Source organism: Streptomyces sp. NPDC088817, assembly GCF_044750345.1.
Taxonomy (GTDB): Bacteria; Actinomycetota; Actinomycetes; order Streptomycetales; family Streptomycetaceae; genus Streptomyces.
Genome location: NZ_JBIVJN010000001.1, coordinates 734,230 through 785,637, shown reverse-complemented (window position 1 = coordinate 785,637; position 51,408 = coordinate 734,230). Strand labels below are relative to the sequence as shown.

Annotated in this window: 43 protein-coding genes and 1 pseudogene (1 of these 44 only partly in view); 24 read left to right on the top strand and 20 right to left on the bottom strand. The window is 72.4% G+C overall.

Annotated features, from left to right (window positions below; all coding sequences use genetic code 11):
- Nucleotides 1-898: IS701 family transposase (locus ACIP4X_RS03625; protein WP_401346427.1), on the top strand; the 898-nt coding region annotated here is incomplete at its 5' end.
- Between the two features lie 389 nt (nt 899-1,287).
- Entirely contained in the window at nt 1,288-2,277 is a 990-nt protein-coding gene (gene holA, locus ACIP4X_RS03620; RefSeq protein ID WP_358729391.1) for a DNA polymerase III subunit delta, read from the top strand.
- A gap of 241 nt (nt 2,278-2,518) precedes the next feature.
- Here the strand turns inward: holA and rpsT are convergent, their stop codons facing one another.
- Entirely contained in the window at nt 2,519-2,785 is a 267-nt protein-coding gene (gene rpsT, locus ACIP4X_RS03615; RefSeq protein ID WP_358729392.1) for a 30S ribosomal protein S20, read from the bottom strand.
- 220 nt (nt 2,786-3,005) lie between these two features.
- Here rpsT and lepA point away from each other — a divergent pair, with 220 nt between their 5' ends.
- The 4 genes from lepA (at nt 3,006) to hemW (ending at nt 10,472) form a co-directional block, all read left to right on the top strand.
- Nucleotides 3,006-4,874, top strand: coding sequence for a translation elongation factor 4 (gene lepA, locus ACIP4X_RS03610; protein ID WP_401346423.1), 1,869 nt, complete (start codon nt 3,006-3,008; stop codon nt 4,872-4,874).
- A gap of 270 nt (nt 4,875-5,144) precedes the next feature.
- Nucleotides 5,145-7,019: an AMP-binding protein gene (locus tag ACIP4X_RS03605; RefSeq protein WP_358729394.1), complete on the top strand. Its 1,875-nt coding sequence runs from the start codon at nt 5,145-5,147 to the stop codon at nt 7,017-7,019.
- 229 nt (nt 7,020-7,248) lie between these two features.
- Nucleotides 7,249-9,192, top strand: a complete 1,944-nt coding sequence (locus ACIP4X_RS03600; RefSeq protein WP_391453087.1) for a SpoIIE family protein phosphatase — start codon at nt 7,249-7,251, stop codon at nt 9,190-9,192.
- A 47-nt stretch (nt 9,193-9,239) separates the two neighbouring features.
- On the top strand, nt 9,240-10,472 hold the full coding sequence (gene hemW / locus ACIP4X_RS03595) for a radical SAM family heme chaperone HemW (protein WP_391453089.1): 1,233 nt from the start codon (nt 9,240-9,242) through the stop codon (nt 10,470-10,472).
- Nucleotides 10,473-10,521: 49 nt separating this feature from the next.
- Here the strand turns inward: hemW and ACIP4X_RS03590 are convergent, their stop codons facing one another.
- Together ACIP4X_RS03590 and ACIP4X_RS03585 are read right to left on the bottom strand one after the other, a co-directional pair.
- Nucleotides 10,522-11,328, bottom strand: coding sequence for a DUF3097 domain-containing protein (locus ACIP4X_RS03590; RefSeq protein ID WP_358729397.1), 807 nt, complete (start codon nt 11,326-11,328; stop codon nt 10,522-10,524).
- A 32-nt stretch (nt 11,329-11,360) separates the two neighbouring features.
- Nucleotides 11,361-12,116 carry an MBL fold metallo-hydrolase gene (locus tag ACIP4X_RS03585; protein WP_358729398.1) on the bottom strand — a complete coding sequence of 252 codons (756 nt, stop codon included), beginning with the start codon at nt 12,114-12,116 and terminating at the stop codon, nt 11,361-11,363.
- 201 nt (nt 12,117-12,317) lie between these two features.
- Here ACIP4X_RS03585 and hrcA point away from each other — a divergent pair, with 201 nt between their 5' ends.
- From hrcA to ACIP4X_RS03520, 13 genes are all read left to right on the top strand, one after another.
- Nucleotides 12,318-13,334: a heat-inducible transcriptional repressor HrcA gene (gene hrcA, locus ACIP4X_RS03580; protein WP_358729399.1), complete on the top strand. Its 1,017-nt coding sequence runs from the start codon at nt 12,318-12,320 to the stop codon at nt 13,332-13,334.
- The gene (gene dnaJ, locus ACIP4X_RS03575) at nt 13,335-14,474 is read left to right on the top strand and encodes a molecular chaperone DnaJ (protein ID WP_358729400.1); all 1,140 of its coding nucleotides are present in this window, start codon (nt 13,335-13,337) and stop codon (nt 14,472-14,474) included.
- A gap of 157 nt (nt 14,475-14,631) precedes the next feature.
- Nucleotides 14,632-15,720 carry a nitronate monooxygenase gene (locus ACIP4X_RS03570; RefSeq protein ID WP_401346416.1) on the top strand — a complete coding sequence of 363 codons (1,089 nt, stop codon included), beginning with the start codon at nt 14,632-14,634 and terminating at the stop codon, nt 15,718-15,720.
- On the top strand, nt 15,717-16,457 hold the full coding sequence (locus ACIP4X_RS03565) for a 16S rRNA (uracil(1498)-N(3))-methyltransferase (protein ID WP_358729402.1): 741 nt from the start codon (nt 15,717-15,719) through the stop codon (nt 16,455-16,457). The genes ACIP4X_RS03570 and ACIP4X_RS03565 overlap by 4 nt, the downstream gene beginning before the upstream one ends.
- Nucleotides 16,458-16,581: 124 nt before the next feature.
- Complete coding sequence (locus ACIP4X_RS03560; protein WP_391453095.1) at nt 16,582-17,157, top strand: hypothetical protein; 576 nt, start codon at nt 16,582-16,584, stop codon at nt 17,155-17,157.
- 115 nt (nt 17,158-17,272) lie between these two features.
- On the top strand, nt 17,273-20,476 hold the full coding sequence (locus ACIP4X_RS03555; RefSeq protein WP_401346447.1) for a S41 family peptidase: 3,204 nt from the start codon (nt 17,273-17,275) through the stop codon (nt 20,474-20,476).
- A 92-nt stretch (nt 20,477-20,568) separates the two neighbouring features.
- Nucleotides 20,569-20,922 carry a histidine triad nucleotide-binding protein gene (locus tag ACIP4X_RS03550; protein ID WP_358729404.1) on the top strand — a complete coding sequence of 118 codons (354 nt, stop codon included), beginning with the start codon at nt 20,569-20,571 and terminating at the stop codon, nt 20,920-20,922.
- Between the two features lie 6 nt (nt 20,923-20,928).
- Complete coding sequence (locus ACIP4X_RS03545) at nt 20,929-21,834, top strand: ribonuclease Z (protein WP_391453097.1); 906 nt, start codon at nt 20,929-20,931, stop codon at nt 21,832-21,834.
- Nucleotides 21,835-21,855: 21 nt separating this feature from the next.
- Entirely contained in the window at nt 21,856-22,848 is a 993-nt protein-coding gene (locus tag ACIP4X_RS03540; RefSeq protein WP_391453099.1) for an adenosine deaminase, read from the top strand.
- A 99-nt stretch (nt 22,849-22,947) separates the two neighbouring features.
- A complete protein-coding gene (locus ACIP4X_RS03535; RefSeq protein WP_401346410.1) occupies nt 22,948-23,913 on the top strand; it encodes a 5-dehydro-4-deoxyglucarate dehydratase in 966 nt (321 codons plus the stop codon).
- The gene (locus tag ACIP4X_RS03530) at nt 23,910-25,199 is read left to right on the top strand and encodes a glucarate dehydratase family protein (RefSeq protein ID WP_358729408.1); all 1,290 of its coding nucleotides are present in this window, start codon (nt 23,910-23,912) and stop codon (nt 25,197-25,199) included. The genes ACIP4X_RS03535 and ACIP4X_RS03530 overlap by 4 nt, the downstream gene beginning before the upstream one ends.
- Before the next feature lie 189 nt (nt 25,200-25,388).
- Entirely contained in the window at nt 25,389-26,510 is a 1,122-nt protein-coding gene (locus ACIP4X_RS03525; protein ID WP_358729665.1) for a PfkB family carbohydrate kinase, read from the top strand.
- Nucleotides 26,511-26,782: 272 nt separating this feature from the next.
- Nucleotides 26,783-28,888 carry a TIM-barrel domain-containing protein gene (locus tag ACIP4X_RS03520; RefSeq protein WP_391453101.1) on the top strand — a complete coding sequence of 702 codons (2,106 nt, stop codon included), beginning with the start codon at nt 26,783-26,785 and terminating at the stop codon, nt 28,886-28,888.
- Nucleotides 28,889-28,966: 78 nt separating this feature from the next.
- Here ACIP4X_RS03520 and era read toward each other — a convergent pair whose 3' ends face one another.
- The 4 genes from era to ACIP4X_RS03500 all read right to left on the bottom strand — a co-directional run bounded on the left by era (nt 28,967) and on the right by ACIP4X_RS03500 (nt 33,866).
- Complete coding sequence (gene era / locus ACIP4X_RS03515) at nt 28,967-29,920, bottom strand: GTPase Era (RefSeq protein WP_358729409.1); 954 nt, start codon at nt 29,918-29,920, stop codon at nt 28,967-28,969.
- Between the two features lie 89 nt (nt 29,921-30,009).
- On the bottom strand, nt 30,010-31,371 hold the full coding sequence (locus ACIP4X_RS03510; RefSeq protein ID WP_358729410.1) for an MFS transporter: 1,362 nt from the start codon (nt 31,369-31,371) through the stop codon (nt 30,010-30,012).
- A gap of 268 nt (nt 31,372-31,639) precedes the next feature.
- The gene (locus tag ACIP4X_RS03505) at nt 31,640-32,845 is read right to left on the bottom strand and encodes a cytochrome P450 (protein ID WP_358729411.1); all 1,206 of its coding nucleotides are present in this window, start codon (nt 32,843-32,845) and stop codon (nt 31,640-31,642) included.
- Nucleotides 32,846-32,873: 28 nt separating this feature from the next.
- Nucleotides 32,874-33,866, bottom strand: a complete 993-nt coding sequence (locus tag ACIP4X_RS03500; protein ID WP_358729412.1) for a PDR/VanB family oxidoreductase — start codon at nt 33,864-33,866, stop codon at nt 32,874-32,876.
- Nucleotides 33,867-34,094: 228 nt separating this feature from the next.
- Between ACIP4X_RS03500 and ACIP4X_RS03495 the strand changes: the two genes are divergently transcribed.
- On the top strand, nt 34,095-34,895 hold the full coding sequence (locus ACIP4X_RS03495) for an IclR family transcriptional regulator (RefSeq protein WP_358729413.1): 801 nt from the start codon (nt 34,095-34,097) through the stop codon (nt 34,893-34,895).
- A 688-nt stretch (nt 34,896-35,583) separates the two neighbouring features.
- Here the strand turns inward: ACIP4X_RS03495 and ACIP4X_RS03490 are convergent.
- The 4 genes from ACIP4X_RS03490 to ACIP4X_RS03475 all read right to left on the bottom strand — a co-directional run bounded on the left by ACIP4X_RS03490 (nt 35,584) and on the right by ACIP4X_RS03475 (nt 38,739).
- Nucleotides 35,584-35,877 carry a DUF202 domain-containing protein gene (locus ACIP4X_RS03490; RefSeq protein ID WP_401346405.1) on the bottom strand — a complete coding sequence of 98 codons (294 nt, stop codon included), beginning with the start codon at nt 35,875-35,877 and terminating at the stop codon, nt 35,584-35,586.
- 23 nt (nt 35,878-35,900) lie between these two features.
- Nucleotides 35,901-36,290, bottom strand: coding sequence for a DUF202 domain-containing protein (locus ACIP4X_RS03485; RefSeq protein ID WP_358729415.1), 390 nt, complete (start codon nt 36,288-36,290; stop codon nt 35,901-35,903).
- 71 nt (nt 36,291-36,361) lie between these two features.
- Nucleotides 36,362-37,315: an MBL fold metallo-hydrolase gene (locus ACIP4X_RS03480; RefSeq protein WP_358729416.1), complete on the bottom strand. Its 954-nt coding sequence runs from the start codon at nt 37,313-37,315 to the stop codon at nt 36,362-36,364.
- The gene (locus ACIP4X_RS03475) at nt 37,312-38,739 is read right to left on the bottom strand and encodes an aldehyde dehydrogenase family protein (protein ID WP_358729417.1); all 1,428 of its coding nucleotides are present in this window, start codon (nt 38,737-38,739) and stop codon (nt 37,312-37,314) included. Before ACIP4X_RS03475 ends, ACIP4X_RS03480 begins: the two co-directional genes overlap by 4 nt.
- 242 nt (nt 38,740-38,981) lie before the next feature.
- On the opposite strand from ACIP4X_RS03475, the gene ACIP4X_RS03470 reads away from it, so the two are divergent.
- Nucleotides 38,982-39,797, top strand: a complete 816-nt coding sequence (locus ACIP4X_RS03470) for an SDR family oxidoreductase (RefSeq protein ID WP_358729418.1) — start codon at nt 38,982-38,984, stop codon at nt 39,795-39,797.
- A gap of 455 nt (nt 39,798-40,252) precedes the next feature.
- Here the strand turns inward: ACIP4X_RS03470 and ACIP4X_RS03465 are convergent, their stop codons facing one another.
- From ACIP4X_RS03465 to ACIP4X_RS03430, 8 genes and pseudogenes are all read right to left on the bottom strand, one after another.
- Nucleotides 40,253-40,615, bottom strand: coding sequence for a cytidine deaminase (locus tag ACIP4X_RS03465; RefSeq protein WP_100566918.1), 363 nt, complete (start codon nt 40,613-40,615; stop codon nt 40,253-40,255).
- Nucleotides 40,616-40,679: 64 nt separating this feature from the next.
- The gene (locus ACIP4X_RS03460) at nt 40,680-41,990 is read right to left on the bottom strand and encodes a hemolysin family protein (protein ID WP_358729419.1); all 1,311 of its coding nucleotides are present in this window, start codon (nt 41,988-41,990) and stop codon (nt 40,680-40,682) included.
- Between the two features lie 7 nt (nt 41,991-41,997).
- Entirely contained in the window at nt 41,998-42,495 is a 498-nt protein-coding gene (gene ybeY / locus ACIP4X_RS03455) for an rRNA maturation RNase YbeY (protein ID WP_391453114.1), read from the bottom strand.
- A gap of 12 nt (nt 42,496-42,507) precedes the next feature.
- Entirely contained in the window at nt 42,508-42,987 is a 480-nt protein-coding gene (locus ACIP4X_RS03450; RefSeq protein ID WP_391453814.1) for a PhoH family protein, read from the bottom strand.
- A gap of 153 nt (nt 42,988-43,140) precedes the next feature.
- A pseudogene (locus tag ACIP4X_RS03445) lies at nt 43,141-44,394 on the bottom strand (PhoH family protein); the annotation flags it as partial.
- Between the two features lie 458 nt (nt 44,395-44,852).
- On the bottom strand, nt 44,853-46,205 hold the full coding sequence (locus ACIP4X_RS03440) for a GH1 family beta-glucosidase (RefSeq protein WP_358729422.1): 1,353 nt from the start codon (nt 46,203-46,205) through the stop codon (nt 44,853-44,855).
- A 58-nt stretch (nt 46,206-46,263) separates the two neighbouring features.
- Nucleotides 46,264-46,530 (bottom strand): protealysin inhibitor emfourin, encoded by a 267-nt coding sequence (locus ACIP4X_RS03435; RefSeq protein ID WP_358729423.1) that lies wholly within the window; start codon nt 46,528-46,530, stop codon nt 46,264-46,266.
- A 20-nt stretch (nt 46,531-46,550) separates the two neighbouring features.
- Complete coding sequence (locus ACIP4X_RS03430) at nt 46,551-47,624, bottom strand: M4 family metallopeptidase (protein WP_358729424.1); 1,074 nt, start codon at nt 47,622-47,624, stop codon at nt 46,551-46,553.
- 363 nt (nt 47,625-47,987) lie between these two features.
- On the opposite strand from ACIP4X_RS03430, the gene leuA reads away from it, so the two are divergent.
- The 3 genes from leuA to ACIP4X_RS03415 all read left to right on the top strand — a co-directional run bounded on the left by leuA (nt 47,988) and on the right by ACIP4X_RS03415 (nt 51,111).
- Nucleotides 47,988-49,709, top strand: coding sequence for a 2-isopropylmalate synthase (leuA, locus tag ACIP4X_RS03425; protein WP_391453117.1), 1,722 nt, complete (start codon nt 47,988-47,990; stop codon nt 49,707-49,709).
- A gap of 195 nt (nt 49,710-49,904) precedes the next feature.
- Entirely contained in the window at nt 49,905-50,603 is a 699-nt protein-coding gene (locus ACIP4X_RS03420; protein ID WP_358729426.1) for a TerB family tellurite resistance protein, read from the top strand.
- 64 nt (nt 50,604-50,667) lie between these two features.
- Nucleotides 50,668-51,111: a protein phosphatase gene (locus ACIP4X_RS03415; protein WP_358729427.1), complete on the top strand. Its 444-nt coding sequence runs from the start codon at nt 50,668-50,670 to the stop codon at nt 51,109-51,111.
- A 25-nt stretch (nt 51,112-51,136) separates the two neighbouring features.
- On the opposite strand, the gene bla is transcribed toward ACIP4X_RS03415, so the two are convergent.
- Nucleotides 51,137-51,408, bottom strand: the 3' portion of a protein-coding gene (gene bla / locus ACIP4X_RS03410) for a class A beta-lactamase (RefSeq protein ID WP_358729428.1). The gene runs 601 nt beyond the window's last position; 272 of the gene's 873 nt are visible here — the last part of the coding sequence; the start codon falls outside the window, past its right edge — the gene reads right to left on this strand; the stop codon is at nt 51,137-51,139.

Genomic DNA, 51,408 nt, shown 5'->3' with positions numbered 1-51,408 from the left:
GGTCACCAACTGCCAGGTGGGCGTCTCGCTGCACCTCGCGTCCGATCACGCCTCGGCGGCGGTCGACTGGCGGCTGTTCCTGCCCAAGACCTGGGATCCCGCCTCACCGAAGGCGGACCCGGACAAGGTCGCCCGCCGCAGATCCTGCGGCATCCCTGACGACGTCGGTCATGTGGAGAAGTGGCAGCTGGCCCTGGACATGGCCGACGAGGTCCGCTCGTGGGGGATCGAGGTGCCGCTGGCCATCGCGGACGCCGGATACGGCGACGCGGCGGCGTTCCGGCTCGGCCTGAACGCCCGCGGCATGCACTACGTGGTCGGGATCTCCACCACGCTGTCGGCCCAGCCCGGCGACGCCGCACCGGTGACGGCCCCGTATTGCGGGAACGGACGCCCGCCCGTGCCGAAGTACCCCGACCCGCCCCGCTCGGTGAAAGACCTGGTCATCGCGGCGGGCCGGAAGGCCGCACGGCCCGTCCAATGGCGGGAGGGATCCCGGCCCGGCACCGGCCGCTCCGGCCGCAGGCGCATGTACTCCCGGTTCGTGGCCCTGCGGATCCGGCCCGCCGGACGCGAGATCCGCCAGGCCACCGACGGCCCGGAACTGCCCGAGTGCTGGCTGTTGGCCGAGTGGCCCGCCGCCGAGGCCGAGCCGGTCCAGTTCTGGCTGTCCGACCTGCCCGAAGACACCCCGCTGACCACCCTGGTCCGGCTCGCCAAGCTGCGCTGGCGCATCGAGCACGACTACCGGGAGATGAAGCAGGCCCTGGGCCTGGCCCACTTCGAGGGCCGTACCTGGGGCGGCTGGCACCACCACGTCACGCTCGTCTCCGTCGCGCATGCCTTCTGCACCCTGCAACGACTGGCCCGGACCCCAAAAGACGCGGCGCCGGCCTGAGCCTCTACCACGTCGTCCGCGAGCTCCAGACACTCCTCGCGACCTGGACCGGCGCCTGCCCCACCTGCCACCGCGACATACCGACCCCAAGAGCAACCTGACCAAGCACTACTAGGGCCTGTTGCGAAAGTCCCGTCGTCCGCCCGGAGGGCGGGCCTCGCGGCGTCAGGTGCGTGCTCTCGGTGTGCCGGGCCCTGGCCCTCGTACTGGATGTACTTGGGTCAGGGCCCGGCGCGGCGAGTGGGGGCGCCCCCTGCTCGAAGAGCTTGGGGGAGCGTGCATGGCGTCGCGGGGCAGGCGGGACTTTCGCAACAGGCCTTAGCCTTGCCGCGCCCTCTTCGCGCCCCGTGCCGGGGGCGTTGTCGGTGGTCCGTGGGATGCTTGTCGCGATGGCCAGGAAGACTGCGAACGACGACCTTCTCGCCCCGGTGACGCTAGCCGTGGGGCAGGAGGACCTCCTGCTCGACCGTGCGGTGCGGGAGGTGGTGGCCGCCGCCAGGGCCGCCGACGCCGACACGGACGTACGGGACCTCACCCCGGACCAGTTGCAGCCCGGCACGCTCGCCGAGCTGACCAGTCCGTCGCTCTTCGCCGAGCGCAAGGTCGTGGTCGTGCGCAACGCGCAGGACCTGTCGGCCGACACCGTCAAGGACGTCAAGGCGTACCTGGGGTCGCCCGCCGAGGAGATCACGCTGGTGCTGCTGCACGCGGGCGGCGCCAAGGGCAAGGGCCTGCTCGATGCCGCGCGAAAGATCGGTGCGCGCGAGGTGGCCTGCCCGAAGATGACCAAGCCGGCCGACCGTCTCGCCTTCGTGCGGGGCGAGTTCCGCGGGCTCGGGCGCTCGGCCACACCGGAGGCGTGCCAGGCGCTGGTCGACGCGATCGGCAGCGATCTGCGGGAGCTGGCCTCCGCGGCGGCGCAGTTGGCCGCCGACGTCGAGGGGACGATCGACGAGGCCGTCGTCGGCCGCTACTACACCGGGCGGGCTGAGGCGTCCAGCTTCACGGTCGCCGACCGGGCCGTCGAGGGACGGGCCGCGGAGGCGCTGGAGGCGCTGCGGTGGTCGCTGGCCACCGGCGTGGCCCCGGTGATGATCACCAGCGCGCTCGCCCAGGGCGTGCGGGCGATCGGGAAGCTGTCGTCCGCGCGCGGCGGCCGTCCCGCCGACCTGGCGCGGGAACTGGGCATGCCGCCCTGGAAGATCGACCGCGTCCGGCAGCAGATGCGCGGCTGGACCCCGGACGGCGTGGCCGTCGCCCTGCGCGCCGTCGCCGAGGCCGACGCGGGCGTCAAGGGCGGCGGCGACGACCCCGAGTACGCCCTGGAGAAGGCGGTCGTCATCATCGCCCGGGCAGCCCGCTCCAGAGGCCGCGCCTGAGACACGCCCGCACCACCCCGTTCCGCACGCTCCCGCGACACGCCGAGGACCCCGTCGCTCTCCCTGGGGAAAGGGAGTGCGGCGGGGTCCTCGGGTCACGCTGTTCGGTTCCGCGCCCGCGTGGCGAACGCAGGCCGCGCGCGGAGCCGGGGAGCCGGTCGGGGGCGGATGAGAGAGGGCCCGCCCTGGGTCCTTCCGGCCGGTCGGATCCCTGAGGATCCGTTCAGATCAGGGAAGGAGCTCAGCCCTTGAGGGCCGTCACCTTGGTGGCCAGCGCCGACTTCTTGTTGGCGGCCGCGTTCTTGTGGATGACGCCCTTCGAGACAGCCTTGTCGAGCTGACGCGCGGCAGCGCGCTGCAGCACGGTGGCCTTCTCGACGTCACCCGCGGCAACGGCCTCGCGGGCCTTGCGGATGGCGGTCTTCAGAGAGGACTTGACGGCCTTGTTGCGCAGCCGGGCCTTCTCGTTGGTCTTGTTCCGCTTGATCTGGGACTTGATGTTCGCCACGAATGAGCCTTTTCAGGTTCTGGCACGGGGCCGCACGGGTCCCGTACCGGTGATTTCTTGAGATGTGCCTCGCGCGAAGAAGGCATGAGACACAGTCGCCCAGGCTACCAGCGGCCCGCTGGGTGGCCCAAACCGGTCCCCGGTCCGTACCCGTGGGACCATGGAAGCTACGTATCGTTCCGACCCGAGGCACAAGGCGCCTCAAGAAACAGGACCCTGCGTGCCCGCGACCCCTGACAACGTGCCCGAGCCGAGCCGTACCGCCCCGGCTCTGATCCGCAATTTCTGCATCATCGCGCACATCGACCACGGCAAGTCCACGCTCGCCGACCGGATGCTCCAGCTGACCGGGGTGGTCGAGCAGCGGCAGATGCGCGCCCAGTACCTCGACCGCATGGACATCGAGCGCGAGCGCGGCATCACGATCAAGTCCCAGGCGGTGCGTCTGCCGTGGGCCCCCACCCACGACACCGGCAACACGCACATCCTCAACATGATCGACACCCCGGGGCACGTCGACTTCACCTACGAGGTCTCGCGGTCGCTCGCCGCCTGCGAGGGAACCGTCCTGCTCGTCGACGCGGCCCAGGGCATCGAGGCCCAGACCCTCGCCAACCTCTACCTGGCGATGGAGAACGACCTCACGATCATCCCGGTCCTCAACAAGATCGACCTGCCGGCCGCCCAGCCGGAGAAGTTCGCCGAGGAGCTGGCCAACCTCGTCGGCTGCGACCCCGATGACGTGCTGAAGGTCTCCGCCAAGACCGGCCTCGGCGTCGATGCGCTGCTCGACCGGGTGGTCAAGGAGATCCCGGCCCCGGTCGGCGTCGCCGACGCCCCCGCCCGCGCGATGATCTTCGACTCCGTCTACGACTCCTACCGCGGCGTCGTGACCTACGTCCGTGTCATCGACGGCCAGCTCAACAAGCGCGAGCGGATCCGGATGATGTCCACCGGCGCCACCCACGAGCTGCTGGAGATCGGCACCAACTCCCCGGAGATGCTGTCGGCCGACGGCCTCGGCGTGGGCGAGGTGGGCTATCTGATCACCGGTGTGAAGGACGTCCGCCAGTCCAAGGTCGGTGACACGGTCACCAGCCAGCACAAGGGCGCCGAGGAGGCGCTCGGCGGCTACAAGGACCCCAAGCCGATGGTCTTCTCCGGCCTGTATCCGCTGGACGGCTCCGACTACCCCGAGCTGCGCGAGGCGCTGGACAAGCTCCAGCTCAACGACGCCGCCCTGGTCTACGAGCCGGAGACCTCCGCCGCCCTCGGCTTCGGCTTCCGCGTCGGCTTCCTCGGCCTGCTCCACCTGGACGTGATCCGCGAGCGCCTGGAGCGCGAGTTCGGTCTCGACCTGATCGCCACCGCGCCCAACGTGGTCTACCGCGTGGTGATGGAGGACGGCATCGAGCACACGGTGACCAACCCCAGCGAGTTCCCCGAGGGGAAGATCGACGAGGTGTACGAGCCGGTCGTGCGGGCCACGATCCTCGCGCCGACCGAGTTCATCGGTTCGATCATGGAGCTGTGCCAGACCCGCCGCGGCACCCTCCTCGGCATGGACTACCTCTCCGAGGACCGCGTCGAGATCCGCTACACCCTTCCGCTCGCCGAGATCGTCTTCGACTTCTTCGACCAGCTCAAGTCCAAGACCCGCGGCTACGCCTCCCTCGACTACGAGCCCACCGGCGAGCAGAGCAGCTCCCTGGTCAAGGTCGACATCCTGCTGCACGGCGACAAGGTGGACGCCTTCTCGGCGATCACCCACAAGGACCAGGCGTACGCGTACGGCGTGCGGCTCGTGGCCAAGCTGAGGGAGCTCATCCCGCGGCAGAGCTTCGAGGTGCCCGTCCAGGCCGCCATCGGCTCCCGGGTGATCGCCCGCGAGACCATCCGCGCCATCCGCAAGGACGTCCTCGCCAAGTGCTACGGCGGTGACATCTCCCGTAAGCGGAAGCTGCTCGAGAAGCAGAAGGAGGGCAAGAAGCGCATGAAGATGGTGGGTTCCGTGGAGGTCCCGCAGGAGGCCTTCATCGCGGTGCTCTCCAGCGACGAGAGCGCGGGGTCGGCCAAGGGCAAGAAGTGACCGCCCGGTAGCTCAGGGCGAGCGGACGCGACCCGGTGAACCGGGTGAAAGAGGGGCCCGTCGTGCGAAAGCGCGGCGGGCCCCCGCGCGTCCGCGCGGTAGCTCGCTGTGCGAAGTGTCCGGGCGCGGCCCCTTACGCGGTGGACGGTCGCGCCTTAGTCTGATCCTGCCTGTTAGTTACTCGTGAGTTAAGCAGCAGTCCGAACCACCACCCGTGAGTCACCCAGCCGCAAAGAGCCGGCCGCGCTGCCGCGGGCCCCGGAGGATGTCGTGAGCGACGCACAGACCCTGATCGAGAACCGTCCGCCGTCCGTGGCGGCCCTCTTCCTGGAGCGCGTGGCGGCCACACCGGACGCCGAGGCCTACCGCTACCCCGTACCCGCGGCCTCCGGCGCGGGCCCGGACGAGTGGAGGTCGCTGAGCTGGGCGCAGTCCGCCGAGCGGGTCTACGCGATCGCGGCCGGACTCATCGAACTGGGCGTGCGGCCGGAGGAGCGGGTCGCGCTCGCCTCCTCCACCCGTGTGGAGTGGGTGCTGGCCGACCTCGGCATCATGTGCGCGGGCGCGGCCACGACGACGGTCTATCCGCAGACCAACGCCGGGGAGTCGGCCTTCATCCTGTCCGACTCCCAGAGCAGGGTGCTCATCGCGGAGAACGCCGAGCAGGTGGCCAAGGCCGAGGAGAAGCGCGCCGAGCTGCCCGAGCTGCACCACGTCGTCGTCATCGACCCGGAGGGCGTCGAGACCGGCGACCGGGTGATCGGCCTGGCCGAGCTGGAGCGGAGGGGAGCCGCGTACCTGGAGGAGCACCCCGAGCTGATCAAGGAGCGGGTCGGCGCGATCACCAAGGACCGGCTCGCCACCCTCATCTACACCTCCGGCACCACCGGCCGCCCCAAGGGCGTCCGGCTGCCGCACGACAACTGGTCGTACATGGCCAAGGCCATCGCCGCCACCGGCCTGGTCGCCGCCGACGACGTGCAGTACCTGTGGCTGCCGCTCGCGCACGTGTTCGGCAAGGTCCTCACCTCCGGCCAGATCGAGGTGGGGCACGTCTCCGCCGTGGACGGCCGCGTGGACAGGATCATCGAGAACCTGCCGGTCGTCCGGCCCACCTACATGGCGGCCGTCCCGCGCATCTTCGAGAAGGTCTACAACGGCGTCGCCGCCAAGGCCCGCGCCGGCGGCCCGGCCAAGTACAGGATCTTCCAGTGGGCCGCCGAGGTCGCCCGCGAGTACGCCAAGGTCACCCAGGACAACTTCAAGCGCACCGGCACCCGGTCCGCGCCCTTCGGCCTGGCCGCCAAGCACAGGGCCGCCGACGCGCTCGTCTACGCCAAGATCCGCGAGGCCTTCGGCGGCCGGCTGCGCGCCTGTGTCTCGGGCAGCGCCGCCCTCGCCCCGGAGATCGGCTACTTCTTCGCCGGCGCCGGCATCCACATCCTGGAGGGCTACGGCCTCACCGAGACCTCCGCCGCCTCCTTCGTCAACCCTGGTGAGGCCTACCGCACCGGCACGGTCGGCAAGCCGCTGCCCGGCACCGAGGTGCGCATCGCGGACGACGGCGAGATCCTGCTGCGCGGCCCCGGCGTCATGGAGGGCTATCACAAGCTGCCCCAGCAGACCGCCGAAGTACTGGAGGCGGATGGCTGGTTCCACACCGGCGACATCGGCGAGCTCTCCCCGGACGGCTATCTGCGCATCACCGACCGCAAGAAGGACCTCATCAAGACCTCCGGCGGAAAGTACATCGCGCCCGCCGAGGTCGAGGGCCGGTTCAAGGCGGTCTGCCCGTACGTCTCCAACATCCTCGTGCACGGCGCCGACCGGAACTTCTGCACCGCGCTGATCGCCCTCGACGAGTCCGCGATCCTGGAGTGGGCCAAGGAGAACGGCCTGGAGGGCAGGCCGTACGCCGAGGTCGTCGCCGCGCCCCGGACCGTCGAGATGGTCGAGGGCTACGTCAGGCAGCTCAACGAGGGCCTGCAGCGCTGGCAGACCATCAAGAAGTTCCGCCTGCTGCCGCGCGACCTCGACGTCGAGCACGGCGAGATCACCCCGAGCCTGAAGCTGAAGCGGCCCGTGGTGGAGCGGGAGTACAAGCATCTGATCGACGAGATGTACGCGGGCGCGCGCGAGGCCTGATCAGCGGGCCCGCACGGCCGGTGAACTCCCCGCGCGCCTCGGGTGCGCGGGGAACGATCACCGAATACGTTCACAGACGCTCGGAACTGTCCGTTTTTGATCACTCCGATAGTGCAGTTCTCGGCCAACGTGGCTCACTTCGGTAACTCCTCGCTTATGGCCGCGGCCCGTCTGTCACCCTGTCGGCATTGACCGAACCGATCCGTCAGGACCGCCCGGGGAGCCGCAGATGGGGGTCATTCCCACGCAGCGGGAGACCGTCTCCCATGCCTGCGAGGTGCCCGCGCGCGCGTCCGGCACGGCCGCGCACGGCACGGTGGCGTGCCCTCAGGCGCACACGACGCTGCCCCAGGGCTCCCTGGCGCCCGGCGCCGCCCGCGCGCTGCTGCGCGCGGCGCTGACCGAGTGGACGGACCTCGGGTTCGAGATCGGCGAGCGGCTGGCCGACGACACCCTGATCGTGGTCAGCGAACTGGTCACCAACGCCGTCGTGCACGCGGGCACCGACGTCGAGCTGACCTGCCGACTGGAGCCGGAGACCGGCGCCTGCGTGGTCGAGGTGAGCGACCACCACTCCTCGCGCGCTCCCCGCGACCACGGTTCCGGGACGCCGCACGAGACCCCGGAGTACGGCCGCGGCCTGCGGCTGGTCGCGACGCTCTCCGAGGCCTGGGGCGTCACCTACCGGGCCGGCGCCAAGACGGTGTGGGCGCGGCTGCCCGCCGAGGCCGGACCGGCGGAGGAGGACGAGGAGGCGTACGGCGCGGAACGCGGACTCGGCATCGCCGAGGTCCTGGCGCCCGAGCCGCAGCGGTCCGGGAGGGACCGCGACTGGCTGGGGCGCGGCGCGCTCTCCTTCCTCGCCGAGGCCTCCGATCTGCTCGCCGGACAGCTCGACGAGGACCTGGTCGCCTCGCTCACCGGGCAGTTGCTCGTGCCCCGGCTGGCCGACTGGTGCGCGGTGTGGCTGGAGGACGAGTCCACCGGCCGGTGGGGATCCTCCCGCTGGAGCGAGGGCGGCGGGGGCTGGAGCGACGTCACCGGCGCGGCCGGGCCCCGGCTCGCCCGGGTCTGGCACGGCAGCGAGAGCCACATCGAGGAGCTGCGCCGGGCCCTGGAGAAGGACCCGCCGCGCCCCACCGACGGACTGCGCTCCGGGCCCGCCCCGTACCCCTGGCCCGGGGAGGCCCTCGGCCCGCACGCGGCCCACGGCGCGGCACTGGCGTACCGCCTGATCGCGGGCGGCCGTCCGCTGGGCACGCTGGTCATCGGGCGGACCGGGCTGCTCCGCTTCCCGGACGAGGTCACCGGGCTGGTCGAGGACCTCAGCCGCCGGGTGGCCCTCGCCATCGGCGCGGCCCGGCAGTACGCCCGCCAGGCCACCATCAGCGCGGTGCTCCAGCGCGGCCTGCTGCCCGGCGCGGTCGCCGAGATCCCGGGACTGCGCAGCGCGCTGGTGTACGAGCCGTGCGACAAGGGCGGCCCGAGCGGCGACTTCTACGACCTCTTCCCGGCCGGCGACGGCCGCTGGTGCTTCGCCGTCGGGGACGTGCAGGGCAAGGGCCCCGAGGCCGCCGTCGTCATCGGGCTCGCCCGCCCCTGGCTGCGGCTGCTGGCCCGCGAAGGCTACGGCGTCGCCGACGTCCTGGACCGCCTCAACCAACTCCTCCTCGACGACGCCACCGAGGCCGCCGACGCCGCCGCGCGCGTCCTGGTGGCGGCCGGCGGACGCACTCCGCTCCCCGGCGACACCCAGACCCGCTTCCTGTCCCTGCTGTACGGCGAGCTGGTCCCCTTCGACGGCGGCGTGCGCTGCACCCTCGCCTCCGCCGGACACCCGTTGCCGCTGGTCCTCGGGCGCGAGGGCGGCGTCCGTACGGTGGCCAGGCCGCAGGCACTGCTCGGGGTGATCGAGGACGAGACGTACGAGTGCGAGACCTTCGAGCTGGGGCCCGGCGACACCCTGCTGTGCGTCACCGACGGCGTCACCGAGCGCCGCTCCGGCTCCCGCCAGTTCGACGACGGCGACGGCCTCGCCACGGCCCTCGCCGACTGCGCCGGCCTCGACGCCGAACCGATCGCCGACCGGATCAGCCACCTCGTCCACGACTTCGGCGCGGGCCCTCCGGAGGACGACCTGGCCCTCCTGGTGCTCCAGGCCGAGCGCGACTGACGCGACACCCCACCGGGACCGTCCGCGTGTGCTGGACAATGGAAGGCATGCCTTCCGCACTTCCCGATGGTGAGCCCGTTCCCGACGACGGCGCGCTGCCCGCGCAGGCCCTTGCCGGAGCAGGCGAGCGGGCCCTCGGGTTCTATCTGCACGTCCCCTACTGCGCGACCCGCTGCGGGTACTGCGACTTCAACACCTACACCGCCACCGAGCTGCGCGGCACCGGCGGGGTGCTCGCCTCGCGGGACAACTACGCCGGGACGCTGACCGACGAGGTGCGCCTCGCCCGCAAGGTGCTCGGCGACGACCCGCGCGAGGTCCGCACGGTCTTCGTCGGCGGCGGCACGCCCACGCTGCTGCCCGCCGAGGACCTGGTGCGGATGCTGGGGGCGATCCGCGACGAGTTCGGTCTCGCGGCCGACGCGGAGATCACGACGGAGGCCAACCCGGAGTCGGTCGACCCGGCCTACCTGGCCGCGCTCCGCGAGGGCGGCTTCAACCGGATCTCCTTCGGCATGCAGAGCGCCCGGCAGCACGTGCTGAGGATCCTCGACCGTACCCACACGCCCGGCCGCCCCGAGGCCTGTGTGGCCGAGGCCCGCGCCGCCGGCTTCGAGCACGTCAACCTCGACCTGATCTACGGCACCCCCGGTGAGTCCGACGACGACTGGCGGGCCTCGCTCGACGCGGCCCTCGGCGCCGGCCCCGACCACGTCTCGGCGTACGCCCTGATCGTGGAGGAGGGTACGCAGCTCGCCCGCCGGATCCGGCGCGGGGAGATCCCGATGACGGACGACGACGTGCACGCCGACCGCTATCTGATCGCCGAGGAGACCCTGTCCGCGGCGGGCTTCGAGTGGTACGAGGTGTCCAACTGGGCCACCTCGGAGGCCGGCCGCTGCCTGCACAACGAGCTGTACTGGCGCGGCGCCGACTGGTGGGGCGCGGGACCCGGCGCGCACAGCCACGTCGGGGGCGTGCGCTGGTGGAACGTGAAGCATCCGGGCGCGTACGCGGCGGCCCTCGCGGCAGGCCGCTCCCCGGGCGCAGGGCGGGAACTCCTCACCGAGGAGGACCGCCGGGTGGAGCGCGTCCTGCTGGAGCTGCGGCTGCGCGAGGGCGTCCCGCTGGACCTGCTGCGCCCGGACGGCCTGGCCGCGTCCCGGCGCGCGCTGTCCGACGGGCTGCTCCAGGAGGAGCCGTACGAGGCGGGGCGGGCCGTGCTCACCCTGCGGGGCCGGCTGCTGGCGGACGCGGTGGTGCGGGACCTGGTGGACTGAGGCACCAGAAGCAGCCGGTCGGTCCGCGGAGACGCGGCGTCCGGCCCGGCTACTCGGGCTGGACGGTGACGAAATCGATCAGCTGCTCGACCCGGCCCAGCAGCTCAGGTTGGAGGTCCTTGTAGGACCGCACATGGGACAGGATCCGCTGCCAGGCCGCGCCCGTGTTCTCCGGCCAGCCCAGGGCGCGGCACACGCCCGTCTTCCAGTCCTGGCCGCGGGGGACGCGGGGCCAGGACCCGATCCCGAGCGAGGAGGGCTTCACGGCCTCCCAGACGTCGATGTACGGATGACCGACCACCAGCGCGTGCTCGCTGGTCACCGACTCGGCGATGCGCCACTCCTTGCTGCCGGGCACCAGATGGTCCACGAGGACGCCGAGACGGGCGTCCGGGCCGGGCGCGAACGCCTCGACGATCGACGGCAGGTCGTCGACGCCCTCCAGGTACTCCACGACCACGCCCTCGACGCGAAGGTCGTCGCCCCACACCTTCTCGACCAGTTCGGCGTCGTGCCGGCCCTCGACGTAGATGCGCCCGGCGCGGGCCACACGCGCGCGTGCCTCGGGCACGGCGACCGAACCGGACGCCGTACGGGTGGGCCGTACCGGACCGGACGACGGCTTCACCAGGGTGACCGCCCGTCCCTCCAGCAGGAACCCGCCGGACGCGAGCGGGAACACCCGGTGCCTGCCGAAGCGGTCCTCCAGCGTCACCGTGCCCGCCTCGCAGCGGATCACCGCCCCGCAGAACCCGGTCCCGGGCTCCTCCACCACCAGACCCGGCTCGGCGGGAACCTCCGGCACGGTCCGCGGCTTCTTCCACGAGGGAGTGAGGTCGGGCGAATACTGGCGCATTCGAGTGACGATAGGGACGGGCCCGTGTCCCCTCAGCGCGACACGCCGAAGCGCGTGGCCAGGGCGTCCCGCTGGGCGCGGACGAAGTCGGCGTCCACCACCGCTCCGTGACCGGGGACGTACAGCGCGTCCTCGCCGCCCAGTGCCAGCAGCCGGTCGAGCGCGGCGGGCCACCGGGACGGCACGGCGTCCGGGCCAGCCTGGGGTTCGCCGGACTCCTCGACCAGGTCCCCGCAGAACACCACGGCCGGGTCGCCCGGCACCACCACCACGAGGTCGTGCGTGGAGTGCGCCGCGCCCATGTTCGCCAGCAGCACCTCCCGCCCGCCGCCGAGCCGGAGGGTGAGCCGGTCGCGGACCTCGCGGCCGGGCCGTACCAGGGCGTCCGCCGCCTCTTCGGCCGCCCTGGCGTCCAGTCCCTGGCGCACCGCGTCCCCGCGCAGCTCCGCGCGCTCACCGCTGTCACCGAACAACGCGTCCGCGCCCTCGGCGGCGAAGATCTCCGCGCCGTCGAACTCCGCGGCCCCGAAGACATGGTCGAAGTGGGGGTGGGTGAGCGCGAGATGTGTCACATCACCGCCGGCGTGCGCCCGCGCCCACACACGCAACCGCGCGCCCTCCGCGCGACTCGAACCCGCGTCGACCATCAGCGCGGCGCCCTCCCCGACGACCAGGCCGGTCGTGCAGTCCCATCCGGGCAGGCGGCACCGCCCCACCCCGTCCGCCAGCCGTTCCCATCCCAGTTCCTCGAGAGCTTCGTCCCGAGGGGTTTCCCGCGCATCCGTCATGGGGCGACGCTAACGGTGACGTCCGCGGGGTACGACATCCCGGCCGATCCCGGGTGATCCCGGCCCCGACCTCGCACGCAGTCGCGGCCCGGCCTTGCCGGGGGCGTACCCGGCGGCCGTACACTGGGCCGGGTAGAGCTGGCACTCCTATGCGCAGAGTGCCAGGCGGGTGGCCGAGGAACGACCCTGGAGGTGTGCGCGATGCTCAGCGAGCGGCGGCTTCAGGTCCTGCGCGCCATCGTCCAGGACTACGTCGGCACCGAGGAGCCGGTGGGTTCCAAGGCCCTCACCGAGCGGCACAGCCTGGGCGTCTCTCCGGCCACGGTCCGCAACGACATGGCGGCCCTGGAGGACGAGGGCTTCATCGCCCAGCCGCACACCAGCGCCGGCCGCATCCCCACCGACAAGGGCTACCGCCTGTTCGTCGACAAGCTCGCCGAGGTCAAGCCGATGACCGCGCCCGAGCGGCGCGCCATCCACCACTTCCTCGACGGCGCCGTCGACCTCGACGACGTGGTGGCCCGCACGGTGCGGCTGCTCGCGCAGCTGACCCGGCAGGTCGCCGTGGTGCAGTATCCGTCGCTGACCCGTTCGACCGTGCGGCACGTGGAGCTGCTGTCCCTCGCGCCGGCGCGCGTGATGCTCGTGCTGATCACGGACACCGGCCGGGTCGAGCAGCGGATGGTCGACTGCCCGGTGCCCTTCGGGGAGACCTCCCTGGCCGATCTGAGGGCACGGCTGAACAGCCGGGTCGCGGGCCGCCGCTTCACGGACGTCCCCCAGCTCGTGGAGGACCTGCCCGACGCCTTCGACGTCGAGGACCGGGGTACGGTCTCGACCGTGCTGTCCACTCTGCTGGAGACGCTCGTCGAGGAGAACGAGGAGCGGCTGGTCATCGGCGGCACCGCCAACCTCACCCGCTTCCCGCACGACTTCCCGCTCACCATCCGGCCCGTTCTGGAGGCGCTGGAGGAGCAGGTCGTGCTGCTGAGGCTGCTCGGTGAGACGCAGAATCCGGGCATGACCGTGCGCATCGGTCACGAGAACGCCCACGAAGGACTCAACTCCACGTCCATCGTGTCGGTCGGCTACGGTTCGGGCGGCGAGGCAGTGGCCAAGCTCGGCGTGGTCGGACCGACCCGCATGGATTACCCGGGAACGATGGGAGCGGTACGCGCAGTGGCACGGTACGTCGGACAGATCCTGGCGGAGTCGTAGGTGGCCACGGACTACTACGCCGTTCTCGGCGTGCGCCGTGACGCGTCGCAGGAAGAGATCAAGAAGGCCTTCCGGCGGCTCGCACGCGAGCTGCACCCGGACGTCAACCCGGATCCGAAGACCCAGGAGCGGTTCAAGGAGATCAACGCCGCCTACGAGGTGCTCTCCGACCCGCAGAAGAAGCAGGTCTACGATCTCGGCGGCGACCCCCTCTCGCAGTCCGGCGGAGCCGGTGCGAGCGGCTTCGGGGCCGGTGGTTCCTTCGGGAACTTCTCCGACATCATGGACGCCTTCTTCGGCACGGCGTCGCAGCGCGGACCGCGCTCGCGCACGCGCCGGGGCCAGGACGCGATGATCCGGCTCGAGGTCGAGCTGGACGAGGCGGCCTTCGGCACCACGAAGGACATCCAGGTCGACACGGCCGTCGTCTGCAACACGTGCAGCGGCGAGGGCGCGGCCCCGGGCACCACGGCGCAGACGTGTGACATGTGCCGCGGCCGGGGCGAGGTCTCGCAGGTCACCCGGTCCTTCCTGGGCCAGGTCATGACCTCGCGTCCGTGCCCCCAGTGCCAGGGCTTCGGCACGGTGGTGCCCACCCCGTGCCCGGAGTGCGCCGGCGACGGCCGTATCCGCGCCCGCCGCACCCTGACGGTGAAGATCCCGGCCGGTGTCGACAACGGCACGCGCATCCAGCTCGCGGGCGAGGGCGAGGTCGGCCCCGGCGGCGGTCCGGCCGGCGACCTGTACGTCGAGATCCACGAGCTGCCGCACTCGACGTTCCAGCGGCGCGGCGACGACCTGCACTGCACGGTCACCATCCCGATGACCGCGGCGGCCCTCGGCACCAAGGTGCCGCTGGAGACCCTGGACGGCCTGGAGGAGGTCGACATCCGCCCGGGCACGCAGTCCGGCCAGTCGATCCCGCTGCACGGCCGGGGCGTCACGCATCTGCGCGGCGGCGGCCGGGGCGACCTCATCGTCCACGTCGAGGTCCAGACCCCGACCAAGCTCGACCCCGAGCAGGAGCGCCTGCTGCGCGAACTGTCCAAACTGCGTGGCGAGGAACGCCCCCTGGGGCAGTTCCAACCGGGGCAGCAGGGCCTGTTCTCGCGGTTGAAGGACGCCTTCAACGGTCGCTGACGCGGGCTGGGCCGGCCGGGGGTCCGGGGGTTGTCCCCCGGGCAGGCACAGCCAGCGGTCGCTGACGCGAAACCGGGGGCGGAAGGGGGATTCCTCCGGCATATGCCGGAGGTCGCCCCGATTCGGACTCGTCCGGAGGACGTGACAACATGCCGTCATGTCCTCCGCACTGACCGATCTCTTCCCGCACCCGATCGTGCAGGCGCCGATGGCGGGCGGTCCCGCGGTGCCGCAGCTCGCCGCGGCGGTGTCCGACGCCGGCGGGCTGGGATTCCTCGCGGCCGGATACAAGACCGCCGACGGCATGTACCAGGAGATCAAGCAGCTTCGCGGACTGACCGGCCGCCCCTTCGGCGTCAACGTGTTCATGCCGCAGCCGGAGAGCGCCGAGACCGGCGCCGTCGACCTCTACGCCCACCAGCTCGCCGGCGAGCCCGGCTGGTACGAGACCGAACTCGGCGACCCGGAGTCCGGACGCGACGACGGCTACGACGCCAAGCTCGCCGTGCTCCTGGAGGACCCGGTACCGGTGGTCTCCTTCCACTTCGGCGTGCCCGCCCGCGAGGTCGTGGACTCCCTGCACCGGGTCGGCACCTTCGTCCTCGCCACCGCCACCACCACCGAGGAGGCGCTCGCCGTGGACCGCTCGGGCGCGGACGCGGTGATCGCCCAGGGCGTGGAGGCCGGCGGCCACCAGGGCACCCACCGCGACCTGCCGGAGCAGGACGGCGCCGGGATCGGCGTGCTCTCGCTCGTCGCGCAGATCCGTGAGACGGTCGCCCTGCCGATCATCGCCACGGGCGGCATCATGCGCGGCAGCCAGATCGCCGCCGTGCTCGCGGCGGGCGCCACTGCCGCCCAGCTCGGCACGGCCTTCCTCGTCACTCCCGAGTCGGGCGCGCACGAGCTGCACAAGGAGGCCCTCACCGACCCGGTGTTCCCGCGTACGGAGCTGACCCGGGCGTTCTCCGGGCGGCCCGCCCGCGGGCTGGTCAACCGCTTCATGCGGGAGCACGGCCCGTACGCGCCCGCCGCCTACCCGGAGGTCCACCACCTCACCGCCCCGCTGCGCAAGGCGGCCGCCAAGGCGAAGGACGCGCAGGGCATGGCACTGTGGGCGGGCCAGGGCCACCGGATGGCCCGCGAACTGCCCGCCGGACAGCTCGTGGAGGTCCTGCTCGCCGAACTCGACGCGGCCCGCGCGGCGTTGGCGGCCGGCCCGGCGGCAGGAGATGACGCGCGATGACCGCGCCGGTGTTCGTCGTCGACGAACTGAAGCTGATCGGAACGGAGTTCGTGCTGGAGGGCCCCGAGGGACGGCACGCGGTCTCGGTCAAGCGGCTGCGGCCGGGCGAGGACGTGGTGCTCACCGACGGCCGAGGGCGCTGGACCGAGGGCGTGGTCAAGGCGGCCGAGGGCAAGGACCGGCTGGTGATAGCGGACTTGGCGGCCCTCGTCGAGGAACCGCCGGAGTCCCCCCGTATCACCGTCGTCCAGGCGCTGCCCAAGGGCGACCGCGGTGAACTCGCCGTGGAGACCATGACCGAGGTCGGCGTGGACGCGATCGTGCCGTGGTCCGCCTCCCGCTGCATCACGCAGTGGAAGGGCGACCGGGGTCTGAAGGCGCTCGGCAAATGGCGTGCCACCGCCCGCGAGGCCGGCAAGCAGTCCCGCCGGGTGCGCTTCCCGGAGGTCGCGGACGCGGCGACGACCAAACAGGTTGCCGCACTTCTGGCCGGAGCCGACTTCGCCGCCGTGCTCCACGAGAGCGGCGAGGAACGCCTGGCCACCGCCGAACTCCCCGCCCAGGGCGAGATCGTGCTGGTCGTCGGCCCCGAAGGCGGCGTGTCCCCCGAGGAGCTGGCGCAGTTCCGGGACGCGGGCGCGAAGCCGTACGTGCTCGGGCCCACCGTGCTGCGCACCTCGACCGCCGGCACGGCGGCGACCGCCCTGCTGCTGGGCCGTACCGGCCGCTGGTCCTGATCAGCCGCTTGTCCCGACGGCCGGGCTCACCCCGAGGCCGGCGGGACGAGCGCGGGCGCGCGCGGCGCGCGCGTGGCCGTATGCGCTCTACCGTCCCGGGCGCGGCGGTGGCAGGCTGCCGTACATGGGGGCATTGAGACGGATTCGGCACCTGCCGCACGGGCGGCGGGTGAGGGCCGTGACGGTGCTCGCGGTGGTCGCCGCGGGCGGCGCCGTCGCATGCGATCCCGGCGGGCTCACCGCGGGCTCGGCGGCGTACACGACCGACAGGACGGCGACGGCGGAACTGAACCGGCGGCACGCTTCCGTGAGTTGGCTCAGCTGTACGGGCAGGGAGGGCGACGGCGGCCGGACCCGCGCCGCGGGGAGTCCGGCGCCTTCGGCGTCCGAGACCACCGTGGTCTCCGTGGACTGCAAGGGTGAGACGAAGGACGGCCGGCGGATCACCGTCACCGGGAAGGTCACCCGGGCCGTCGACGGCGCCTGCGTACGCGGGGACCTGACCGCCGAGGTGGGCGGCAAGCAGTTGTTCCACGTGCACGGCCTCGGCGACTGCGACGCCACCCCCGGACCCACGTACCGGCCGCCCGTCACCTACCGGCCCACCCAGGGGCAGCCGCAGCCGGGGGTCACGGTGACCGTCACACGTACGATCTGGTGCCAGGGCGATCCCACCTGCTGGCCCGTCCGGGGCAAGTGACAGCGCACCGCCGCCGGTTCGGTTCGCGCGCGGGGAGGCCGTTCGCCCCCTGTCCGTGGCCGCCGCCCCTGCGTAGGGTGATCACGTGACTCAGCCCACATCGTCGCCCGCGTCCGTGTCGTCCGCGTTCTCCGCCTCCTCCGCGTATCTCCGGTTCCCGTACCCGCGGGGCGAGTTGGTCGCCTTCACCGCCGAGGACGACGTGTGGCTCGCGCCGCTGGACGGCGGCAGGGCCTGGCGGGTCAGCGCGGACAACGTGCCGGTGAACCACCCCCGCATCTCGCCCGACGGCGCCTTCGTCGCCTGGACCTCGACCCGCGACGGCGCACCCGAGGCGCACATCGCCCCGGTCGACGGCGGCCCCGCCAGACGCCTGACGTACTGGGGGAGCACGAGGACCCAGGTGCGCGGCTGGACCCCGGACGGCGAGGTCCTCGCGCTCAGCACCCAGGGCCAGGCCAGCCTGCGCCGCACCTGGGCACGCGCCGTCCCGCTCGACGGCGGACCGGCCACCACCCTGCCGTACGGGCCCGTCGGCGACGTCGCCCACGGGCCTCATACCGTGCTGCTGTCCGCGCCGATGGGCCGCGAGGCGGCCTGGTGGAAGCGGTACCGGGGCGGCGCGGCGGGCAAGCTGTGGATCGACCGTGACGACACGGGGGAGTTCGTCCGGCTGCACGAGGACCTGGACGGCAACCTCGAATACCCGCTGTGGGTGGGGGAGAGGATCGCGTTCCTCTCCGACCACGAGGGCACCGGCGCGCTGTACTCCTCCCTCGCCGACGGCTCCGACCTGCGCAGGCACACCCCCCTGGACAGGTTCTACGCGCGACACGCGGCCACGGACGGCACCCGGGTCGTCTACTCCAGCGCCGGTGAACTGTGGCTCCTCGACGACCTGGACGGCGCCGAGCCGCGCCGCATCGACGTCCGGCTCGGCGGGCCGCGCGTGGACCTCCAGCCCTACCCGCTCAACGCCTCCCACTGGTTCGGCTCGGCCTCCCCCGACCACACCGCGCGCGGCAGCGCGGTCGCCGTGCGCGGCGCCGTCCACTGGGTCACCCACCGCTCCGGTCCCGCCCGCGCACTCGCCGCCGAGCCCGGCGTACGCAGCCGGCTGCCGCGCACCTTCCGCGCCGAGGGCGAGGAGTGGGTGGTGTGGGTGACGGACGCCGAGGGCGAAGACGCCCTGGAGTTCGCGCCCGCCACCGGACTCGCGCCCGGTGCTACCCCTCGCCGGCTGGGCGCCGGGCAGCTCGGCCGCGTCCTGGAACTCGCCACCGCCCCCGACGGCAGCCGCGTCGCCGTCGCCTCCCACGACGGCCGGCTGCTGCTCGTCGAACGCGAGAGCGGCGAGGTGCGCGAGGTCGACCGCAGCGAGCACGGGGACGTGTGCGACCTCGCCTTCTCCCCCGACTCCGCCTGGCTGGCCTGGTCGCACCCCGGCCCGCGCCCCCTCAGCCAGCTCCGCCTCGCCAACACCACCGACCTGTCGGTCACCGACGCGACCCCGCTGCGCTTCCGGGACCACGCGCCCGCGTTCACCCTCGACGGCAAGCACCTCGCCTTCCTCTCCCACCGCTCCTTCGACCCGGTCTACGACGAGCACGTCTTCGACCTGGCGTTCGTCGAGAGCTCCCGCCCGCACCTGATCACGCTCGCCGCGGCGACCCCCTCGCCGTTCGGCCCGCAGCGGCACGGCCGGCCCTTCGAGACGGCCGACAAGGAGGAGACCCCGGACAGCGAGGGCGTCCCGGCGACCCGGATCGACCTGGAGGGCCTGGCCGACCGCATCGTGCCGTTCCCGGTCGAGGCCGCCCGCTACTCCGACCTGCGCGCCGCCAGGGACGGCGTGCTCTGGCTCAGGCACCCGGTGCGCGGAGTCCTCGGTGTCTCGCGCGCCACGCCCGACGACCCCGACCCGAAGACCGAGCTGGAGCGCTACGACCTCCTCCAGCAGCGCATCGAGCACCTCGCCGCCGACGCCGACCACTTCGCGGTCAGCGGCGACGGCAAGCGGGTCCTGCTGTGGACGGACGGCAAGCTGAAGGTCGTGCCAAGCGACCGGCGCGCCTCCGGCGACGAGGACAGCGACTCCAACATCACCGTCGACCTCGGCCGGGTCCGGCAGACCGTCGACCCGGCCGCCGAGTGGCGGCAGATGTACGAGGAGACCGGCCGCGTCATGCGGGACCACTTCTGGCGGCCGGACATGGGCGGCGTCGACTGGGACGGCGTCCTCGACCGCTACCGGCCCGTCCTGGACCGGATCGCCACCCACGACGACCTCGTCGACCTGCTGTGGGAGGTGCACGGCGAGCTGGGCACCTCCCACGCCTACGTCATACCGGCCGGCGGCTACGGGCACGGCGCCCGGCAGGGGCTGCTCGGCGCGGACATCTCCCGGCACGAGGACGGCGGTTGGCGCATCGACCGGATCCTGCCCTCGGAGACCTCCGACCCGCACGCGCGCAGCCCGCTCTCCGCGCCCGGCGTCGCGGTGCGCGCCGGGGACGCGATCGTCGCGGTCGGCGGCCGGCCGGTCGACCCGGTGGCCGGACCCGGTCCGCTGCTGGTCGGCACGGCGGACAAGCCGGTCGAGCTGACCGTCCTGCCGGCCGGCGGGGGTGACCCGCGGCACGCGGTCGTGGTGCCCGTCGCCGACGAGGAGCCCCTGCGGTACCACGCGTGGGTGGCCGACCGCCGGGCCCATGTCCACGAGCGGTCCGGCGGCCGCCTCGGCTATCTGCACGTACCGGACATGCAGGCCCTCGGCTGGGCGCAGATCCACCGCGACCTGCGCGTGGAGGTGGCCCGCGAGGGACTCGTCGTCGACGTCCGCGAGAACCGCGGCGGCCACACCTCCCAGCTCGTGGTGGAGAAGCTGGCCCGGCGGATCGTCGGCTGGGACCTGCCGCGCGGCATGCTGCCGGAGAGCTACCCGCAGGACGCGCCCCGCGGCCCGGTCGTCGCCGTCGCCAACGAGTTCTCCGGCTCCGACGGCGACATCGTCAACGCGGCGATCAAGGCGCTCGGCATCGGACCGGTCGTCGGCACCCGCACCTGGGGCGGCGTGATCGGCATCGACAGCCGCTACCGCCTGGTGGACGGCACACTGATCACCCAGCCCAAGTACGCCTTCTGGCTGGAGGGTCAGGGGTGGGGCGTGGAGAACTACGGCGTCGACCCGGACATCGAGGTGGCGCAGCGCCCGCAGGACCACGCGGCGGCCCTCGACGCCCCCCTCGACGAGGCGATCCGCCTCGCCCTCGAAGCGCTCCAGGAGACGCCCGCGAAGACCCCGCCGTCCCTGCCGTGACCGTCCGGGGGCGGCGGCCCCCGGACCCGGACGGATCCGCGTGGCCTGGATACCATGCCCGTACTCGATCAACCCGGCGTGAGGAGCACCGCATGGCAGGGGAACCCCAGGACGACTGCCTGTTCTGCAAGATCGTCGCGGGGCACGTCCCGGCCACGATCGTCCGTGAGACGGAGACGACCATCGCCTTCCGCGACATCAACCCCCAGGCGCCCACCCATGTCCTGGTGATCCCCAAGGCGCACTACAAGGACGCCGCGGCCCTCGCCGCCGGGGCCCCCGCCCTCGCCGCGGACGTCCTGCGCGAGACGCAGACGATCGCCGACGAGGACAAGCTGGACAGCTACCGCATCGTGTTCAACACCGGTTCCGGCGCGGGCCAGACCGTCTGGCACGCGCACGCCCATGTCCTGGGCGGCCGCGGTCTCCAGTGGCCCCCCGGGTAGGCCGTCGTGTCCGTACGTGAACTGGTCGTCCTCGGCACCGCCAGCCAGGTGCCCACCCGGCACCGCAACCACAACGGCTATCTGCTGCGCTGGGACGGCGAGGGCATCCTGTTCGACCCCGGCGAGGGCACCCAGCGCCAGATGCTGCGCGCCGGGGTCGCGGCGCACGACCTGAACCGGATCTGCGTCACCCACTTCCACGGCGACCACAGCCTCGGCCTGGCCGGGGTGATCCAGCGGATCAACCTCGACCGGGTGCCGCACGAGATCACCGCCCACTACCCGCGTTCGGGCAAGCGCTTCTTCGACCGTCTGCGCTACGCCACCGCCTACCGCGAGACGGTCGGGCTCACCGAGGTCCCGGTCGACGCCGACGGCGTCCTCGCGACGACCCCGGCGTACACCTTCGAGGCCCGCCGGCTCTCCCACCCGGTGGAGTCCTTCGGCTACCGGCTGATCGAGCCGGACGGGCGCCGCATCCTGCCCGAGCGGCTCGCCGCGCACGGGATCAAGGGCCCGGACGTGGGCCGCATCCAGCGCGAGGGCTCGCTGGACGGGGTCCCGCTGGAAGCCGTCAGCGAGGTGCGGCGCGGACAGCGGTTCGCGTTCGTCATGGACACCCGGCTGTGCGAGGGCGTGCACGCGCTCGCCGAGGGCTGCGACCTGCTGGTCATCGAGTCGACCTTCCTCGACGATGACGAGGCGCTGGCCGTCGAGCACGGCCATCTGACGGCTGGTCAGGCGGCGCGGGTGGCGCGGGACGCAGGTGTGCGGCATCTGGTCCTCACCCACTTCAGCCAGCGGTACACCGGGCCCGAGGAGTTCGAGCGGCAGGCGCGGGCGGCCGGGTTCGAGGGCGAGCTGACCGTGGCGCACGACCTGCTCAGAGTGCCGGTCCCGAAGCGCCGCTGACCAGGGACGTACGATGTTCCGATGCCTCTGCCGAAAGCCGAACTGCATCTGCACATCGAAGGCACCCTGGAGCCGGAGCTCGCGTTCGAGCTGGCCGCCCGGAACGGCGTCGAACTGTCGTACGCGGACACCGAAGCGCTCCGCGAGGCCTACCGGTTCGAGGACCTCCAGTCCTTCCTGAACCTGTACTACGAGCTCATGGCCGTCCTGCGCACCGAGCGGGACTTCGAGGACCTGGCCGACGCCTATCTCGCGCGCGCCGCCGCGCAGGGCGTGCGGCACGCGGAGATCTTCTTCGACCCGCAGGCCCACCTCGCCCGCGGTGTCGGCATGGGCACGGTCGTCGAGGGACTGTGGCGGGCGCTGGGCGGCAGTGAGGAGCGGCACGGCGTCTCGACCGGGTTGATCATGTGCTTCCTGCGCGACGAGTCCGCCGAGTCGGCCTTGGAGACCCTCGACGCCGCCAAGCCGTACCTCGACCGGATCACCGGGGTCGGCCTCGACTCGGCCGAGGCGGGCCACCCGCCGGCGAAGTTCCGCGAGGTGTACGAGGCCGCCGCCGCCCTCGGGCTGCGGCGCGTGGCGCACGCCGGCGAGGAGGGCCCGCCGGAGTACATCACGCAGGCGCTCGACGTGCTCGGCGTCGAGCGCGTCGACCACGGGCTGCGCTGCATGGAGGACCCGGAGCTGGTCGCCCGCCTGGTGCGCGACCGGATCCCGCTGACCGTGTGCCCCCTGTCGAACGTCCGCCTCCGCGCGGTCGACACGCTGGCCGACCATCCGCTGCCCGCCATGCTGGACGCCGGCCTGCTGTGCACGCTCAACTCCGACGACCCGGCCTACTTCGGCGGCTACGTCGGCGACAACTTCCACGCCGTGCGCGACACCCTGGCCCTGGGCAAGGACCGGCTGCGCCAACTGGCCCGCAACTCCTTCCTCGCCTCCTTCCTGGAACACGACGAGGAACGCCGCCGCCGGTACCTCGCCGAGGTCAAGGCGTACGAGTTCCCGTAGCCGCCGCTCGCCAACGACCCGTCCCCGCACGCCCGTTGACGGGGGAAGTTCGCGTTTCTAAACTCCGTTCCCATACGTGGATGGCGTCTATGCGGGGAGATGGCCAGGGTGAGTCCGGAGACGAACACCGCGGATCCGTCCGATGTGGTGCGCAGACTGCGGGACGGGATGGCACGCGGCGTGCTGTCCTTCCCGCTGACGGCGTTCCACGACGACGGCTCGCTCGACCCCGACGGCTGCCGCGCCTATCTGGCCGCCCAGCTCGCCACCGCGCCCGGCGCCCTCTTCCCGGCCTGCGGCACCGGCGAGTTCTTCTCCCTGGACGAGGACGAGTACCGCCGGGTCGTCTCGATCGCCGTCGAGGAGGCGGCGGGCCGGGTGCCCGTGGTGGCGGGCACCGGCTACGGCTGGGCGCAGGCCGCGCGGTTCGCGCGCATCGCCGAGGAGGCCGGCGCCGACGCGCTCCTCGTCCTGCCGCACTACCTCGTCGCCGCCCCGCAGGACGGACTGGCCGCCCAGCTCGAACAGCTCGCCGCCCGCACCCGGCTGCCGCTCATCGCCTACCAGCGCGGACCGGTCGCGTACGGCCTGGAGGCCTTCCGGCGCATCGCGCGGATCCCCTCGGTCATCGGCCTCAAGGACGGCCGCTGCGACCTCGACGCCCTCCAGCGGCTCACCCTCGCCGCCCCCGAGGGCTTCCTGTTCTTCAACGGCGCCCCCACCGCCGAGATGCAGGCCCGCGCCTACGCCACCGTCGGCGTGGCCGCCTACTCCTCCGCCGTGCACGCCTTCGCCCCGGAGATCGCGAACGCCTTCCTCGCCGCGCTGCGGTCCGGCGACGGCGGCTGCGCGGACAAGCTGCTGCGCGACTTCTACGTCCCCTTCGTCGAACTGCGCGACCGGGTGCCCGGATACTCCGTGTCCCTGGTGAAGGCGGCCGCCCGGCTGCGCGGCCGTCCCGTCGGACCCGTGAGGGCCCCGCTCACCGACCCCTCGCCCGTCGACCTGGCCGACCTGCGGGAACTGCTCTCCGCGGGACTCGACATGGTGGGAGCCGCCCTGTGACCGGCGACCTGACCGTCACCGAGGTACGGCTGACCCCGATCCTGGTCGCCGACCCGCCGCTGCTGAACACCCAGGGCGTCCACCAGCCGTACACACCCCGCCTGATCGTGGAAGTGGTGACGGCCGACGGCATCACCGGATACGGCGAGACCTACGGCGACACCAAGTACCTGGAGCTGGCCCGCCCGCTCGCCGACCGGCTGACGGGACGCCGGATAACGGACCTGAACGGCCTGTTCGCCCTCGATGTCGCCGTGGACGCCTCCCGGGTGGAGAACGCCGTCGACGTCGGAGGGCTGCGCGGCGTCCAGACCGCCGACAAACTGCGCCTGTCCGTCCTGTCCGGCTTGGAGGTCGCCTGCCTGGACGCCCTCGGCAAGGCGCTCGGCCTGCCGGTGCACGCGCTGCTCGGCGGCAAGGTGCGCGACTCCGTCGAGTACAGCGCCTACCTCTTCTACAAATGGGCCGGGCACCCGGAGGGCGTCGCCTGCGAGAAGGACGACTGGGGTGCCGCGCTCGACCCGGCGGGGGTGGTGGAGCAGGCGCGCGAGTTCACCGAACGCCACGGCTTCACCTCCTTCAAGCTCAAGGGCGGCGTCTTCCCGCCCGAGGAGGAGATCGCCGCCGTACGGGCCCTGGCGGAGGCCTTCCCGGGGCATCCGCTGCGCCTTGACCCCAACGGGGCCTGGTCGGTGGAGACCTCCGTGGAGGTGGCCCGGCAGCTCGGGGACGTCCTGGAGTACCTGGAGGACCCCGCCCTCGGCACACCCGCCATGGCCGAGGTGGCCGCCCGGACCGGTGTGCCGCTGGCCACCAACATGTGCGTGACGACCTTCGCCGAGATCAAGGAGGCGTTCACCTCGAACGCGGTGCAGGTGCTGCTCTCCGACCACCACTACTGGGGCGGCCTGCGCAACACCCAGCAGCTCGCGGCCCTGTGCGCCGCCTTCGGCGTCGGCGTGTCCATGCACTCCAACACCCACCTGGGGATCAGCCTCGCCGCGATGACCCACGTGGCGTCCACCGTGCCCGGCCTCCACCACGCCTGCGACACCCACTACCCCTGGCAGTCGGAGGACGTCCTGACCGAGCGGCTCACCTTCGACGGCGGCCGGGTCGCCGTCCCCGACGGCCCCGGTCTCGGCGTCGAACTCGACCGGGACAGGCTGGCCTTCCTGCACCGCCGCTGGACCGAGGACGACGGCCGGCTGCGGGACCGGGACGACGCGGCGGCCATGCGCGTCGCCGAACCGGGATGGGTCACCCCGCCGACCCCCCGCTGGTAGGCGCGTCGGCGCTCCCCGGCGCGAGCGCCGACGTGTCGTCGGCGCTCTGGTGCACACTGGCCGGACCAGCACCACGTCAGGGAGCGCACCGTGACCGCGTCCAACACGTCCGCCGGGATCTCCGCCGGAACGGGACCGGAGTACCCGGAGGACCGGGACGGCCCGGAAGACCGGAACGGCCGGGAGTACATCGTCGGGGCGCCGCACGCCCACGTCGATCACCCGGTCGACCCGCTGGCCGGACTGCGCTCGGCGGACGACCCGCCCTGGGACGTGTACCTCACTGGCACCGTCTTCCTCGACATCGTCTTCACCGGACTCGGCTCCGCCCCGGTGCGCGGGACCGAGTCCTGGGCGCGCGGGATGGGGTCGAGCCCCGGCGGGGTCGCCAACATGGCGACCGCGCTGGCCCGCCTGGGACTGCGGACGTCCCTGGCGGCGGCCTTCGGCGACGACCACTACGGCGACTACTGCTGGGACGCGCTGGAACAGGGCGAGGGCATCGACCTGTCCCCGTCGGGCACCGTGCCCGGCTGGCACTCGCCGGTCACCGTCTCGATGGCGTACGAGGGTGAGCGCACCATGGTCTCGCACGGCCACGAGCCGCCCCCGGAGGCCGTGTTCCTCCAGGAGGGCGCCCCGGCGTGCCGGCCCCGCGCGCGGGCCGCGGTCTCCTCCCTGACGCCGGGCCGGCGCTCCCCGTGGATCGCCCAGGCCGCGGCCGAGGGCACGCGCATCTTCGGGGACGTCGGCTGGGACGACACCGGCGCCTGGGACCTGGCGGGTCTGCCCGACCTGGAGCACTGCGAGGCGTTCCTGCCCAACGCCGAGGAGGCGATGCGCTACACGGGCACCGCCTGTCCGCGCGCCGCCGCGCACGCGCTCACCGCGTACGTGCCGCTCGCGGTGGTCACCCTCGGCTCCGAGGGCGCCTACGCGGTCGACCGGCGCACGGGGGAGAGCGCCGAGGTGCCCGCCATCGCGGTGGAGGCCCTGGACCCGACCGGCGCGGGTGACGTCTTCGTGGCCGGCTTCGTCACCGGCACCCTGGCCGGCTGGCCGCTGGCCGACCGGCTCGCCTTCGCCGGCCTCACCGCCGCCCTGTCCGTGCAGGAGTTCGGCGGCTCCCTGTCGGCCCCCGGCTGGTCCGAGATCGCCGCCTGGTGGCGCCGGGTGCAGTCGGTCGAGGGCCAGGACCCGGCGGCCCTGCGACGGTACGCGTTCCTGGAGTCCCTGATCCCCGAGGCCGGCGTCGAGCCCTGGCCCCGCCGCCGAGCCGTACCAACAATCGGCTTCCGCAGGCCGGCGTGAACGACGTGACCGGCCTGCCCCGTCTGCTCGGCCTGGTGGCCTGACGGCGTGACGGCCCCAGTGGCCTGGCGGTCTGGCCGGTGCGGTCGTGGGCCGGGTCGGCCGTGGGCCGGGCCGACCGCGGACCAGGTCGGCCGTGGGCCGCGCCGATCGTGGCTTGGCCGGGAAGGTCGTTGACAGGGGTCGTCCGTCGCCCGATCATCGGCGCGACCGAGCACGGTGAGGCGAGCAGCCTCCAGCCTCCTGACTCCCGCCGTCGAAGGGCACGCGTCGTGCGCAGACCATCCCGCAGCCCCGTGGTGCTCCTCGCCGTCCTCGGCCTTGTCCTCGCGCTGCCCGTCGCGTTGACCGCGCCGGAACCGGCCCGGGCGCGAACGCTGACCGCGACTGCCACCGACCGGCACGTGCCCCGGTTCACCCACTCCGCGGACCGGCTCACCCTGACCGTACCGGCGGACCGCACCACCCCCGGTTACGCATTACGGGTGATGAGGAATCAACTCGCCTTGACGATCACCCGTTCGGGCGGCACGGTGCTGGCCACCGCGGGCGGCGACACCGGAGCACTGCGCTTCCGGACCGCCGGCACATGGCAGCACGCCACCCGCGTCACCGACTGGACCTGGAAGAACGGCACGCTCACCTTCACCGCCGCCACGACGGCGCCCGGCGCCACCGTACGGGCCCACGTCACCCCGTCCGCCGACCGCTACCGGCTCGACTGGCAGGTCGTCGGCGCCGCCCCCGAACGCCTCGGCCTCGCCTACGACTTGTCCTCCGCCGGCCACTGGTACGGCCACGGCGAGACCCGGACCCCGCACGGAGGTCCCGCCACCGACCAGCCCTGGCCGCTCGACAGCGGCCAGGTCGCCGACCCGGCCTTCGGGCCCGCCTCCTACTACATGGTCGACCCGTTCTGGTACACGTCCTCCGCGACCGGACTGCACGTGGACACCGGGCACGTCATGAACGTGGCGATCAACGAGGACGACGACGGCCTCGGCCGTTTCGACATCGAGTCCGCGGACCCCTACCGGGCCACGGTCTTCGTCGAGTCCACGCCGCTGGAGGTCTACCGCGACTACGTCGGCGTCGTGGGCAAGCCGGACAAGAGCGACGCCACCCCGCGGCAGTACGCCGAGCCGGTGTGGAACTCCTGGGCGCAGTTCTACACCCACGTCGACCAGGCGCGGCTCCTCGGCTACGCCCAGGACCTGCACGACCACGGGATCACCGGGCACACGCTCCAGCTCGACGACAAGTGGGAGTCCGACTACGGGAACATGACCTTCGACCCGAAGGCCTACCCGGACCCCGGGGCGATGTCCCGCCGGATCCACGGCCTCGGCTTCGACTTCGGCCTCTGGGTGACGTTGTGGATCAACCTGGACTCCGACCAGTACCGGTACGCCGCCGACCACGGCTATCTGCTGGGCGCCGCCACCGATCCCGCCGAGCCGTGCCGGGTCACCTGGTGGAACGGCACGGCCGGGATCGTCGACCTCGCCAATCCGAAGGCCAGGGCCTGGTACGAGGGCCGGCTCCGCGGCCTGATGAGCGCCTACGGCGTCGACGGGCTGAAGTTCGACACGCGCTTCTTCGACGAGCGGTGCGTTCCACGGGCCGGCCACCAGCCCACCGACTACCAGCGCCTCGGAGCGCGGCTCGCCGACGAGTTCGACCTCCAGGGCGTCGGTATCCGCGTCCACTGGGACACCACCGCGCACCGGGCCGGGTTCGTCACCCGCCAACTGGACAAGGGCACCGGCTGGAACTCGCTGCGGGCCGCCGTGACGCAGAACCTCGCCATCTCCACCATCGGCTACCCCTTCGTCACCACCGACATGATCGGCGGCTCCAGCGGCCGGCCCGCCCCCACCGGTCAGGTCCTGGTCCGCTGGGCCCAGGCCGCGTCGCTGATGCCGCTCATGTACGCCTCCACGTCACCCGTCGACACCGTCGATGTGACGACCGGCCGGAAGGTGGTGTACGACGCGCGGACCGCGGGCCTCTACCGCGAGGCCATCGCCCGTCACGGCCGCCTCGCCCCGTACATCCGCGACCAGGTCCGGCACACGCTGCGCACCGGCGACCCGATCATGCGCCCGCTCTTCTTCGACTTCCCGCACGACGAGCGGGCGTACACGATCACCGACGAGTGGATGCTGGGCCCCGCGATCCTGGCGGCCCCCCAACTGACCGACGCCCCCAGCCGCCCGGTTCACCTGCCCCCGGGCACCTGGTACGACGTGACCCACGCCCGCACCCTCAAGGGCCCCCGCACCCTCCCGGCCTACACGACCCCCCTGAACACAACCCCGATCTTCATCAACCTGAACGCAAAGGACGCGAAGAGTGCCCTGAAGGCCCTGAGCTGACGGCGACGGCCCGGGACGACTGAAGCCGGGGGCGCAGGGGGCGAAGCCCCAGGTGGGGAGCCCCAGTTACGGAGGCTCTCAGAAGCCGAGGCGGCGCAGTTGCTTCGGATCCCGCTGCCAGTCCTTCGCGACCTTCACATGAAGGTCGAGAAACACCGGCGTCCCCAGCAACGCCTCAATGTGCTTGCGCGACTTGATCCCGACCTCCTTCAACCGCTTCCCCTTGGGCCCGATGATGATGCCCTTCTGGCTCGGCCGCTCGATGAACACGTTGGCGTGGATGTCGAGCAGCGGCCTGTCCTCCGGCCGGTCCTCACGGGGCAGCATCTCCTCCACCACCACCGCGATGGAGTGCGGAAGTTCGTCCCGCACACCCTCCAGCGCCGCCTCCCGGATCAGCTCGGCCACCATGACCTGCTCGGGCTCGTCCGTGAGGTCGCCCTCGGGGTAGAGCGCGGGCCCCTCGGGCAGCAGCGGGACGAGCAGGTCGGCCAGCAGGTCCACCTGCTTGTTCGCCGTCGCCGACACCGGCACGATCTCCGCCCAGGTGATCCCCAGTTCCTCGCCGAGCCGGTCGATCGCGATCAGCTGTTCGGCGAGCGCCTTGGAGTCCACCAGGTCTGTCTTCGTGACGATCGCGACCTTGGGCGTCTTCTTGATCCCGGCCAGTTCCTTGGCGATGAACCGGTCACCGGGGCCGATCCTCTGGTCGGCCGGCAGGCAGAAGCCGATCACGTCGACCTCGGCCCAGGTGGCCCGTACGACGTCGTTCAGCCGTTCTCCCAGCAGGGTGCGCGGCTTGTGGAGCCCCGGGGTGTCCACCAGGATCAGCTGCGCCTCCGGGCGGTGGACGATGCCCCGCACGGTGTGCCGCGTGGTCTGCGGCCGGTTCGAGGTGATCGCCACCTTCTGCCCGACCAGAGCGTTCGTGAGGGTGGACTTGCCCGCGTTGGGGCGGCCCACGAAGCAGGCGAAGCCGGCCCGGTGGGAAGCCGCGACGGACTGCTCGGATGACTGGTTGCGAACGCTCATGGCGCCCATTGTCCCTGATCGACAAGCCCTGTCTGTACCACGGTGGCGCGGGCCGCCCCGGCCGGAGCCCCGGCCGGGGCGGCCCGTACTCACTCGGCGAGGCCCAGCCGGGCACGGTCCCGCTGCTGGTCGATGAAGAGCATCGACAGGACGCCCACGGCCAGCAGCAGCACGGCGGTGAGCACGAAGGCGTGGGTGAAGCCCAGCGCGCTCGTCGCCGCCGAGCCGACCAGGAATCCGGTGATGGCGGGTGCGAACAGGCCGCCGGTGCTGAGCAGGGCGTTGGTCACCTGCAGCACGGCGCCGCGCTGGCCGACCGTGGTCATCTCGGCCGCGACCAGGTAGGTCACCGCGAACAGGGCCGGAGCGGTGCCGAATCCGAAGGTGAAGGCGACGATGCGCACGGTGTCGTCCGGGACGAGGGCGCCGAGGAGCAGGGTGAGACCGCTGAAGAGGGTGGCGGAGGAGAGGACGACCCCGCGCGAGACCCGGGTCCGGACACCGCGGCCGTCGAGGACCTGGGTGATCCAGCTGAGCCCGACCGTGGCGACGGTGCCCCAGAGCGCGGGGAACACGATCATCGATCCGGCCTGCTGGGTGCCGTACCCCATGACCTTCTCGTAGTACGTGGGCAGCCACGACGTGGCCAGGGCGAAGGTCCAGTAGCCGAGGAAGGAGCAGAGCACGGCGAGGAGCCACGACGGGGTGAGGAAGGAACGCCGGTACTTCACGGGCTGCGCGACGGGCGCGGTGCGATCCGGTGCGACGGGCGCCGTCCCCTCGATCTCCTGCTCGGCCCGCTCCGAGGTGTAGGGACCCTCCTTCCCCAGTACGAGCCACAGCGCCGCCCACACCACGCCGATGAACGCGAGGAAGACGAAGGTCGCCTGCCAGCCGAAGTCGGCCGCGATCCAGGAGAGCACGGGCGCGAAGCAGACGATGCCGAGCGTCACGCCGGAGGCGGCGAGGGCCGCGGGCGTGGCCCCCTTCTTCTTCGGGAACCACTGGTAGACGGCGTGCATCATCATCGGGGCCAGCGGGCCCTCGCCGGCGCCCAGCAGGACCCGGCTGAACCACAGCGCGGGCAGTGACGCGAAGACGAAGACCGGTACCTGGGCGAAGGCCCAGATCAGGCACAGGGCCAGCAGGATCCACTTCGACTTCACACGGTTGGCGATCGGTGCGGCGACCAGCTGGGCGACACCGAACAGGAAGAACACGGCGCTGCCGAGCAGACCGAACTGCTCGGGGGTGATGTGCAGATCCCGCATCACCGGTACGGCGACGATGCCGAGGATGGCCTTGTCCGCCCAGCTGATCATCATCAGGACCAGCAGCAGGACGGCCGTCAGCCAGCCGTAGGAGGTGCGCTTCCTGGGGGTCCAGTGGCGGGGATCCGCGGGGTCCGTGACCGGTGGGACCGACGGCGGCGTGGCGAGGTGTTGCGTCATGGAAGCCTCCGGAGCGGAGACGGTCGCGAACGGACCGCTGGGAGCGAAGAGGGAGGGGCGGAACCGCCGGCGGGCTGCCGACGGCTCCTGGAAACGCATGACCCGTGCCCGTCGGCGGGCGCGGGGGCGCTGCGGGACGCGTGAGGCCGGAGCCTTGTCGCGGCCGGACGGGAAGGGCGAGGCCGCGCGGCCGGGAGAGGGCCGGACGGGGCGGGAAGGCCGGCCGGCCGGAAGGCCGGACGGGAGGGAGAAGGGGGTGGCGCGGCGGTCAGGACCGCGGCGTGACCCGGACGGGCAGAGAGGCGAATCCGCGCAGGACGTTGTGGGTCAGCGGGACCGGCTCGCCGGTGAGTTCGATCGTGTCGACGCGGGCGGCGAGGGCTTTGAGTACGAGCTCGATCTCGAGCCGGGCGATGGGCTGCCCGACACACTGGTGCAGTCCCATACCGAACGCGACGTGGCCGGACGCCTGCCGGTCCAGGTCGTACGAGTCGGCGTTCGCGCCCCACTTGCGCGGGTCGCGGTTGGCGGCGCCGATGAAGAGCAGCACCTTGGCGCCCGCCGGGATGTGGACGCCGCCCAGCACGCCGGGGGCTGTGGTCGTCCGGTGGAACTTCTGGAACGGGGACTCCAGGCGCAGCGCCTCGTCCACGGCGAACTTGGCGAGGGAGGGATCCTCGCGCAGTGCCGCCCAGGCGCCGGGCGTGCGGGCCAGGCAGGCGAGGGTGTTGCCGATCCCGAAGACCGTGGTGTCGACGCCCGCGGACAGCAGGGCCCGCACCAGCAGGGCGGCCTGCTCGGCGGTGATCAGGCCGTCCCGCACACGGTCCCAGACGCGTGCGCCGAAGCCGGTGTCGTCGAGGTTCTCCCGGGCGCAGTTGCGCAGGATCGCGGCGCTGTGCTCGTCGGCGTGCGCGAAGGCCAGGTCGAAGATCTCGTTCTGCGGGCCGAACGCGTTGAAGACCATGTTGCCGTAGGGCAGCAGGTTCTCCCGGCCCTCCTGGGGGATGCCGACCGCGTCGGGGAAGACCCGCAGCGGGTACTTCTCCGCCAGGTCCTTGACCACGTCGAACTCGCGGCGGGCGACGAGTTCCTCGGCGATCTCCTCGGCCGGTCCGGTGAAACGTTCCCGCAGTGGCCGTACCGTCGCCGGGTTGATGACGCCGGTCAGCGCGCGCCGCATGACCGTGTGGATCGGCGGGTCGGACTCCAGGATGCTCGGCGGGCGCCACCCCGCGTCCTCGCGGATGTCGCGCGGGCCGAGACCGCCGGAGGAGCAGTACGTCTCGAAGTCGGTGAGGACCTCGTAGACCTCCTCGAAGCCGGCGACGGCGTACGCGCCGCACTTCTCCAGCCAGGTCACGGGGCCGGCCTCGCGCAGCCGGGTCAGCATCGGGTAGGGGTCCGCGATGTTCGCCGGGGAGAAGGGGTCGTCCGGGAGCGTGACGACGCCCTCGGCGGGTGCGATGGTCATGAAGGGAACCTCTTTCGGTGCCGGTCTGTCACAGATCGAGGACGAGTCGGCCGCAGCCCGCCGCCGCACGGGAGACGCAGATCATCATGGTCGCGCCCCCGTCCTGGTCGTCCTGGGTGAGCACCGCGTCCCGGTGCTCCGGCTCGCCCGAGACGACGGTGGTCTCGCAGGTGCCGCACAGGCCCTGCCGGCACGAGGACAGCACGCGGACACCGACGTCCTCGACCGCCTCCAGGATCGTGCGGTCGGTGAGCACCGAGACGGTCTTCCCGCTGCGTGCGAGCTCGACCTCGAACGGTTCGGCCACGGACCCGGGGCCCAGCGCGGTCGCCGCGAACCGCTCGGTGTGCAGCGAGCCGGGCGGCCACCCCATGCACAGGTCCTCGACCGCGCGCAGCATCCCGCCCGGCCCGCAGGCGTACACCAGCATGTGGGCCCGGGGCAGGGCGAGAACGCTCTGCAGGTCCATGCGGCCGTGCTCGTCCTCGGCGACGATCTCGACCCGGTCGCCGTACGCGTCGGTGAGCCGTTCGGCGAAGGCCATGCTGCCGCGCGAGCGGCCGCCGTAGACCAGGCGCCAGTCCTTGCCCGCCTCCGCCGCCCGCTCGATCATCGGGATGATCGGGGTGATGCCGATGCCGCCGGCCAGGAAGAGGTACTTCCGGGAGTCCCTGACCGGGAAGTTGTTGCGCGGCTCGGAGATCTCCAGCGCGTCGCCGGGGCGTACGTTCCCGTGGATCCAGCGGGAGCCGCCCCGCGAGTCGGGGACGTCGAGGACGGCGACACGCAGGTGCGACAGGTCGTCGGGGGAGGAGCACAGGGAGTACTGCCGCACGTACTGGCCGCCGAGGTGGACGTCGATGTGGGCGCCGGGCTCCCACGGCTGGAAGGGCGACCCGTCCGGAGTCACGAGGACCAGGGAGACGACACCGTCGGCGATCCGGTCCACGCGTTCCGCGATCACCTCGCGGGTGCGGGGCCCGACGCCGCGGCGGTCCGCGCGCGCACTGAGTCCGCCCATCTGATGCCTGCTTTCTCACGTGGTCCTCGGGGGCCGGGCGAACCGTGTCGCACCGGTGCGGGAATGTTAGGTAGCGCGGAGCGCCTTTCCCCGGGGCTTTCCACTCAGTAGAAACCGGTATGGGCGCCCTGGTCGACGTGTCCCTGCTCACGACCACCCCGACCTGCGGCTTCCCGGAACTTCCCGAGGGCTTTCCTTCGTCTCCCCTGGGTCGTAATGTGCGGTTTCATGAGCTCTCAGGACAAGCGGCCCACCGGGCGGGAGGCGTTGCCGGCGGGATCCGCCGGGGCGGCGCCGAAATCCGTCGCCGCCCGTGCGCTGAGGATCCTGGACACCTTCGACTCCGAGCACTACGAGCTGTCCTTGAGTGACATCTCTCGCCGCAGCGGGTTGCCGGTGGCCACCTGTCACCGGCTCGTCCGTGAGCTCGTCGAGTGGGGCGGCCTGCTGCGGACCGGCGGCCGGTACCGCATCGGCCACAAGCTGTGGTCCCTGGGGCTGCTGTCCGAGAGCCATCACGGCCTCGCCGAACTGGCCGCGCCGTACATGCACGACGTGCTGTTCCTGACCAAGCACGTGGTCAACCTCTTCGTCCTCGACGGCGCTCACGCGCTGCTGCTCGAACGGATCTCCGGGACCCAGCCCGGTCCGGCCCTGCACCGGGTGGGCGACCGCCTCGCCCTGCACGCCAGTGCCGGAGGGAAGGCGTTCCTCGCCTACGGGCCGCCGGAACTCGCGCGTTCCGCCCTGGCCAACCCGCAGCGGCTCACCCCGCACACCGTGATCGACCCGACCCGGCTGCGCCGTGAACTCGAACAGGTCCGGCGCAAGGGGTACGCCATGACCCTGGAGGAGGCGGTCGAGGGGGCGCACGGGATCGCGGTGCCGGTCACCGCCGTCGGCGGCGGTGTCATCGCGGCCCTCGGCGTGGTCACCGTCGGCACGCGTCCCCGTCCGGCCGGAATCGTCCCGGTCCTGCAGATCGCCGCCCGAAGCATCGCCAGGGAGGCAGGCCGCCTGGCCGCGTAGCGCGGCGCGGCGCGGCCGAGCGGAATGGGGGACCCGCACCCCGCCGCCGGGCTCAGGTGGGCACGCGTGCGTGGGCGGTTCGCCCGAGCCGGGCGTCGGTGTTCGCGTGGGATGGGCGCTTCACGGGGGCGGGGGTGCGCGGTCGGTCGTCGCCGGTGCGGGAATCCGCCCGGGACGCGGACGTCAGCCGTACGGGGCTTGGCGGTGCGGGAGTTCGTGCGGTGTGGGCATTCGCCCGGGACGCGGGCGTTGGCGGTGCGGGAGTTCGTGCGGGACGCGGGCGTTGGCGGTGCGGGGGTTGGTGGTGCGGGCACGCGCGCGGGACGCGGGCGGGGCGGGCATACGCGCGGGTCGGGCCTCCGCGGTGCGGAAGTTCGGGCGGGCCGCGTTCGGGGCGCGGGTGCTCTCGCACCCCGTGACGAGGCGCACGGCACCGCCCGCCAGCGGCGCGGCCCGGCACCGCCCGCCGGACGCGGTTCGCAGCGAGACACGACACCACCCGTCGGCAACACAGCGAGACACCGCGGGGCCGGTGTTCGCGGACGGGCGCTTGCGGTGCGGGTGTTCGCCGGACGGGCGTCATGACGCGAGGGCGGGGCCGTCGCGGGTGCCGCGCGAGGTTGGTGATTCGCGGTAAGGGCCGCGCGCGGCAGGCGTCGTAGAGGGATCCGGCGGTGGAGCCTGTGGCTCAGGTGCCGCCGGTCAGTAGGAGGGGCAGGCTGATCAGGGCCGTGGCGGCTGTCGTCGCCGCGGTCAGGGCCATCGCCGTGGGTGGCGGAGGCGCGGTCTCCCGGCGCATGCCGCCGACGAAAAAGGTGACGGCCGTGGCCGTGGCCGCGCAGGCCGCGCCCGCCCAGCCCAGTGGAGAGGAGCCGCTCGCCGCCGTGTGCAGGAGCAGCAGCGCACCCACCGACTGGGACATGGCTGTCCGTCGCCAGGCGAGCCGGGTGCGCTCGGGTTGCAGTCCCGGGTCCCGGACCACGACGCGGACGGGCGCGGCCCGCCTCACGCGGGCCCGCCGGCCCAGACCAGCACCGTGGTGAACGACGCGATCGCCGTGATCACGGTCGCCAGCACGGGCAGCAGCCAGGAGCCGGGCAGCGGCGCGTCACGCCGGATCGCTCGCTGGACGCGCCGCCAGTGCGGATAGGCCCCACCCGTGATGGCGACGGCCAGCAACGCGCAGACGACCGCGAGGAGTTCCCGCGCGTGCGGGATCGTGAAGGCCGGTACGAGCTGCCGCACCGCCACCGCCGCCGCGAGCAGGCTGACACCGGTACGGATCCAGGCCAGGAAGGTGCGCTCGTTGGCGAGCGTGAACCGGTAGTCGGGTTCCTTCTCCTCGCGGTCCCCGCCGTTCCCGCCCTCGCGCCCCCGGTCACTGCCCGTGCCCATGCCGTTCTACCCGCTTCCTTCCCGTGCCGTTCCACACCTGCCGGCATCCGCCGGCACCCCCGTACGCCCGTTCAGCTCCCCGCGCGGACCGCCGGGTCCGTGGCGACGGAGAACCGCGCCCCGCTCGTGGCGACGTCGATCGGGCCGTCGTACGTCGACGCGGCCTCCCCACGCCAGTACTCGGCGTCCGCCGGCCCCGCGAAGTGGGACAGCACCAGGCGCCGCGCTCCGGCCGCCTTGGCGATACGGCCCGCCCCGGCCGGCGGGGTGTGCGAGTTCTCCTGGTGGGCCAGGAAGGCCGCGGAGAAGCCACGGCTGCGGTAGAAGCCGAGGTTGACGGCCTCGTGGACGAGGATGTCGGTGCCCTCGGCCAGCCGGGCGAGGTTCGCCGACTCGGCCGTGTCCCCGGAGAACGTGATCGACCCGTACGCGGAGTCGATCCGGTAGGCGAGGGCCGGGTGCACCGGCGGGTGGTCCACCAGGACGGCGGTCACGGTGATCCGCTCGTCGGCGTAGACCTCGAACGGCTCCCCGGCGGCCGCCGAGCCCCTGGCCGGGGCGGCCACCTCCGAGGCGCGTACCAGGTCCGCCAGCGGCGGCCGGTCCTCGTCGCCCGCCCGGATGGCGATGTCGTAGGAGAACGCGTCCAGGGCGGAGGCCACGAGGCGGGCCGTACCGGCGAGGTGCCGGGTGCCCTCGTCCGGGTCGGGGCCGGGGCCGATGATGTCGACCGGGGTGGAGAAGCCGTTCACCGGCCGCCCCCAGTTCCACAGCAGGAACCCCGGGAGCTCGATCACGTGGTCGGAGTGCAGGTGCGTGATGAACCCCGCCCGGAACCGGTGCCCCCGCAGACCGGCCTCGCCCGCGGCGCGGGTGCAGCCGATGCCGAAGTCGACCAGGTAGAAGGCGTCGTCGACGACGACCGCGCTGGCGATGCCGTGCTCGGGGCCCCGGATGGCGGGCCCGGCGGCGACGCCGAGCGTGATGAGGTCCATGCCGCGCTGTGCGGACGTGGTGTCGGTCACCGGCGCTGTCCTTCCGGTACGGGAGCCGCCTCGTGCGGTGCCGGGGTGTGGTGGGGACGGGCGTTCACGGTCCGGGGTTCGAGGTACTCCTCCAGTCCCCAGCGGCCGCGTTCACGTCCGAGGCCGGAGGCCTTCCAGCCGCCGAACGGGGCGTCCGGCTCCACCTGGGTGTGCTGGTTGATCCAGACCGTGCCGGCCTCGATGTCCGCCGCCACCCGGTGGGCGCGGTCCAGGTCCGGCGACCACACCGAGGCGCCGAGCCCGAAGTCCTGTGCGTTCAGGCCGTCGATCGTCGTCCGGAGGTCGTCGTAGGCGACGACCGGCAGGGCGTTGCCGAACTGCTCGGCGTCGACGAGGTCCATGCCGACCTCGGCGTCCGTGACGATCGTCGGTTCGAGGAAGTGACCGGGCAGGTCGCAGCCGCGTCCGCCGCCCGCCGCGACCCGCGCGCCGACGGCGACGGCGCCGTCGACCAGGCCGCGGACGATGCCGTGCTGGGCGGCCGAGTGCATCGGGCCCATGGTCGACCCGGCCGCCACCCCGTGGCCGAGCCGGTGCGGGGCGACGGCCTCGGCCATCGCCTCGACCAGTTCGTCCCGCAGAGTGCGCGGCACGAAGACCCGCTTGACGGCCATGCACACCTGCCCCGCGTTGCGGAAGGCCGAACCGACGATGCCGCGCGCGGTCGTCTCGACGTCCGCGTCCGGCAGGACGATCGCGGGGTCGTTACCGCCGAGTTCCAGGGTGACGCGCTTGACCGTGGCGGCCGCCTGGGCGGCCACCGCGGTGCCGACCTCCGTCGACCCGGTGAAGGAGATCTTCCGGACGCCGCGCAGGCCGCTCAGCGCCACGTTGACCGCCCGGCCGGGGCTGGTGCGGTACTGCAGCACACCGGCGGGCAGGACCCGGTTCATGAGGTCGACCAGCGCCATGGTGGACAGCGGTGTCGTGGCGGAGGGCTTGGCGATGACGGTGCACCCGGCGGTCAGCGCGGGGGCGAGCTTCACGCACAGCAGGGAGATGGGGAAGTTCCACGGCGTGATGGTGCCGACCACGCCCACGGGCCGGTGGTGCACCTCGACCGTGCGGTCGGCCCGGTCGGGCAGCCGCTCCACCTCGTCCCAGGCGAGTGCGGCGTAGTGGTCAAGCAGCCCGGCGCCGACCCGGAACTCGCCGACGGCCTCGGCCAGGACCTTGCCCTGTTCCAGGGACAGCAGCCGTCCGAGTTCGTCCTCGTGGGCGCGGACGAGGTCCGCGCAGGCGTGCAGCGCGGCCCGCCGGGCCTCGCGGTCCGCGGCCCACGCCGGCGCGGCGGCCCGCGCGGCGGCGATCGCCTGCCGTACCTCGTCCTCGCCGTGCACCGGGGCCCGGCCGACCGGCTCCAGCGTGGCCGGGTCGTGTACGGCGTACGTCTCTTGGGCCATCTGCGTGCTCCTGGTCGGGGGCGGGGGGACGGGATGTCACGATCCCCGCAGGTCACGCCCTGGGCAAGCAGGTCATCCACTCAGTGGAAAGCGGACCGTGCCGCGGTGGCCGGCCCACCCTGAACGCGGCGGAGTTTTCCACAGGGTGGAAAGTGGGCTTGTCACGGATGCCGGTTCAGCCGGAGGCTCGGCCCGCGGACCCCCGGTCATTCGTACATTCCGCCGACGGACAAGTGAGAGCCATGACGAACAACACGCAGTTGCCCGTGGTCGTGACCGGGGTCGCCTCCGGTATCGGAGCGGCGGCCGGCCGCCTGCTCGCCGACAGGGGCCTGCCCGTCGTCGGAATCGACCGGTCGGTGCCCGAGTCCTTCGCGGGGACCTTCGTCCGGGCCGACCTGTCCACGCCCGCCGGTGCGCACGGGGCCGCGCGGAGCGTGCTGGACGCCGCTCCGGACGGGCTCGCGGGGCTCGCCAACATCGCCGGGGTGCCCGGAACGGCGCCCTGGCGGACGGTGCTCGGCGTCAACGTCTTCGGCCTGCGGGAACTGACCGCCGCTCTCGTACCGGCGATCCGGGAGGGAGGCTGCGTCGTCAACCTCTCCTCGGCCGTGGCCGGCGCCTGGGAGCGGAACCTGCCCGCGGTACGGGCCTTCGCCCTCGCCGCGGACACCGAGGCGGCGCTCGACGCCGTGGCCCGGGACGAGAGTGTCACCGGTCACTCGTACCGGTTCTCCAAGGAGTGCGTGCGGTACCTCACCGAACACCTCGCGGCCGAGTACCTGCCCCGCAGGGTCCGGGTGACCTCCGTCAGCCCGGGGCCCGTGGCCACGCCGATCCTCGACGACTTCAAGCGGGACCACGGCGTCGCCAAGGTCGAGGGGGCCGGCGCCCTGCTCGGACGGTTCGGGGAGCCGGCGGACATCGCCGGGGTCGTGGCCTTCCTGCTGAGCGACTCCGCGGCCTGGATCAACGGCACCGACATCCGCGTGGACGGCGGTCTGACGGCCCACCGCACCGTCCAGGAGGCCTCCGAGGCCGCCACCCCCACCGACTGACCCGAGCCGCACGCCCACACGTGGCCTGCCACCAGCCCCCGCCCGGCGGGCAGCCCACCGGATCTCGCTCGGTGGGCATGCCGCCGGATCTCGCTCGGTGGGCTGCCACTGGACTCCGCCTGGCGGGCTGTCACCGGGCCTTGCCTGGTGGGCTGTCGCCGGATCCCGCCCGGCGGGCAGCCCACCGGATCCCGCTCGGTGGGCTGCCACTGGACTCCGCCCGGCGGGCCGTCACCGGGCCTTGCCTGGTGGGCTGTCGCCGGATCCCGCCCGTCGGCCCGCTACCGGACTCCGCCTGGCGGGCTGTCGCCGGGCCTTGCCTGGTGGGCTGTCGCCGGATCTCGCTCGGTGGGCATGCCGCCGGAGTCCGCTCGGTGGGCTGCCACTGGACTCCGCCCGGCGGCCCGCCACCGGACCCGGCCCGGCGGCCCGTCACCGATCCCGCCCGCCGGGCCTCAGCCGTCCTCGCCCGCCGGCCGGGTGAGCCGTACGGTGCCGTCGGGGCCGGCCAGTAGGACCGGGGTCTTCGCGCCGCCCAGGTCCCGTACGGCGGCCAGGTCCTCCGGGGCGATCTCCTCCGCCTCGCCGACCACCGCCGCAGCCTCCAGGGACGTCGCCCCGGACGCGACGGCCATCGCCACCGCCGTCCGCAGGGCGCTCAGCCTCAGTGAGGCGAGGGACACCGACCCGGCGACATACGTACGCCCCGTCTCGTCCCGTACGGCCGCGCCCTCCGGCACACCGTTGCGGGCCCGTGCCGAACGGGCCAGAGTGACGATCTTGAGGTCCTCGGGGTCAAGCGCGTTGGTCTCGGTCATGCCCCGAGCATAGGAGCAGCCCCGGCGCCTGCCGAGATCACCCCGGCGTGCGGCTCCCCGGGGCTCACTCCGGCTTCCCCTCCCCGTCCTCGGCGGGCGCCGTCGGGGGCACCGGCTCCGCGAGTACGGTCACGATCTTGTTCCGCCGTCCGGCCGCCGCCTCCGCGGTCAGCCGCAGCTCCCGGCCGTCGGGCAGCTCCACGACCGCCGACGCGCCCGCGATGGGCACCCGGCCCAGGGCCTTGGCGAGCAGCCCGCCGACCGTCTCCACGTCCTCGTCGTCGTACTCCTCCAGGCCGTACAACTCGCCCAGGTCCGTGATGTCCAGGCGCGCGGTGACGCGGTAGCGGTCGTCGCCGAGCGGCTCCACCGGTGGCAGCTCACGGTCGTACTCGTCCGTGATCTCGCCGACGATCTCCTCGAGGATGTCCTCGATCGTGACGATGCCGGCCGTGCCGCCGTACTCGTCGATGACGACGGCGACGTGGTTGCGTTCCTTCTGCATCTCGCGGAGCAGGTCGTCGGCGTTCTTCGTGTCCGGCACGAAGACGGCCGGACGCATCGCCGTCGACACCAGCTCGCTCTCGGCGTCCCGGTTGATGTGCGTCCTGCGGACCAGGTCCTTCAGATAGACGATCCCGACGATGTCGTCCTCGCTCTCGCCGGTGACCGGAATCCGCGAGAAGCCGGAGCGCAGCGCCAGCGTGAGGGCCTGGCGGATGGTCTTGTACCGCTCGATCACCACCAGGTCGGTGCGCGGCACCATGACCTCGCGCACGAGGGTGTCGCCCAGTTCGAAGACCGAGTGCACCATGCGCCGCTCGTCGTCCTCGATCAGCGACTCCTGCTCGGCCAGGTCGACCATGGCGCGCAGCTCCGCCTCGGAGGCGAACGGGCCGCGCCGGAACCCCTTGCCGGGGGTCAGCGCGTTGCCGATGAGGATCAGCAGCGACGGGATCGGGCCCAGCACCCGCGCGAGCGGCACCAGCACGTACGCCGCCACGGTCGCCGTGTTCAGCGGGTGCTGGCGGCCGATGGTGCGCGGGGAGACCCCGACGGCCACGTACGAGACGAGCACCATGACCGCGATGGCGACGACCAGCGCCTGGGCCGTCCCGGAGAACGACTCCAGGCACGCGTAGGTGACCAGCGCGGCAGCCGCCATCTCGCAGGTCACGCGCACCAGCAGCGCCAGGTTGAGGTAGCGGGTCGGGTCGGCGGCGATCCGGGCCAGCTTGGCGCTGCCGCGGCGGCCCGCCTTCACGGCCTCCTCGGCACGGAAGCTGGACACCCGTGCCAGGCCCGCCTCCGCGCAGGCGGCGAGCCAGGCGACGACGACCAGCGCGATCGCGCCGACGACGATCTGAGGGCTCATGGGCGGGTTACGAGACGGTGGGCGCCGGGGACGGGCCGTGCAGGCCCTGCTCGGCGCGCCAGCCGTCCACGATCGCCGCCTGGAGACCGAACATCTCGGCCTTCTCGTCCGGCTCCTCGTGGTCGTAGCCGAGCAGGTGCAGCACGCCGTGGACGGTGAGCAACTGGAGCTCCTCGTCCATGGAGTGCTGCGTCGGGGCCTCGGTGCCCTGCTTCGCGGCGACCTCGGGGCAGAGCACGATGTCGCCGAGGAGGCCCTGCGGGGGCTCGTCGTCGTCCTTCGACGGCGGCCGCAGCTCGTCCATCGGGAAGGACATGACGTCCGTGGGGCCCGGCAGGTCCATCCACTGGACGTGCAGCTGCTCCATGGCGTCGGCGTCCACGACGATCACCGAGAGCTCGGAGAGCGGGTGGATGCGCATGCGGGTGAGTGCGTAGCGGGCGATGTCGAGGATCGCCCGCTCGTCGACCTCGGTTCCCGACTCGTTGTTGACGTCGATCGACATGCTGGTGCTGGTCTACTTCCCCTTGTGCCCGTGTCCGTGTGCGTGCCCGGACCTGCCGTGGCCGCCGGTCCTGTCGGGCCCGCCGTTCTCGGTGCCGTTCTTGCTGTCGTACTTCTCGTACGCGTCGACGATACGGCCCACGAGCTTGTGCCGGACGACGTCGTGCGACGACAGCCGGGAGAAGTGGACGTCCTCGACCCCCTCCAGGATCTCCTGCACCTGCCGCAGCCCGGACTTCTGGCCGTTGGGCAGGTCCACCTGGGTCACGTCGCCCGTGATGACGATCTTCGAGTCGAAGCCGAGCCGGGTGAGGAACATCTTCATCTGCTCGGGGCTGGTGTTCTGGGCCTCGTCCAGGATGATGAAGGCGTCGTTGAGGGTGTTGTGCGTCAGCAGATGGTCCTGCGTGACGTACAGGGAGTCCTCGGCCGCCACCTGGATGCAGACGCACTCCTCCCGGCCCGCCGGCTCGATGCTGTCGATGAACCGCATTGGACGTCCGCCGCCACCGGCCGCCTGGTACCGGTCCCGCTTGCGGGCGAGGCGGAAGGGCTCGATGCCTTCGGGGAGACGGATGTCGATGACGTGGGCGTCGCGACGGTGGGCGACGTCCCGCCCCTCCGCGCGGCCCGGACCGCGCCCCTCGGCGGCCCTGCGACGGCTGTGGGCGACGCCGCCCAGTGACTGCACCAGAGCGATCACATCGTCACGGAGCAGGATGGATGTCGTCGTGTACTGGACGCGACAGGTGCGGTTCTTCTGGACGACGGGGCCGCCGTCGGAGTCGAGCAGCCCCTGCAGGACCGCCAGCCGTACCTCGGCCGAGTTGAAGAGGTAGTCGTCGGGGACGAACTTGCTGTACGAGCGCGTCCGCAGCAGGTCCAGCCGGCGCAGAACGCCGGTGACCGGGTTCTCCAGGGTGACCACGTCGCCGGCGGCCTTGTCCCGGTTGAGGACGTAGTCGGGCCCGCCGCGATGCCGTACCGAGACTCCGGGAAGGGCTGATTGCAGGGCCGACGCCAGTTCCGGGTCCGCGGTGGCGAAAGAGGGGGTGGTGGAGCCGGTCAGGCATCCGTCGCCCAGCAGGAGCCCCAGCGCATAGGGGGCCATCGGTACTTCACGCTCGGGGAAGCACACCGGTGCCGTGAGCATCGGCAGCTCGTATCGGCGCGCGTGCGCGGCACGCACGTTGCCGATCATCTCCTGGGTCTCCAGGACCCGCCACGGCTTGTCGCGGCGCTTGTCGTCGCGCGTCCTGACCGTCCACAGGTGCTCGCCGCAGCACAGGGTCCAGGAGCCGTCCTGGGCGGTGACACGGTAGATGTCCTTCTCGCCCTGCGGATAGACGCCCAGGACCGGGGTCGGCTCGCCGTTGGAGCCGATGACGAGGTCACCGACCTGAAGATCGCCGATCGGGCGCCAGCCGTCCGGCGTCAGCACGTTCGTGAAGCGCGGTTGTGCGCGGCCGCGCATGTAGGCGAGCGGCGCGACCTCGATCGTGCCCGCCGCCATCAGACGCGGGATGGAGTCCGGGTCGATCATGTCGTGCAGCGCGTCGTACAGCGGGCGCAGATATGGGTCGATCTTCTCGTAGAGCGTGCCGGGCAGGAAGCCCAGGCGCTCGCCGGCCTCGACCGCGGGGCGGGTCAGGATGATGCGGTTGACCTGCTTGGACTGCAGGGCCTGCACCGCCTTGGCCATGGCCAGGTAGGTCTTGCCGGTGCCGGCGGGGCCGATACCGAAGACGACCGTGTGCTTGTCGATCGCGTCGACGTACCGCTTCTGGTTGAGCGTCTTGGGGCGGATCGTGCGGCCGCGGGAGGACAGGATGTTCTGCGTCAGGACCTCGGCGGGGGTCTCGTGACCGTCGCTCTCGCCGTTCTCGCTCGCCTTGAGCATGGCGATGGAGCGCTCCACCGCGTCCTCCGTCAGCGGTTGCGCGGTGCGGAGCACCAGCATCATCTCGTCGAACACGCGCTGGATCAGGGCGACGTCGGCAGGATCTCCGACCGCGCTGATCTCGTTGCCCCGGACATGGATGTCGGCCCCCGGGAAGGCCTTCTCGATCACGCGCAGGAGAGAGTCGCCTGACCCCAGGACGGTCACCATGGGGTGCTGGGCGGGGACGGTGAACTGTGCTCTGGCCTGCCCCTGCGCGGGGGTCTTGGCTGCGGGTGTCTGAGTCATGGGCCGGCGCTGAGGCCTGCGGTTCCTCCTCGTCACGGCCGCACACGTCAGGGCGGCCTCGCGCTTCCCAGGGTACGACGGGGGAGGGACAACGCCGTAGGGCTTTTCGGCGACCGGAGCGACCCAGGTGACCCGGAGGGGACTGGCGCCCTAGCGGGCCTGGAGCGGCGTCAGCCCGGCACGGGCGACGCGCCGGCCGCCGGCCCCGCCTCCCGCTGGGTCCGCAGCAGGTCCCGGAACCAGCGGTAGGACGCCTTCGGGGTGCGCTCCAGGGTCTCGTGGTCGACGTGCACCAGGCCGAACCGGCGGGCGTAGCCCTCCGCCCACTCCCAGTTGTCCAGCAGCGACCACACGAAGTAGCCGCGCACGTCGACGCCCGCCTCCAGGGCCCGGTGCAGGGCGCGGAGGTGTCCGTCCAGGTAGGCGATGCGGTCCTGGTCGTCGAGGCCCTCGTAGGAGCACCCGTTCTCGGTGATGACGACGGGCGGGAGCCGGTCGCCGTAGTGGTCGTGCAGGCCGGTCAGCAGCTCGGTCAGCCCCTCCGGGACCACGGGCCAGCCGAAGTCCGTGACCGGGTGGCCCTCGATCTCCCTTACCGAAAAGGGCAGTTCGGCGGGCAGGGTGAGACCGCCGAACTCGATCTCCTCGCCCTGAGGGGCGCCCACCCGGGTCGGGGCGTAGTAGTTGACGCCGTACCAGTCAAGGGGCTCGGCAATGATCTCCAGGTCCGAGGCCAGTGCCCCGGGGGTGCCCGGCATCAGCTCGCCCAGTCCCTCGGGGTAGCGGCCGAGCAGCAGCGGATCGGCGAACAGGCGGTGCAGCAGCAGGTCGTAGAGGCCGGCCGCCTCGACGTCCGCCTGTTCCCCGGAGGCCGGCCGGACGGGACTGTGCGAGTTGGCGATGCCGATGTCCGCGGCCCCGGCGGCGCGCAGCGCCCGGACGGCCAGGCCGTGGGCGAGCAGTTGGTGGTGGGCGGCCGGGAGCGCGTCGAACAGCAGCCGCCTGCCCGGCGCGTGCACGCCGAGGGCATGGCCGAGCAGGGTGTGCTCGGCGGGCTCGTTGAGCGTGATCCACTTTGTCACGCGGTCGCCCAGGCGCTCGGCGACCACCGCCACATGGTCGGCGAACCGCGCGGCCGTGTCCCGCTCCAGCCAGTCGAGGCGGGCCGGCAGGTCCCAGTGGAAGAGTGTGGGGACCGGGCGGACGCCGGCCGCGCACAGGTCGTCGACCAGGCGGTCGTAGAAGTCGAGGCCGCCGGGGGAGTCCACCCGGGGCCAGGAGACGGAGAAGCGGTACGCGCCGACGCCGAGGCCGGCCAGCAGCGCCACGTCCTCGCGGTGGCGGTGGTAGTGGTCGCAGGCCACCGCCGCCGTCGAGCCGTCCTTGATCCGTCCCGGCCCGGCCGAGAACGTGTCCCACACGGACGGCTCGCGCCGGTCGGCCGCCCCCTCGATCTGGTGGGCCGAGGTGGACACGCCCCACAGGAAGCCGGCCGGGAACCGGGGCATCGGTTTCGTCGCCATGGGCGGATCATCCTTACCGTCGGTAACGGAAGTCAACGCCCCGGCGGGGAAAAGGGCCTCACGCGCCCTCCTTCAGTACGCGGGAGATGAGTTCGCGCTGCTCCCCGGTCAGCCGGGGATCGGCCGCGTACACCGTCCGGCCGTCCACGGTGATCTCGTAGCTGAAGCCGTCGGGCACCCCGGCCGGCGGCGCGGCCTCGCCGCCCGCCAGCGCCCGCTCGGCCAGGTCCCGCCACTGCGGGGCGTCGGGCCGCCCCGAGACGTCCACCTCGGCGCGGCGCTCGATGCCCGCGAACCCTCCTGTGCGCCTCACTCGAATCAGCATGGTCCGTGTCTAGTACGGAACTACAGCGTCCGCACCCCCACCTGCTCCCAGGCCTTGCGCACGGCCTCGAGTTCGCCGCCGTCGGAGCCGTACCGTTCCCGCGCGGCCCGCACGGTGAGCGTGGCGAAGTCAGTGAACTGCGCGTCCTCGTGCAGCTCGCCGCCGGTCAGCACGTCGTACCAGAGCTGCCCCGCCTTCTCCCAGGAGTGGCCGCCGAGCGCCGTGGCGACCAGGTAGAAGGCGTGGTTGGGGATGCCGGAGTTGATGTGGACGCCGCCGTTGTCGCTGCCGGTGTGGACGTAGTGGTCCATGGCGGCCGGCTGCGGGTCCTTGCCGAGCACGTCGTCGTCGTACGCCGTGCCCGGTGCCTTCATGGAGCGCAGCGCGGTGCCGCTGACACCCGGGGCCAGCAGTCCGGCGCCGATCAGCCAGTCGGCCTCGGTGGCGGTCTGGCCGAGCGTGTACTGCTTGATCAGCGAGCCGAAGACGTCGGAGACCGACTCGTTGAGCGCGCCCGACTGCCCGAAGTAGGCCAGGTTCGCGGTGTGCTGGGTGACCCCGTGGGTCAGCTCGTGGCCGATGACGTCCACCGGGATGGTGAAGTCCAGGAAGATCTCGCCGTCACCGTCGCCGAACACCATCTGCTCGCCGTTCCAGAAGGCGTTGTTGTACTTCTTGTCGTAGTGCACGGTCGCGTCCAGCGGCAGTCCGCTGCCGTCGATCGAGTCGCGCCGGTAGGCCGTGAGGTACAGCTCGAAGGTGGCGCCGAGGCCGGCGTAGGCGCGGTTGACCGTGGCGTCCCCGCCGGGGTCCTGGCCCTCGGCGCGCACCTTTCTGCCGGGCAGTCCGGTGCCGTGCCGGGCGTCGTAGACGGTGCGGTGCGGATGCCCGTCCCGCTTGCCTGTGGGCGCGGCGACGGCGGGCGCGCCGATGACGGTGGTCAGCCGCCGCCGGGTGCGCTCGAAGGCGTCGCGTTCCAGGGTCCGGCGGGCGGGTCCGGAGAGCGCGGGGTCCTCGTTGCGGGCCAGGCGGTCGAGGACGTGCGGCGGCACGATGGTGCAGAAGACGGGCTCGGAGCCCCTGGTGGTCGTCATATCCGGAACCATTGCACTGCGTGGTCACCATGTCACTACCCGCAACCGTGATTGGTGAAATATCGGGGCAAGGGTCCCCCCGTCCGTCACGGAGTGATAGGTGGAGGGACGTCGGCGCCGCGTGACATCGCGCACTTTTTGCCCTGATTGTCCCTTCGGTTTCGCATACTGGGACGGGCCCGCGCATCCGGCGCGGCTCGGCTAGGCTGCGGACCATCATGCGTTTCGGGCTGCTTCTCCTTAGCTGCCGCGGCGAGGGCCTGTAGTCGAGGCCGACCCCCTCCCCGCGGAGTTCGGCGTTGCGCCGTCGGCCGTTCTCCGGCACCCGCGGACCCGCGGATCTCACGAGGAGCCCACGCCACCATGGTCAACCGTCAGCAGCCCAGTTCCATGCCGATCCACAAGTACGGCCGTTACGAGCAGGTCGACATCCCCGACCGCACCTGGCCCGGCCGCCGGATCACCGCCGCCCCCCGCTGGCTCTCGACCGACCTGCGCGACGGCAACCAGGCCCTGATCGACCCGATGTCGCCCGAGCGCAAGCGCCGGATGTTCGACCAACTGGTCGCGCTGGGCTACAAGGAGATCGAGGTCGGCTTCCCGGCCTCCGGCCAGACCGACTTCGACTTCGTGCGCTCGATCATCGAGGAGGAGGGCGCGATCCCCGAGGACGTCACGATCTCCGTACTGACCCAGGCCCGCGAGGACCTGATCGAGCGGACCGTGGAGTCCCTGAAGGGCGCCCGGCGGGCCACCGTCCACCTCTACAACGCCACCGCCCCGGTCTTCCGCCGGGTCGTCTTCCGCGGCTCCAGGGACGACATCAAGCAGATCGCCGTCGACGGCACCCGCCTGGTGATGGAGTACGCCGAGAAACTGCTGGGCCCCGAGACGGAGTTCGGCTACCAGTACAGCCCCGAGATCTTCACCGACACCGAGCTGGACTTCGCCCTGGAGGTCTGCGAGGCGGTCATGGACGTGTACCAGCCGGGCCCGGGCCGCGAGATCATCCTCAACCTGCCCGCCACGGTGGAGCGTTCGACGCCGTCGACACACGCGGACCGCTTCGAGTGGATGCACCGCAACCTGTCCCGCCGCGAGTACGTGTGCCTGTCCGTCCACCCGCACAACGACCGCGGCACGGCCGTCGCCGCCGCCGAGCTGGCGCTGATGGCCGGCGCCGACCGCGTCGAGGGCTGCCTGTTCGGCCAGGGTGAGCGCACCGGCAACGTCGACCTGGTCACCCTGGGCATGAACCTGTTCTCGCAGGGCGTCGACCCGCAGATCGACTTCTCCGACATCGACGAGATCCGCCGTACGTGGGAGTACTGCAACCAGATGGAGGTCCACCCGCGCCACCCGTACGTGGGCGACCTGGTCTACACGTCCTTCTCCGGCTCCCACCAGGACGCCATCAAGAAGGGCTTCGACGCCATGGAGGCCGACGCGAAGGCCAGGGGCGTCATGGTCGACGACATCGAGTGGGCGGTGCCGTACCTGCCCATCGACCCCAAGGACGTCGGCCGCTCCTACGAGGCCGTCATCCGCGTCAACTCGCAGTCCGGCAAGGGCGGTGTCGCCTACGTCCTGAAGAACGACCACAAGCTGGACCTGCCGCGCCGGATGCAGATCGAGTTCTCGAAGATCATCCAGGCCAAGACGGACGCCGAGGGCGGCGAGGTCACGCCGAAGGACATCTGGGCGGCCTTCCAGGACGAGTACCTGCCGAACCCGGACAACGCCTGGGGCCGCATCCAGGTCAGGACCGGCCAGTCGACGACGGACACCGACGGGGTCGACACCCTCACCGTCGAGGCCACCGTCGACGGCGAGGACACCGTCCTCACCGGCTCAGGCAACGGTCCGATCTCGGCCTTCTTCGACGCCCTGCAGTCCATCGGCGTCGACGTGCGCCTGCTCGACTACCAGGAGCACACGATGAGCGAGGGCGCCTCCGCCCAGGCCGCCTCGTACATCGAATGCGCGATTGACGACAAGGTCCTGTGGGGAATCGGCATCGACGCGAACACGACACGTGCGTCGCTGAAGGCCGTCGTCTCGGCCGTCAACCGCGCGGCGCGCTGACCGCTCTGACCGGTGCTTTCGGGGCCCCGGACGCCTGCTGAGGCGGCCGGGGCCCCGTCGTGTGCCCGGTGCGTATCGGCCAGTCGGCGACCCAGGTCACGGAAAGGTCTCGTCCGGGGTGCTGACGGCACCTCCGCAATGTGGCTAACATCACGCCAGCACGGCGATGTTGCCGTGCCGTTACGGAGGTGGGACGTGCTGCCAGTACGGGGACGAAACGGCCGTGTCACCACGCTCGCCAGACTGCTGGGCACCCGCACCGCGTGGACGCCGGTCGGCGACGGCGAGTTCTTCTGCCCCGGCTGCGGCGGGGACCGCAACTACCAGCGGCTGACCGGGCGTCGGCGCTTCACCGTCCTCGGCGTCCCGCTGCTGCCGCGCGGCACCGCGGGTCCGGTGGTCGAGTGCGCCGCCTGCGGAGGGCGCTTCGGCACGGACGTCCTGGACCACCCGACGACCAACCGCTTCTCCGCGATGCTCCGCGACGCCGTGCACACCGTCGCCCTTGCCGTGCTGTCCGCGGGCGGGACGGGCTCCCGCACGGCCCTGGAGACCGCCGCGGCCACGGTTCGCGCGGCCGGCCTGGCCGACTGCACCGAGGAGCAGCTGGCCGCCCTGGTGGAGGCGCTGGCCGCGGACACCGGGCGCGCCTACGAGGACCGGCCGTGCGGCGCGGGCCTGGCCATAGAGCTGCACGAGGCGCTGGACCCGCTCGCCCCGCACCTGGCCCCCGCGGGCCGGGAGTCGATCCTCCTCCAGGCCGCCCGCATCGCCCTGGCCGACGGCCCCTACACCCCCGCCGAGCACGACACCCTCGGTACCGTCGGCGCCGCCCTGACCATCTGCACCAGCGACGTGACCCGCCTCCTGACGGAGGCCCGCACCCCGTCGTGAGACGACCCCCGCCGGACACGGTCACCGCACCGCCCGGGACGGGCCGGAAGGGAGACACGGCACCGTGAACGAGCAGCCCTGGGACGAGCGGACCCCGGGCGTCCTGCGGCTGCCGTCCGGACGGCTGGTGCGAGGCAGGGGCCTGCGCCACCCCCTCGACCCCTCGGCGCCGACCCCGACGTACGGCGTCTACCTCCTCGGCGCACCGCCGCCCGCGACCCCCTGGGCGTCCCACTGGCTGCGCTGGCCCGACTTCCGCCTCCCGGCGGACCGGGAAGCGGCCCGCGCGGTGCTCACCGACGCCTGGACGCGCGCCGCCACCGAACGCGTCGAACTCGCCTGCGGCGGCGGCCGGGGCCGCACCGGCACGGCCCTGGCCTGCCTGGCGGTACTGGACGGCGTCCCGGCCCACGAGGCCGTCGCCCACGTCAGAACCCACTACGACCGGCACGCGGTGGAGACACCGTGGCAGCGGCGGTACGTACGGAACTTCCCGCCGCGGCGGTGAGGCAGGGCGTCCACGGCCTCCGTGCCTACCCCAGCGCCTCCGCGACCACCGCGGCCGCCCGGGCCACCAGAGCGTCGTCGTACGGGGCGTCCTGGGCCGGTTTCGTCGACAGCACGGCCAGGACCACGGGGGAGCAGGACCCGGTCCACGCGACGCCCACGTCGTTTGCGGTGCCGTGGGCGCCGGTGCCCGTCTTGTCCGCGACCGTCCAGGACGGTGGCAGGCCCGCGCGGAAGCGGTTGGTGCTGGTGGTGTTGTTCAGCAGCCAGTGCGTCAGCGTCCGGCGGTCACGACGGT

Bases quoted from the DNA above. Each gene is read 5' to 3' on its own strand.
- ACIP4X_RS03475 (WP_358729417.1), bottom strand. From the start codon at position 38,739: ATGGCCCAAGAGACGTACGCCGTACACGACCCGGCCACGCTGGAGCCG.
- ACIP4X_RS03465 (WP_100566918.1), bottom strand. From the start codon at position 40,615: ATGACCGAGACCAACGCGCTTGACCCCGAGGACCTCAAGATCGTCACT.
- ACIP4X_RS03565 (WP_358729402.1), top strand. From the start codon at position 15,717: ATGACCGCGCCGGTGTTCGTCGTCGACGAACTGAAGCTGATCGGAACG.
- ACIP4X_RS03470 (WP_358729418.1), top strand. From the start codon at position 38,982: ATGACGAACAACACGCAGTTGCCCGTGGTCGTGACCGGGGTCGCCTCC.
- ACIP4X_RS03540 (WP_391453099.1), top strand. From the start codon at position 21,856: ATGCCTCTGCCGAAAGCCGAACTGCATCTGCACATCGAAGGCACCCTG.
- ACIP4X_RS03570 (WP_401346416.1), top strand. From the start codon at position 14,632: ATGTCCTCCGCACTGACCGATCTCTTCCCGCACCCGATCGTGCAGGCG.
- hrcA (WP_358729399.1), top strand. From the start codon at position 12,318: ATGCTCAGCGAGCGGCGGCTTCAGGTCCTGCGCGCCATCGTCCAGGAC.
- ACIP4X_RS03550 (WP_358729404.1), top strand. From the start codon at position 20,569: ATGGCAGGGGAACCCCAGGACGACTGCCTGTTCTGCAAGATCGTCGCG.
- ACIP4X_RS03450 (WP_391453814.1), bottom strand. From the start codon at position 42,987: ATGCGGTTCATCGACAGCATCGAGCCGGCGGGCCGGGAGGAGTGCGTC.
- leuA (WP_391453117.1), top strand. From the start codon at position 47,988: ATGGTCAACCGTCAGCAGCCCAGTTCCATGCCGATCCACAAGTACGGC.
- ACIP4X_RS03510 (WP_358729410.1), bottom strand. From the start codon at position 31,371: ATGACGCAACACCTCGCCACGCCGCCGTCGGTCCCACCGGTCACGGAC.
- holA (WP_358729391.1), top strand. From the start codon at position 1,288: ATGGCCAGGAAGACTGCGAACGACGACCTTCTCGCCCCGGTGACGCTA.
- hemW (WP_391453089.1), top strand. From the start codon at position 9,240: ATGCCTTCCGCACTTCCCGATGGTGAGCCCGTTCCCGACGACGGCGCG.
- ACIP4X_RS03485 (WP_358729415.1), bottom strand. From the start codon at position 36,290: ATGGGCACGGGCAGTGACCGGGGGCGCGAGGGCGGGAACGGCGGGGAC.
- ACIP4X_RS03505 (WP_358729411.1), bottom strand. From the start codon at position 32,845: ATGACCATCGCACCCGCCGAGGGCGTCGTCACGCTCCCGGACGACCCC.
- ACIP4X_RS03430 (WP_358729424.1), bottom strand. From the start codon at position 47,624: ATGACGACCACCAGGGGCTCCGAGCCCGTCTTCTGCACCATCGTGCCG.
- ACIP4X_RS03585 (WP_358729398.1), bottom strand. From the start codon at position 12,116: ATGACGGATGCGCGGGAAACCCCTCGGGACGAAGCTCTCGAGGAACTG.
- ACIP4X_RS03460 (WP_358729419.1), bottom strand. From the start codon at position 41,990: ATGAGCCCTCAGATCGTCGTCGGCGCGATCGCGCTGGTCGTCGTCGCC.
- ACIP4X_RS03600 (WP_391453087.1), top strand. From the start codon at position 7,249: ATGGGGGTCATTCCCACGCAGCGGGAGACCGTCTCCCATGCCTGCGAG.
- ACIP4X_RS03495 (WP_358729413.1), top strand. From the start codon at position 34,095: ATGAGCTCTCAGGACAAGCGGCCCACCGGGCGGGAGGCGTTGCCGGCG.
- ybeY (WP_391453114.1), bottom strand. From the start codon at position 42,495: ATGTCGATCGACGTCAACAACGAGTCGGGAACCGAGGTCGACGAGCGG.
- ACIP4X_RS03440 (WP_358729422.1), bottom strand. From the start codon at position 46,205: ATGGCGACGAAACCGATGCCCCGGTTCCCGGCCGGCTTCCTGTGGGGC.
- era (WP_358729409.1), bottom strand. From the start codon at position 29,920: ATGAGCGTTCGCAACCAGTCATCCGAGCAGTCCGTCGCGGCTTCCCAC.
- ACIP4X_RS03500 (WP_358729412.1), bottom strand. From the start codon at position 33,866: ATGGGCGGACTCAGTGCGCGCGCGGACCGCCGCGGCGTCGGGCCCCGC.
- ACIP4X_RS03535 (WP_401346410.1), top strand. From the start codon at position 22,948: ATGGCCAGGGTGAGTCCGGAGACGAACACCGCGGATCCGTCCGATGTG.
- ACIP4X_RS03560 (WP_391453095.1), top strand. From the start codon at position 16,582: ATGGGGGCATTGAGACGGATTCGGCACCTGCCGCACGGGCGGCGGGTG.
- ACIP4X_RS03590 (WP_358729397.1), bottom strand. From the start codon at position 11,328: ATGCGCCAGTATTCGCCCGACCTCACTCCCTCGTGGAAGAAGCCGCGG.
- ACIP4X_RS03435 (WP_358729423.1), bottom strand. From the start codon at position 46,530: ATGCTGATTCGAGTGAGGCGCACAGGAGGGTTCGCGGGCATCGAGCGC.